Raw genomic sequence first — 57671 nt, forward strand, 5'->3', positions numbered from 1 at the left:
TTTAGGCATGTTACTACTTGGAGCAGCCTGTTTTATTTTGAGCGGCTGCGGGCTATTGATACAGAGTTTCCCATTGTGTTTGCGATGGGTATTCGCTTTAGTGCCCAAACGTGCCGTGCTCATGCGTTTAAGTGCTGCGCAGGCTGTTTTTTTATCGAAGAAAACAAAAATTGCGTGCTGCGCCTTTTTTATTGCCGCTACTAGTAATTTAGGCATGAATTTAATGGTCGACAGCTTTCGTTTAAGCACCGAAGGATGGCTATCTCAGCGTCTTGCCGCGCCCTTTTATTTATATTCAAACAACCCCGAACATAACCAAGCTCTACCGGCACTGGCAGATGCTAATAACATAAAGCTCGTTCCGCGCTATCAACAAGATGAGCGTTATAAGCAGCAAGCGCTGCAAATTGTCAGCTATCCACAGCAAGCAACTTTTAAAGAGGCGATGGTATTTGAATCAGCCCTAGACAATGCATGGGATATGTTTGAACAGGGCACTGGCGCATTTGTGAATCAGCAGTTTGCCATTCGACAGTCGCTTCAACTAAATAGCACCATAGCCCTAGCGTCAGGCCAGACATACACAATAGCCGGAATTATTTATGACTACGGCAATCCTAGCTCACAGCTTTTACTTAATTTAAACCAGTTTCCACAAGCTATAGCGCAATCGAATTTATTTGCTGTCTTTGGCGGGGCTGATGACATTGCAAGGTTTACAGAGCAATTAGGCAGTATCGGAATTATTCGCGATTCACAGTTTTACGCCAGCGAGGATATCTTGTCAGAATCTATGAAAGTGTTTGACCGCACTTTTTTAATTACCGATGGTTTAAACCTCGTCACATTATTGGTAGCCGCGCTTTCTTTAGCGAGCACAATTGTGATTTTACTTAGTCAAAGTCGAGCACAAATGATGCTGCTACGGGCGATGGGAATAAGCGCTTGGCAATGTCGCCGCATTTTATTGCAACAGTATTTACTCTTATGTTTTGTTGCGCTTTTAGCCGCAACGCCTTTTGGTATTGCCCTGAGTTACATTTTAATTGAGTTTATAAACTACCATGCGTTTAATTGGTCTTACCCTTTAGTGATTGATTGGCTGAGCATTGCATCACTCTATGTTCTGAGTCTCTTTATTGTGGCTCTAATTATTTTGCTTCCCATCATGTACCGTACTCAAAAAGGCTTGGCACAGGAGTTAGCATGTTTAGACTAAGCGCGTTGCTTGTTAGTTGTGCATTATTGTTGTGTGCATGCATTGATAAACACGAGATACAGGGGCAAAATCAAGCATCTACAGTAAACCCAAGTTTTCTTAGCGCAAAAGGAACAAAAGCAGATCCAGCTTATGTAATAGCGCTGCCTCAAGATCATCTTCCTCACCCTGACTTTGATATCGAATGGTGGTATTTAACCGCTAATTTAGAAGACGAACAGCAACAAGAATACGCGCTCCAGTGGACTTTATTTCGCTTTACTAACGCACAGCAACAAGATAGTTGGCATATTGGTCAGACCTTTATGGCGCATGCTTCTTTGCATACGCCAAACGCGCATTTTTTTGAAGAGAAGTTTGCGCCAGGAGGTTTAGGCAATGCGTTTGTTGCGCTGCACCAGCAAGCAGATGAAGCCTCAACAAAGCTCGCGGTAAATACCAATACTGAGCTCGGCGATTTCTTCACTATGCAAATTGATAACTGGCGCTGGCAGGGCGTCAACCCCGACGCCACGATGTTTCCTGCAAAGCTATCGGCAAGCATAAGGCCTAATCGTCAAGCTAACGCAGGGGCTGACGAATATTCTTCCATCAACTCAAGTGTTAATATCGAAATGCGCTTAACACCCGCCGGTCCTTTTATTATGCATGGCGAGAACGGATACAGCGTTAAGTCAAAGGAGGGCAAACATGCATCTCATTATTATTCGCTGCCCTTTATCGATATTGAGGGCAGTATAGAATTGCTAGATGCTACAGTGGAGACCGCACAAAAGCGTACAATAAAGGTAAAAGGCAAGGCATGGTACGATCATGAATGGACTTCGACCTTGCTAGATGCTAGCACCGAAGGCTGGGATTGGATGTCGCTACATCTACACAATGGCGATAAGCTCATGGCCTTTAGTATGCGCTTGAATGACGATGATAATTATCAGACCGGCACGTATATTCGTGCCAACGGTGAGAGTGTTACGCTGCTGCCAAGTGATATCAAATTAACCATAAAGGGCTATGAAGACACCTCTCATGGACGCTTTCCACTAAATTGGCAGGTTGAGGTACCTAGTCAGGGGCTGAGCCTTGAAGTAAACGCGGTGACTTTCAATGCTTACAACCAGGCAAGATTCCCTTATTATGAAGGGCCAGTAAACGTAAGCGGAAGCCACTCAGGGAGTGGCTTTCTAGAGCTTACCGGTTATTAACAAAGCTCAGCTCTGGATAGAGACTAAAGTTAACCGAAGCTTTTAGTCGTCTAGCTCAATGTCTAAACCGTCTTCAACGTCCATCATCGCATCTTCGTCACGGCTGTTCGAATCCGTTGTTTTGCGGGTGCCGTAGATACTGCCGGTTTTTGGCCGATTAATACGCTTTTGATATTTTAGCCATGCACGCTCAGCGGTAGACTGCGGCTCAACTTCGCCTAAGGCCGCCGCCAAAAATTGCCTGTCTTCTTCATCCGAAGGTGCAAATTGCCGGTCCACCAGCGCTGCAAAAAGGCAACCGTATTCGTTCAGGGCCTTGCTCTCGGCAATTGAGAAATCGCCAGAGCGAGAAAAGCCATAAGGATAATTTTTAGGATCACTAAATAGGCGCTTTAAGAGGGTTTCTTTAGTTAAACTAGACACGTCACATTGCTCCACACTTTAAAAAACAACATACATTTACAACAGGCCTTGCTCAAGTTGCCGTTGTACTCCCGAATATCGGTGCTGTCAATAAAATACTTATAGCAAAGACACAGTGGATGCAATTCTTCAAAAAAGTGTCATATTACGCTGCGCCAATTGAGTGACTTTCGTTATTTGTTGAATATCACTATTTGGTGAATCACCTTATTTGGTGACTCACGTTATTTGGTGATCCAAGCCCAATTCATTTCGCAAATAACGGGCTCGTTTCCAGTCTCATCAGTAACCTTTACAGCAACGAGTAAGTCCCCTTTTTCTTCATTTTGAATGCGCGTGATTTGTTCGTCGGTCAGATATGCTTCAGCGGTCAGTGCACCTTGCGCGCGCTTTACATACTTTAAGTTCATAGACTTGATCAGGGGTAACTTGTCACCCGGTAGGTTAACGCCTACCACAAAGCCTGTTGCGGATTCGGCCAGCAGGGCCATGGCCGCAGCGTGGACGCTGCCGATATGATTTTGCACTTTTTTTCGATTGCTTTGGTAAAACACTACACGCTTTAAGTCAGTGTCGAGTATTTTAAGCTTAGCAGTCCCAACAAGCTTAACTTTGTACCTGAACATAGTGGTAAGCAACCACATACCTAACCAATGAGGATAGGTTAAACATTTATCAGCAAAACCTCGCAATGGATTACGTTTGGACATATCACACCCTTACTTTAATTATGAAGCCGCAAGTCAGCGGCCAAGCTATTATGATTATTCGCGTATCAGGTCTTATTAACGTCAAGCAAGGCAAGCGCGCCTAAAAGGCCTGAATCTGTCGACAATCCTGGAGCGGTGATAATATCAGACAATGCGAGGTCTTGCGGAAAACAAATATAGTCGCCTAGGTTTTTTTCAGTTTGCTCAATGATTTTTGGCAGTAAAAAAGACTGCTGCATTACGCCGCCACCTAAAATAATTTTCTGCGCCGACAATGTCATGAGCAAATTATGACACACCTGACCTAATACGTTTGCTTCAGTTTCCCACGCAGGATGGTCTTGCGGCATATCTTGAGTGCTTTGATTCCAAATTTTCTGCATCGAGGTGCCTGATGCCAGCCCCTCTACGCAGTCGCCATGAAAGGGGCATTGGCCCTGCACGCCCTCGGGTACTTTAATTCGCATGTGGCCCATTTCTGGATGCACCAAGCCCTTCACAGTTCTGCCACCAACCACTAACCCACCGCCAAAACCGGTTCCCACAGTAATATACACCACAACATCAAAGCCCTGCCCTGCTCCCCATCGGTACTCGGCGAGTGCCGCAGCATTTACGTCGGTATCAATGCTAACTTTCACATCGAGCGTTTCGCTCAATCGGGAGCCTAGGGGAGCATCGGTCCAATACGGCTTAGGCGTTTTAGTCACATTGCCGAAGGTTGGTGAATTTGGGTTTAAATCGAGCGGCCCAAAACTGGCTAAACCGAGTTGGTCAAAATCATGACCTTGGCTTTTTAAATCTTGATAGAAGTCGATAACTTGCCCGATAGTTTCTTCAAACGTAGTTGTAGCAATGCGCGTTTTAGCGAGCACGTTTTTATTAGCATCAAACAGTGCACAAATAAACTTCGTGCCGCCTGCTTCAATAGCTGCATAGGATTTAGGCGCCATATTCTTCTTTCTCAATTTGAGCTAATCGTTTTTCGGTAGGGTTAGCGATGTAGTTATATAAAAGGCCAAAGAATAAAATCATGGTGAATACCGTTGCCACAATAAAGCCATACTTAGCGTCACCGCCATTCGCATCGCTCACTAATCCCATAATAAAAGGACCGGCTGCAGCACCCGCCGCAGTCCAAAAAAGGATTAAGCCCGCTACTGTGCCGTGCATTTTTCGTGGAAAACACGAGATCCCTTTAGAATTGAAGGTTGGATATATCACCGACATAAAGATACCGGTTAATGGGAATAAGAATACCGCCACCTGAGGACCCCCCCACAAACCGCCAATAAAGCACATCATAATGGCAAAGCTAAAGAGCATTAAAATCAAGGCCCAGTTAAAGCGTGCCATGACCCACATCCCAACAAAGCGACCAATTGCGCGCAGAATAAAAAAGGCCGACACTGCGTACATTGCCAAAAACTGCGTTGACTCATCTTGATAACATGCGAAGGCATCGCTAGCACTGGTTGCCCCGCACACTAGATAACTTGGCATCCATACGTAAATTGCACTTTCGGCCGCGACGTACAAAAAAGCACCTATCGAGAAACTCATCGCATAACCGTTTTTCATCAATTTTAGGCTGTCAATCATCGAGGCTTTTTCGGCGGGCTGCGTATTTGCCTGCTCTGATACTTGGCGATGATCTGGGTAATTAACCATGCTGGCCATAACAATCAACACCGTACACATTGCGCCGGCAACGACGTATAACCACTGCCAAGAAATGCCTTGATGGATAAGGTAAACAACAATCAAGGGGCCGATTATCGCCCCGACGCCAAAAAATGCCTCGGCTCCGTTCATCGCAGACGTGTGCTCTTTATTAGAGGTCGAAATATCGCCGATGAGCGCAAGTGCACCGGTTTTAAAGACGCCCACAGCGACGCCTGAAAGGGTCATTAAACTAACGATAAACCAGAAGGTCTTGCCCAGCATGAACATATAGCAAGCGAGTGCAAATAGCCCTAAACCTAAAATAATGGTGCGTTTACGTCCGAGTCGGTCTGCTAAAAAGCCTAAGAATAAACCTGATAAGGCTATTCCCAACATGGGCAGTGAGTGCATCAAACTGGCCTGAGCATTGGTCACGTCAAAGGCGATTTTCACTTCTTTAATGATTTCGCCCACTGAGTCTGACGTCATTGCGAACATCATAAACATCATGAAAGTGAGCCAGCGTACTAGCCGATTGTTTGCTTCTGATTGTGTTGCCATTTTTATTTGCTCGCTATAAATAATGTGTCGTGAACAGTTTTCTGACTCATCGGAGAAGGTCATCGCTCGCGCATCTTGTGCGAGCCTCGTTTTATTGGGGTATTCAATCTGCCATGTTTACTGCATGCGGTGCGGCATCGTCGCATCTGCGCTGTGCTTGTTGTTGCGACCTTCGTTGTGCCCATCGTTGTGCCAGCAGTCGATTGTAAGCGTTTATTCACGTTCGACTGTGGCGCTTCCATGGTGCTTTTATGGCACTTTCATGGTATTCCAAATTTCACACTCTCTTTACAGAGCTTATGTTTTATCATCAATTACGCTTATACACAAATCGCTAGAAGCCTTTGCTAAAGTCAACTTAATCGATTAAGATGCATCCTAACAAATGTTCCATTTGATGTAAATATCTTGTAACATCGCGTTGTCACTTCGTGTCGCAATGCACAAACATCAAATCTTTAAAAAGGTACTCACTGATGGATTTTGCTAAGCAAAGTAATCTCACTCTCTCACGCATACTTGCACAATTAGACATGAGCGACTTAAGCGCTGCCCAACAAAAGGTTTTTAAGCAGCGACTACAAAGCCACTTTCCGTCATTGTTTCAAAGCTATTATGAGGTTTACGGTTGGCAATATGATTTCTTCTTCCATTTGCAGCAGTTGGTCAACACACTCAAGACCGGTTTTGCCGAGCGGCCCAATACACTTAAAAATAAAGACAAGAAAAAACTAGCGCAAAGCGACTGGTATAAGCAAGAGAACATGCTGGGCATGGCATGCTATGTCGACTTATTTGGCGGTGATTTAAAAAAACTGCAGAAGCGCATTCCGTATTTTAAAAGTATGGGTATCAATTACGTCCATTTAATGCCGCTTTATAAATCGCCAGAGGGCGATAGCGATGGCGGCTATGCAGTATCTGATTACCGCACGGTTAATCCGGCCTTGGGCAGTATGGACGATTTAAAAGCATTGGCCAAAGCGTTCAACAGCGCAGGTATCAATATGGTACTCGACTTTGTATTTAATCATACCTCTGATGAGCATGAATGGGCTATGGCGGCAAAGGCTGGCAGCGAGCAGCATCAAGCTTATTATTATATGTTTGACGATAAGACCATTCCTAATCAGTACGAAGAAAATTTGCGAGAAATCTTTCCTCAGGTACGCCGCGGCAACTTTACCTATGAGCCGAAAACGAAAAAATGGGTGTGGACTACTTTCAATAGCTTTCAGTGGGATGTGAATTATTCAAACCCTGAGGTATTTAACGCAATCACCTCAGAAATGCTGTTTTTAGCGAATGTTGGCTGCGACGCCTTGCGCCTGGACGCACTGGCCTTTATTTGGAAAGAAATGGGCACCAATTGCGAAAACCAAGCGAAAGCGCACACGCTCATCCAAGCCTTTAATCGTTGCCTGCAAATTGTTGCGCCTGCTGTTGTGTTTAAGTCAGAGGCAATCGTGCATCCCGATGAAGTAGTGAAGTACATAGATAAAGACGAATGCCAATTGTCATACAACCCTCTGTTGATGGCGCTTATCTGGAATAGCTTAGCAACAAGAAAGACACGTTTACTTACCGCCTCAATGCAAAAAACTGGCGTGATTTCTGAGCATTGCAGTTGGGTAAACTACATACGGTGTCACGATGATATTGGCTGGACATTTGATGATCAGGTTGCCGCAGAGCTTGGTATCAACGGCGACGACCACCGTTACTTTTTAAATCAGTTTTATACAGGACGTTTTGCAGGCAGTTTCGCTAACGGCGTTGCCTTTGGCGAGAATCCAAGCACAGGGGATTGCCGAGTCTGCGGCTCACTAGCCTCACTATGTGGATTGGAGCGTGCCCAAGCTGAAAATGACGCCGCTGCTATTGAGCTCGCCATCAAGCGTATTTTGTTAGTCCATAGCATTATACTAAGTGTGGGCGGCGTACCCCTTTTGTATGCTGGCGACGATTTTGGCTTACTCAATGATTACAGTTATCAGAACGACCCCAGTAAGCAGCACGATGCTAGGTGGGTTAACCGTATCGCGGTTGACGACAAAACACTGGCCGCATCACCTAACCCAGACATTACCAATGCCTTAAAACAGCTCATTGAGATTCGCCAGAGTCAGGCAGTATTGGGCGCGGCGAGCACTGAGTTTTTACCCGCACCAAATGAGCACGCCTTCGCCTATCTGCGCGAAGACCAGAGTGAACGCTGTTTGTGTATCGCCAACTTTAGCGAGCATGAACTTACCATTCATCCTGAGTCGCTAGCGTGCTTACAGCAGTCTATCGCGACCGATTTATGCGCCTTAAATACTATTGATTGTCGACAACCATTGTATTTAGGCCCGTATCAGTTTGTATGGCTCAAGGTAAGTAAATAAGCTGGGGTCTGCAGATACTTGAGGGTGCACTGCTTATTGAAAGCCGATGGCAACGGCAGTGCACATTGCGGCAATGGCAGTGGCAAACAGCAGTAAAAAGAATCGCCAAATAAAGCGTAACCACTGACTCCAGTCTATGCGAGCAACGCCCAAGCAGCCAATCAAAGATGCTGAGGTTGGAATAATAATATTACTCAAACCATCGCCTAACTGAAAGGCCAAAACCGCAGTTTGGCGGCTGATCCCGACCAAATCAGACAGCGGCGCCATTAGCGGCATGGTAATAGCAGCTTGCCCCGAACCAGATGCAACAAAGAAATTAAATACTGACTGAAACCCAAGCATCGCGACCGCATTAACGTAGGTGCTTGTTTCACCAATCGCGCCGCTGGCGTAATATAATATGGAATTTAACACCGAAGGTTCGCTTACATTATCCCCGCCCAGCACCAACACTATGCCTTTTGCCATTCCCACAATGAGGGCTGCCGGCAGTAAATCTTTTGCACCTTGCTGAAAGGCTGCCGAGACTTGATTGGCGCTCATACGCTTACCGAAAAACGCAAGCACGCCTGCCGCTAAACCAATACAAAAAAACTGCGTTGCGATTTCAGGTATGTAATAAGCGTGCTGAGTCACGCCCCATATCACCCAAACAATGCCGCTGAAAAAAACCAGTAATATTGCGCTGTCTAGGTGCCCATAGCTACCCTGTACGGATAGTTGCTGCTGCTTAAAGTATTCGTTGCTGCTTGCGCACATTGACCGACTAGGCTGGCGCTTCACGCCCCTCGCATACCACATGGTAAAAGCTAGACCCATGCTGGTAAAAAGGCACCACATTGCTATTCTGAACCCCTGCCCAGAGAGTAAGGGAACATCGGCAATACCTTGGGCTATGGCGACGGAGAAGGGATTCATCCAACTCGTTGCGAATCCAATTTGCGTTGCTACATAAGTGATCATTACGCCTACGATGGCGTCGTACCCAAGGGCAACTACCAAGGGCACCAAAATAATACAAAATGCGATGGCCTCTTCTCCCATCCCAAAAATTGCACCACCAAGGGAAAACAGCACAAACATAAGCGGGAGCACCACCAAATCAGCGCCTTTTGTCTTTTCAATTAAGGCTAGAATGCCGTTATTTATCGCACCTGTTTGCATAACAATACCAAAAGCGCCGCCCACCACCAGAATAAAGGCAACCACGCCAATGGCGGAGCCGTATTTACTGCCAGAAACTAAGCCTTCAAACGCATAATTAAGCGCTCCCATACCTTCACCGCTTGCAAACACAGGCACGCCGTCTGGTTGAGCATCGTCTACAAACCTAAAGCTGCCTTGTTTTATGAGTGTGCGAGTGACTTGTTCGCCGTCAACGGTTTTAGTTACCTGGTGAGTCTCGAAGTGCCCTGCGGGCAGAAAATAGGTGAGTGCACTGGCCGCTATAATCACCAAAAACAAAATAACGAATGCATCAGGCATTTTACTGCTTAATGCGCTTTGCCCTGGCGAAGAGTCACTAGTATCTGAAGTCATGTTTACGTTTAAATCCTAGCGACGATGCGCATACTATTATGTTGATTTGGCCGATAGTAACCATTAGTGTAAATTAAAGTCAACGCAGACCCTATTTGCCCGCACTTACAATGAGCGCAATAGGATTGGTCTCCATTTTGGTCTATTGACCTTTGCTTTAGAGCGTATTTATGCCCCTTTTCTTTTTCATGCACACTGATTGGCCATGGCGTAGGGCCAGCAGCAATGTGCATTCTTTTCGCCGTTGTAGCTGCTTTTTGCTCATATTGCTAAGTGTGAACGTGTGGGCGGTTGCCCCTATAGATGAGGTACTGAATGAATCAGACACCCAGTTACACAGCAGAAGCCTTAATGACTCACCTGAAACAGCGCACAAGCATACCAATCAGGCGCTCGCTGACAAAAAGCCTAACTTGCCCTTTCAGTTACTCCTCGCAGGCGGCGCGCTAAGCACATGTTCGAGCTACTCAAAACATCATTGCCAAGACAATACAGCGTTTGTGAATGCCAAAACAGGTTTGCTGTATGAGTTGAGCCCAGCGGCCTTCTCTAGATTAGCTACTTTTATTCAAAGCGCACCCGATGGAAAATACTCTGCATTGAATAACATTATTGCCACTCTTTCTAAACAAGCGCAGAAAAGCCCCCTCTCACGTCGAGAACTGTTTGCAATATTCGACCAACTCGAACTTACCGATGCGGTCGATAACTTACATGACGGGGCATATTTTGCGCTGCTCGACCATCTTGAATATGCCCAGTTTGAACCTGAACCTGAACGAAAGCCTGAACCTAAACCTGAACAAAAAACCAATGCAAAAGAGCGATTAAAAGAGCAAGCGAATGTTAAAGCCACCAATAATTCGCATAGCCAAGCCATCTATCAACGCTTTGTTAAAGAAGTAAACACGATTGCAGCGGCCCGAGGGCAGCAGCCACAAATTCTTGTTGCAACGTCATCATCGAGAGACGCTTTTGAAGTCGTCGATTTTTATCGGTCAGTTTTTAACTCGCTCGGAGTAAAAACACTGTGGCTACCAATTGACGCCAGTTTAGCGTATGCGCTGTCGGCAAAAGCCTTCAATCACCTCTGGGCTGATGATATTTGCGAGCAACTCGATAGCATTAGACAAAAGCATCATGTTTTTGACCGCGAGCGTGTGTATCCTGATCTTGTTGCCCAACAAAAAACAATGTGTGAACAACCTGAATTACTCAAAGCCTTAATTGCCGGCAGTCAGGGCTTGTTTTTCAATGGCGGCGACCAAAGCAAAACACTTGCAAGTTTGCTTAACAGTGATCAGCAGGCTTTGCCATTTTGGCGCGAGGTAATCGAAAAAGTAGGTCGTTATGAGATGATTGTTGGTGGCACTAGCGCAGGAACAGCAGTGCATGCCGGAACATCGTTTAATGCAAAGACCCTTCCTATGATATCTAATGGCAGCAGCGAGAATGCGATAAAGCGCGGCGCCTTTGCACACTCATCGCCAAGCCAGCGCTGCAGCGTATCTCCCTGTGAGCAACAAAGCGCAATTAAACCTAATGACCTTACCTACATGCCGAGCGGCGGTTCAGGTTTATTCGGCGTAGGCACCTTAGACACTCATTTTTCAGAGCGTAATCGAGAAGGTCGGCTCGTCGCCCTAGTGGCAAAAACAGGAGCTCGTTTAGGTGTAGGCGTAGACGAAACCACTGCTCTGCTCTACCGTGTTCAAACAAAAAATGCACAAAGCAATGAGCCAAACACAATTGATTTGGAGGTAATTGGCAAACATGGCGTGTTTATTGTTGACGGGTTTGAGCAAAAACAAAGCATCTCTTACAACAAAGGACGCAGAAGTTCTCAATACACAGGAGTGAGCCACTACTTGTTTTCTGGGAATGCGCTTAGCGTAGATTTAAGTAGCACTCAGTGGCATATACCCGAAGGCGCATTGCAAGAGAGTTCAGCGCTGAACATCCCTAATCTTGAGCAAGGCGAGTGGCGAAACAAAACCCGGCGCGCGTGCGCAAATTCACTCAACACCTATTGGGTATTAGATGACGTTGAATATGCGCTGACAGCTGATAACAAAACGCAGTTTTTTACTGATGGGGAGTCGTCACAGTGTGGTTATATTTATTTGCCATATTCGGTGAGTTTTCAGCCGTGAACGCTTAGCTAAATACTTAAATACCTACATACTTAGGCCGACTCGCGCACAACCAGTTTTGCGTCCATCATGGTGCGTTCATTTGAGGCTTTAAGCAATAAATTAGCCGCCAGCTGGCCTTTTTCATAGCCCTGCTGGCTAATTGTGGTCAACGGTGGCTGATTTCGCGTCGCCTCGGCAATGTCATCAAATCCAGTGACCTTAACATCTTCAGGCACGCGTAAACCGAGCTCTCTAGCAACCTTGCAAACCGCGATAGCGATGATGTCACTCATGCATAATATGACGTTAGGCCGTTTTGGCTGGCTAAGCAGGTATCTTGCGCCCTCTTCTGCCTGAGACATAATATTGATTGGCAAATGCACTATATGCTCTGGCAAAATTTCAATTCCGCTTTGCTGCGCGCCTGCCAAATATCCAAAGAGTCGCTGCCATGAAATCTCTTGCTTGTCGTGGTCTAAATCCGTTGCACTCAAGGGGTGAACATGGTCATCGTTATGTTTTAAACGCATGCCAAGAATGGCGGGAATATCGCTAGCGTTCGTAATAGCGTGAGACGCCAACTGCTTGCATGCCTCATAGTTATCTATGTTTACAGAAGGCACCTCAGGATAATCAAAGTCAACTACAATGAGCGGTTTACCCGAACGGATAACCCGATTGAAGCTATCACCTTCTGGCGCTCCATAAAATATGAAACCATCAGGCAATGATTCAGCTCTTATTTGCGCGTCAGACTTAATCGTTGACGACAATAGCAACAGCTGTTTATGAGCCTTAGCTAAGACCTCAGTAATGCCCGCCATAAAATCAGTAGCCATAGGATCTGAAAAGCTATAGGTTAAAGAATCGGAAAGCATGACAGCAATCACATCCGACTGACCAGAACGTAATGACCTGGCAATCATACTAGGTCCGGCGTAACCAATACGCTCACATTCACTTAAAATTCGAGAGCGCAACGCTACCGAAAGTTGGTCAGGGCGATTAAACGCATTTGAAATGGTCGCGGTAGACACACCTAATAATTTTGAAACGTCTTTAAGTGACAAGTTTTTTTTCTTTTGAGTCACGCGGCATCACAGTCTGCAAGTTGAAAGTTGACTAGCAAGATTGCCACAAAAATAAATTTTTTACCACATAAACAAATATCTTAACCGCCTGCATCATGCATGGCGAGGGGTCGGTGACATCAGATGTTTATTTACTCACGACAGCCAAATATAATTGTTTAATACAAATATGGCTTTAAAAGAATGGAGCGGGAAACGAGATTCGAACTCGCGACCCCGACCTTGGCAAGGTCGTGCTCTACCAACTGAGCTATTCCCGCAAATTGGACGCGCATTATAAAAAAATCGCTGTAGGTTGCAAGCTTCTTTTGTACTTTTTTTTGGATTCTTAACAAAACTATTCGATTTATCACCAAATCGCTCAATTTTAAGCCCATTGAGCCGATAACAAGATGAGCGGTAGGTGTAAGCAGCATGTCATCGCAAGGGCGTGCTGAGGTTAATAGATAGATAAGGTATATGCACCGACTATATACCGCAGCAAAATGTAGTGAGACACATTTTATATTGTGAGTTTGAGGTCAGGAGAAGTAGTGAAATACAAAATTTTGCTTATTGAACACGACGGCTCTAGCCTTCGCGTTTTAAAGCGTGTGATTGGTAAAGCAAACCTTGATGTTGTGACTGCCACCAGTCTTACCGAAGCCAAGATTATATTTGAGCATTCAACCCCAGAATCGTTTTTGTGTGCGGTAGTAGACTATCAGCTACCCGATGCAAAACATGGGGAAGCCATAGACTTTGCCATAGCTTCTTTTGTCCCGGTTATTGTTATTACAAGCCAAACAGAGACTGATGTGCGCGACCGCATATTAAGTAAAGCCGTGGTCGACTATATTCCCAAAAGCAACGCGCAGATTTACGAATACTTATCGCGTTTGCTCACTCGCCTAGAAAAAAACAAGCGCGTTGGTGTACTCACCGTCGGTGGCAACAACAAAAGCCGCAGTGCAATTTATTCCTTACTGACCAGGCACAACTTTATCACTTATCAAGCCGCCAATGCAGCTTCGGCGCAAAAGCTTTTGCAGGCTCATCCACATATCAAGCTAATGATTACCGACCAAGCACTGCCTGATAGTACAGGTGTCGATTTCGTTGCTAATGTAAGAAAACAATACAATAAAGAGCAACTGAGCATCATTGGCACCAGCGACAAAGCAGACCCTGCGCTTTTAGCCAACTTTATTAAAAGCGGCGCCAACGACTATTTGAGAAAGCCATACTGCCATGAGGAGTTTTTCTGCCGAGTGCTGCAAAACGTCGAATACGTAGAGCAAATCGAGGTAATTAAGCGAACTGCGAATACCGATTACCTCACCGGCTTACCTAATCGAAGGCACTTTTTCAGTCAGGTGAGCGATATAATACAGCGTAAACCAGAACAAAGGTCGCTGGCTCTGCTCGACTTAGATCATTTTAAGAATATCAACGACACCTACGGGCATGACTACGGAGATATTGTATTAAAAGAAACTGCCAAAATGATGAAAAAGCACTTTTCACAAGACTGCGTTTCACGCTTTGGCGGTGAAGAATTTTGTGTGTTTATGCATGACTTAACACCTGAGCAAGCGTTTGAGAAGGTAGAGCATTTCAGGCAGGCTGTGAGCGAACGAGTCTTTAAGCGGCGAACAAAGCGCATTCAATGCTCAATCAGCATTGGACTGACACATTTAGAGGCGCACACAATAGAAGATTTGCTCTGCGTAGCAGACGAACATTTATACAAGGCCAAAGCCAAAGGCCGCAATTGCGTTATTCAAGATACGCCACATAAATTGCCGAAGGCCGTTGGTGAATAGTCCAAAGGCTTTGTTTACTAGATTTTAAACACGTGCTGACGATAGTACTGCAACTCTTCAATCGATTCTATTATGTCGTCGAGTGCAAGGTGCACGCCTTTTTTCTTAAAGCCTTTTGCTATATCTGGCCGCCACCGTGCGCACAACTCTTTAACCGTGCTGACATCGATGTTTCGATAATGAAAATAATCATCTAACTCAGGCATATATTTGACTAAAAACCGGCGGTCTTGGCTAATGGAATTACCGCATAGAGGCGATTTCCCTTTGGGCACCCATTGCTCCAAAAAACGCAGGGTTTCGTCAGCCGCCATTTTTACCGAGTAATGGCTATCTTGGCAGCGCTTGGTCAAGCCTGACTCCCCATGGGTGCGCGTACACCACTCATCCATCGCATTAAGCACCTCATCGCTTTGATGAACGGCAATTACCGGCCCTTGAGCGAGTACATTAAGCTCTTTGTCGGTCACTATGCTAGCAATCTCAAGCACTACGCAGGTCTCTGGGTCTAAGCCCGTCATTTCCATATCAATCCAAACCAGATTTTGGTCATCTAATGCCATAAGTGCTCCTTTAGTGGATGAGAAAGCTGTTTTAATAAAGTGTCGTGGTATTGTCATTACTACCGCATCAACGTTTTACCGAAAGCTTGCATCATCGCTGCTTTATCCAACATGATGCCTTAGCATGCTGACAAAATTAAAACATCATGCAAGGTACTATGCAAAAGGGTATCATGCGAAAAGGTATCACGATGCATCAATCGTGTTAATGAAAAACGCGCATGTAAGCGAAATTTTCTACTATTTCGTTTGTTATCAATTTACAAATAGGCAGCGTACTGAATAAGTGGCTAAAAAACCTAAACTATCAAAAAACCAAAAGCGCCAAGTAATGCGCAATCGCGACAAGCGCATTGACAGCGACTCATCAAGCTCATCTGAACATTTGGGGGAGCAAATTTCTGGTCGCGTGATTTCGCGCTTCGGAAAGCACGCCATTGTTGAAGACGATGCGCATACTAATCACAAATGCCATATACGCCGCACGGTAGAGTCTGTCGTTTGCGGCGATCATGTTCTATTTAGACCAAGTGAAAGCCAAGACGCCCGAGACAGGGGCATTATTGAAGTTGTGCTTGATAGGCGCTCCACTCTCACGCGCCCCGACTTTTATGACGGCGTAAAACCGATTGCTGCCAATATCGATCAAATCATCGTAGTTAGCGCCATTACTCCTGCATTGTCAGCTCATATAATCGACCGCTACCTAGTTGCCTGTGAGCACGCGCAAATTACTCCGGTAGTAGTGGTCAATAAAGTGGAGCTTTTAAGCAAAGAAGCACTTGCCGACGTAAACGCAGTATTGGCGACTTACCAAGAGATTGGCTATGAGGTTATTTTAGTAAGTTGTGAGACCGAACAAGGCCTTGAAAACCTAAGCCACTATCTACTCGATAAAGTCAGCGTGTTTGTGGGTCAAAGCGGCGTCGGAAAATCGAGCATTATTAATCGTTTACTGCCAGATGCAGCCGAGCCTGTGGGCGAAATCTCCGACAACTCTGGACTCGGTAAGCACACTACTACAGCATCTAAACTCCTGCATTTTGCACAGGGTGGTGAGCTTATTGACTCACCCGGCGTGCGCGAGTTTGGGTTGTGGCACTTAGACGCCGACTCTGTGACTAACGGCTTTGTTGAATTTAGGCGCTACCTTGGCGGATGTAAGTTCTCTGACTGCAAGCATCGAAGTGACCCCGGTTGCCTTATCACACAGGCGGTTGAGGCAGGCGATATCAGTTTGAGTCGCTATCAAAGCTACCTAAAAATTATTGATACTCTGGCACAACAAAGACCTGCTTATGCAAAAGGATAATGGCTCATAAGCGTTTAGTGCGTTCTTATTTGCGCCTCGTATTGTACAATACGGGCGTTGAACAGTTTGGAGCTCACTCGTGCTTGATTGGATTAAAGTTAAAACCCAGTATATTTTACCAAAACATCTTATCTCTCGTTTTTTAGGTGCAGTTGCATCGCGCGATTTAGGCGCTTTTACGCAGTTTTTGATAAAGACGTTTATTAAATCCTTCGGCATTGATATGAGCGAAGCACTTTACGAAAAGCCCAGCGCATATAAAACGTTTAACGAGTTTTTCACGCGCCCGTTAAAAGATGGAATTCGCCCTATCGAAGCTGGCGAGGATCAGCTTTGTCATCCGGTAGATGGCGCTATTTCTCAATTTGGCGACATTCAAGCCGACCGCATCTTTCAAGCCAAAGGACACGATTTTAGCCTAACTACTCTTTTAGGTGGAAAGCCCGAGCTGGCCAGCGTGTTTAAGGGCGGTAAATTTGCTACGATTTATCTTGCCCCTAAAGACTACCATCGCATTCATATGCCGGTAGAAGGCACGCTCACCGACACCCTCCACGTTCCCGGTGAACTCTTTTCAGTGAATCCGCTGACTGCGCAAAACGTGCCGGGCTTGTTTGCCCGCAACGAACGTGTTGTAACGCTGTTTGATACGCCCTATGGCAAAATGGCAATGGTATTGGTTGGCGCTACGGTAGTGGCCAGTATAGAGACAGTATGGGCAGGCACGATTACACCGCCTGCTGGCAAATACGTACAGCATTGGCAGCACGAGTCAGACGATATACGTTTAGAAAAAGGGGCCGAAATGGGCCGCTTTAAACTAGGCTCCACCGTAGTGCTATGTTTTGAGCCTAATCAAATTGAATTTGAAGACATGTATGCCGGCATGACCACCCGCTTGGGCAAATTGATGGCTAGTAAAGCCGAATAATGCTGATTAAAAACATTTCTTTTCTGCAAAATCTCACTAACCTAACAACGGTTACAAGCTAATATGGACGCGGTCCAAAAAAGTCTGATTAACCTACATTTAACGGTGATGTTGCTTGGCGGTACGGCTTTGTTCTCAAAGTTAATACCCTTATCTGCGCTGGATATTACTTTTGGGCGCTCGCTGCCAGCGTGTTTGTTTTTGTTCGCGTACGTTAAACTGAGCGGTGAGTCACTTAAATTAAATAACAACAAAGACTATTTTATTGCGACCGGCTTGGGCTTAATTATGGCCGTGCACTGGGTAACCTACTTCGCTGCAATGCAATACTCTTCGGTATCTGTAGGCATTATTGCCTTATTTACCTTTCCGGTTGTTACCGTTTTATTAGAGCCATTTTTTGAGAAAATCCGCCTTGTTTGGCAAGATATTGTTAGCGCGTTAGTGGTGTTAGTCGGTATTTTCATGATTGTGCCTGATGTGTCTATTGAAAACGATATAACCTTGGGCGTAATCATTGGTGTATTTTCTGCATTTTTATACGCTATTCGCAACCTTTTGCACCGTCAGTACTTTTGCCACTACAGCGGTTCAAAAGCTATGGCCTATCAAATCGCCGTTATCTGCCCGTGCCTAATTTTATTTGTTTCAGACGATTTCTTTAGCGTCGACCAAGCTTTTAATATGCATACTGCATTGCTCCTATTATTGCTAGGAACCGTGTTTACGGCGTTACCACATGCGTTAGTGGCAACCTCATTAAAGCATCTCCGCGCAAAAACCTTTTCTTTAGTGGCTTGCATGCAACCCTTTTATGGCGTGGTGTTCGCAATTTTTATGCTAAATGAATCTCCCACGTGGCAAACCCTCGTTGGCGGTGTTTTAGTGATTTCGGCAGCAGTTTACGAGACCATTAATACCCATCGACAGCATCGAAAAGATAAACAATGCTCGTCTTAGCGCATCGTGGGTTGAGCGCTCATTACCCAGAAAACACGCTTCTCGCATTTGAAAAAGCCATTGAATTAGGCGCTAAAGCAATCGAATGCGATGTGCACCAAGTTGGCGATGAGTTTGTTGTATTTCACGATTATTCGCTGTGGCGACTGTGTAATACCCAAGGCATGTTGTTAGAGCAAAATATACATAGCCTAAAAGCGCTTAAAATAGCAGGTGAGCACCCTGTACCAAGCCTTGAGCAGGTTGTTGAGCTATGTGCACACAAAGTGCTGCTAAACCTTGAGCTAAAATCGATTCAAGACCCGTCTGCATTTGCCAACGCCTTATGCCAATATTTGCAAAGCTTTGACGAGGCTGATGTAAATATCACTTTATCGTCGTTTAACCATCCACTGCTTACTGAGCTTAAGGCGCAGTTTCGGGACACTCGTTTAGCCACGCGTATTCGGTATGGCGCGTTAATTGCGCATTTACCTAATGATTTAGCGCAATATGCACTAATGATGGACGCGGATATTGCTGCCATAGACGCCCATTTAGTTAACGAGGCTTTTGTGCAAGATGCACATAAATATAATATTAAGGTGTGGTGCTACACGGTAAATGACACAGCGCTTTTACAACGTTTGTTTGCATACGGGGTAGACGGCATATTTAGCGACGACGCACCATGGGCGATATCACAAATTAACAAGCTCTGATCAAGGGGTCAGGTTCCTTGAAACCGACCTGTCTGCTGTATGGAAGAAAGGCGTGTCTCGATTATTTCCATGTTAAGCAACTTGGATAGATTGGACCCCTAGATTGGTATCATGAAATAAGAGACATGTACTTTCGCTGTAATGTAGCTTGACACATCTTTACTAATTGACTATCAGTAAAGATATGTTAGTCTTTACTTCTACCTAATAAGTAAAGAGATGATCATGGCAAAAGTAAGCTCTAAAAGACAGATTACATTACCGATTGAGCAGTGCGTAATAGCGCACATTAACGTTGGTGACGATGTTGAAAGTTTTGTGGATAGACAGGGGGTTATTTCGATTGTGAAAAAGCAGTCTGGTTCAGCGAAAGGCCTATTAAAAGATATTGCTATCGATACGCTCATTAGTGAGCAGGAATCGTTAGAGAGCGCTCTGAATAAATGATTGCGATTGATACCAATGTATTGCTTCGCTGCTTGTTGCAAGACGATGAAAAGCAATCTGATAAAGCTTCAAAGTTGATTTTAGGCAATCAAACTGCCCTGGTAACTGACATAGTGCTAACCGAAACAATCTGGACACTTAAAGGCAAGCGCTACAAGCTAAAAAAAGAGCAAATTATTGATGTGGTTCATGCATTATTTGCAGAGCCTAATGTGATTTTTGAAGACGGGCAAGCTGTGTGGGGGGCTTTAAAAGACTACACTAACTCCAAGCCTATAAGGTCAGGTGGCAAAATTAAACAAGCTGACTTTGCTGATGCGCTAATTGTAAATAAAGCCAAGCGTTATGGTCAGTTAAACAGAAGGGAAGTATCAGCAATTTATACCTTCGATAAAGCAGCGTTAGAAATAGACGGTACTGAACAACCTTGATAAGTGGAATAACTAAAAAATTCTGTACGTCTTATTTTGGCATTTGTCGCCATCATAGAGGCCACCTGCGAAGCCAAAGGGTTAAAAGCGCTAAATCCGCTCAAGGGGTCAGGTTCCTTGAAACCGACCTTTCTGTGGTATGGAAGAAAGGCGTGTCTCGATTATTTCCATGTTAAGCAACTTGGATAGATATATTGGGAACATTAATTCTAAAGCGGCGATAAAATTGATTCTCTACTTAAAAACAAACTTTTAAACATTTTATCTTAAATCGCTTCGATTTTTACACTAATAGCCAAGTCATATTTTCTATTGAGCAGAAAATCAGCGGGAGCTAAACATCAAAATAGCTTTTCAAGGAACAACCTGCCCCCTAGATTGAAGAACGAGCTTTTTCTATTGCAAGGCGGCTAAAACCTGTTTGGCGCGAGCAGCCCAAGCTTTATTATTTCCTAAAACCAAACCATTCAAAATATCTAATGAGGCTCCCTGATCACCTAGCGATTTTTTTAACAGTGCAAAATAGATCTGCATTAAGGGATATTGCTGCTGCCATCCTCCCATGCTATCGACAAATTCATAAAGGCTTTTAAAGTAAGTCATTGAATCCATAAAGGGCAATACTTTACTCTCGATAGCTGATTTCAGCTCAGACCCAACTTTATCGATATCTTCATCGGTCTCTAAATTCCACCAAGTATCAAGCGCTTGTCCCGAAAAGTTTTCTTGTAACAAAGCCCCTAAACGAAATCGAACGACACAATCTGCTTCCTGAGCAAATCCCTTACATGGCTCATTCCAAACAGTCTCATAAAAGCTTGGAACAAAAACACCTATGTTCAGAGTGAAACGCTCACTACCAGTTGTACTGCCTTTCGACTCTTGTACATCAATAACATCGATGAACGAAGCTCTACTTCGATTCCAAGAAAGCTTTTTCTTCTTAAAACTATTTTGTTTCAGTACTGGGGCAATATAGCCCTTCACTAAATTATCTATTCTGCTCATAATTTTTTAGCATCGTAATAAATGACTCTGCCTTTCATGCCAAGTTGCTCACGATATCGTTCTGCTTGGCGTGCTCCTGTCCTTCGACCAGATGGCGTATTAGGTTTCAACTCCATAAATCGACCACTTGGAGTAACAACGTCAGGCTTATGAATTTTACCGTCTGCACCTCTCAACGAAGGATTTGCTTGCCAACCTGGTTTTAAGTCAACTTTCTGATCAAGTTCTTTATGGGCTTGCTTACCTCTCTCAATCGCAGCTCTAACTTTTGGATTGGCCGCCCCTTTGAGAGTTTTTCCTGCACTGTTTGTAACAAGCTTCTTCCCCCCAGCTTTAGCAATACCGCCAAGCCCACTTGCCAAAATGCCCGTATACTCTCCAGCGGTATAAGCCCCTGAGCATTTGTCTACTTGGTGGGCATTGCCAAGTGCTTCGTTCACTTTATCGGTTAAACCAAACGATAAGGCACTGCCTAAACCGGCTGCAAAGTTGACTAAGCCTCGTGGTAAGCGCGGCAACAATCCATCGGGGTCAATCAGATTTACCGGGTCACCATAGGCATATGCATACAGGTTACTGTCCCCACCTGCAAAACCTAATGGCTCCTTGGCCGTCCATCTGCCTGTATATGCATCATAATCCCTTGCACCGAATCTGACTAGTCCTGTGTCACTATCATAAATCCCACCTGCAAAACCAAAAGGCTGAAAGCCGGGGTTGGTGTCTTGCGTGACTCTTCCAAATTCATCATAGCTTAACTGTTGGGCAATTTCGCCTGTTCGTGAGTTAATTAGCGCAATCGGCGAGCCTCTGTAATCAACAATGTAACGATAGCGGTTACCGTCTTTTATCATGTAATCGGGCACGTTGCTGCGACTAGCATATATAAAGCGGCTGATAACTTCGTCATTTGCATTTAGCTCAGCAATGGGTGAGAGCTGGTCTAGGTATAAATAACCGGCGGTTTTAACGCCGTCTTTAAAGCGGGCTATGCGCCTATCAAACGCATCGGTATCGTAGCTGATGGTGCTGGTAATGCCGGTGTCTGTGTTAGTTTTATTTACCTCTAGCAAGTTGCCCATAACATCGTAGGTGTATTGGCTTTGCTCATTGGCGCAGGTGGCGCTTGTGCGCACGCCTTCTATATCATGGGTATATACACAATTACCGTAGGTGAGCACACGGTCTTGGGCATCATAAGTACCGGTTTCTATTTCGCCATTGGCTTCGCGGCTTAATCGGTTGCCGTTGGCATCAAAGGTGTAGTTGACGGTGTTTGTGCCTGCTTCGTCACTCACGCTGCTTAAGCGACCCACCTCATCGTAGCCATAAAGCTGGGTTTTACTCTCGCCTAATAAGCTTGAGTCAACGCGGCTCAATCGCCCTAGCAGGTCGTAGGTGTAATCCACATCGTAGATATCGTTTTGTTGGTAGTTGACGTCACGCGAAGCCACATCACCATAATCATTTAAGCTTATATATTCGCGCACACGCTCAAGTCGAATCGCTTCTAAACGTCCGTCAACACCACTTTGATCAAGGGGTCAGGTTCCTTGAAACCGACCTGTCTGCTGTATGGAACAAAGGCGTGCCTCGATTATTTCCATGTTAAGCAACTTGGATAGATATTTTGGGAACATTAATTCTAAAGCGGCGATAAAATTGATTCCCAACTCAAAAACAAACTTTTAAACATCTTATCTTAAATCGCTTCTATTTTTACACTAATAGCAAAGTCATCTTTTCTATTGAGCAGAAAATCAGCTGGAGCTAAACATCAAAATAGGTTTTCAAGGAACCTGACCCCTAGATACAAGGAACCTGACCCCTAGATACAAGGAACCTGACCCCTAGATTAAGGAACCTGACCCCTAGATTAAAGCCAAGCGTTACGGTCAGTTAAACAGAAGGGAAGTATCAGCTATTTATACATTCGATAAAGCGGCGTTAGAAATAGACGGTACTGAACAACCTTAATAAGTGGAATAACTAAAAAATTCTGTACGTCTTATTTTGGCCTTTGTCGCCATATCATATAGGCCAACTGCGAAGCCAAAGGGTTAAAAGGCTAAATCGCTAGGGCGAATTAATTAGCAGGACTTGCACTGTCGGCATAGTTTTAAATTAACGAGGTGTGCGGCGATAATAAAACCTGCGCCCACAGCGATAGTGAAGGGCTCGTAAGCCTCGCCAAAAATATCTTTATTCCAATAGATTAACCCGCCAAGACTCAATGAATATAGGGGGTAGAGCTGACGATGATATTGCTTAAATCCAATAAACAGTGCCGCAAAGCCCACCACAATAGAAATTGTTAGTATGCCACGCTCAAACCAGTCTTGTGCCACGAATGACGAGGCGAGCAAGGGTAAAACTGGCAAAAGCAAAGGTAATAATAAGCAGTGCACTGCGCACATTGCAGATACCCATACGCCAAGCTTGTCGAGCACTCGATTGTTAAGCGGAACCCTTTTTAGAGACACATCATCGCCCTCTACTTCGTTCGCGTGAGCAACTATGTTCGAACTTTTTATTTGCACAGACGTTTACCTGCCTTGAATGATTACTTTGTTTAGCGGATGAGCTGCCAGCAAAATATCATCTTGATGAATCAATTCGCATGCGTGATGTAATACTATAACATTAAACGCTGCACGAATGAAATACTATTACATCTAAATCTCATTTTTGTGCAAAGCTAAGATATAAATTTATTTTGGCGCGGAAGACTGAGGCTCAGCATTGCTAATCGCAAGCGCTGTAGAGACGGTTGTTTGATTAGGCTTATCGTTATCTATGGCGTGATTAGACTGAACTAACATGGGGTTAATTCTGAATTTATCGGTTTCCCTCAGGTATTCACTTATTGTCACCACTTCAATATCGTCGGGCAGTTTAGCTAAGGCTTCTTTTAGGTAAGTCACGCTCACTTTATGTGGATGCGCAATCCCAATTGCTTTTCCGTTTCGTCTTGCTCGTTTAATAAGTTTTTCAAACTGCTTGTCGATAAAAGCGGTGTTTCTTTCGTGATCCAGAAAAACATGGCGTGTGGCTGAGCTTAAACCGAATTCTTTGGCAATGCTCCCTGCTTTGGTGAACTTGGTAGTGCGACTGTCAATAAAAAACATGTTGCTTTGCGTAAGCGAGCGCATCACAGTCTGCATAGGGAGTGTCATTTGGGTAAGCTTGCTGCCCATGTGATTATTCACGCCCACCGCATGGGGTACCGTGCTTAGCGCAGCATGCAGTGCGTTCTCTAGCTCCTGCGGATACATACTTGAAAGCAAAGGGCCCTCGCCTAGCGCTTCACCATTCAGTGATTCCATAGGCATGTGAAGCATAACCTCACGATTTTGCTGTGCAGCGGTAAATGAAAACGGGGTAGAGTAACGGGTGTGAGGTAAGATTGAGAATGTCACGCTTCTAGGTAGCTCAAAGGCATATTTATCTGCCGCCTTAGCTCCGATATCGTCTATTATTATAGCGATTTTCGACGTCGACCTTTCGCTTGCGTTAGCACACGCAAAAACAGTCAACATAGCCATTAGGGTCAATATTTGCTTTAACACAGCGTTAGTATTCAGTCATTTATTGTTAGGTTATCAATGTATTGCAAGAACTGCACCCACTTTCATCACACGGCCTCTCCAGAAAGTCTTGCGACAATCTCTTCTAGGTAAGAACGCGCACATCCAAAGTTGATGCGAAAGCAATGCGCCTGCCCAAAATCAGCGCCGGGTGAGGGGCCTACTCCGCGCGCCTCGCACCATTTCTGGGTATTCTCAATACCTAGTCCGCTTGCATCTACCCAGAGTAAAAAGGTAGCTTCAGGCGCAGTGCACGACAAACCGGGAATTTGATTAATAGCCTTAACCAAGTAATCGCGATTAGCTCGTAGGTAGGCAAGCTGAGCATCGTACCATTTATCGCATTGCGTAAATGCAGCTTCAGTTGCCTCTAAACCCATCACGTTTACCCAAGGAACAATGCCCGCGCCAGCGTTAACAAAAGCACTTCGCAACTTAGGATTTGGAATGATCGCAAACGAAGTGCCCAAACCTGCTACATTAAATGTTTTACTCGCAGCCATTAGCGTAACAGAATGCTGTTCCAATGCAGGATGCTTAGACGCAGGAACGTGTTCAAGTTCATCTAATATCAAATCACAGTGTATTTCATCGCTGCATATTGATATATCATGGCGATTGCAAATGTCGGCAACTCTATCAAGCTCTGCTCTAGTCATAACACTGCCGGCAGGGTTCATTGGATTACACATAATGAACAGGTGGGTAGTCGGTTTTGAGGCATGTTGCTCTAGGGCATCAAAATCTAGCGTCCAGCGACCGTTTTCTAGCACAGTAGGCACGCATAGTTGCTCACGCTCGTTAATTCGCGGAGCTGCAAGTAAAGGTGGGTAGTTAGGCGTTTGTACAATAATCCCTTCATTTTGCTTCGAAAATGCCTTGCTCGCCATATTAAAAGCTGGCACAACACCTGGCGTCCACACAATCCAGTTTGTTTCTATCTCCCAATCGTAACGCTTTTTACACCAGTGCTTAATAGCCTGCAGTGCACCGCGGTGGTGCTTAGGTAAAGTGTAGCCAAGCAAGCCATGCTCGGTTCGCTTTAATAAAGCATCTAAAATGGGCTGGGCACATCTAAATTCTGTGTCGGCTATCCAGCAAGGCAAAATATTTGTGTCTTTGTACTTTTCCCATTTGTAGGCATAGGAGCTGGCACGATCGGGTTTTTGGTCGAAATTCATAGGGCCTTATGCTTCTTTATTGTTATTTTTTGTCGCTGTATTTCCTTGATATGTTGCATCAATACCAAGTAAAGATGAGTGCGAGACTATCAAGTTCCGCTTAACAACTACTCTTAGCGATTCTGTATGAATGCCGTAAGACTAACATGGAATTTTTTCTCATCAAATATTGCTTATGTTATGGCATATAACCAAGCTTGCGGTGTTGCATATGCTAGGGCCTTGTTTATCTCCAGCATCTTGGTAAAAGCAATAATATGCGAGCTAAAACAATCTACACACGCTTAGATATCGGTTACCATATGGTCGGTTTTGCTACATTTAAGGTGTTTCATTATTTCTTCAATTTTAATCACAGGTTACGCCAGCGGTCTTGGCCGCGAGCTCGCCGAACAATATCTTACAAAAGGCTATAGCTTACTGTTGGTAGATAAGCAGGCAAACCCAGAGTTGCAAGAAAGCCTGCAGGCCGGTGCAAGCATGCAGCAAAAAGTCCATTTTTTGCATGTCGACATAACCGAACCGGCTACTCTCAAGCAGCAACTCGACTACGCAGTGCGCAAATTTGGTCAAATTGATATCTGTATTCACTGTGCCGGTATATTAATTTCTAAACCCTTTTTGCACACCAGCCATGACGAGTTCCAAACCATTATGGATATTAATGTTATTGGCACAAGAAACGTGGTCGCCTCTGTCATTCCTCATCTCGATAACGGCGCGCAATTGGCACTGGTAGCGTCTATGGCAGGCATAAGCGGTGTATATGGGTATTCGTCTTATGGGGCCACAAAATTTGCCGTTGTAGGGATGGCGCGGGCGCTGCAGTTAGAACTTGCTGCGCTAGGCATTGATGTAAGCATTATTTGTCCGCCCTCCATCGACACTCCCATGGTACAGGCAGAGTCACGCTCTATTCACCCAGCAACAAAAGCAATCAAAGATATGGCTGGCACCTTAACTGTGCCTGAGGCCGCAGCATATATCATCAAAGGTTTGCTAAAGCGTAAGCCGTTGATTATTCCGGGTAAGCGCGCTAAGTCTATTTATTATGCTGAGCGCTTTCTTCCCAGCCTTATGCTACGCAAGTTTACGCAATGGTTAATCAGTCGCCACACGCATAAATAGGCGTGTGCGTATAGTAAGTTTATAGTAGCAAGAGCCACTGTAAAAATGCCCATAAAAAAACGCTCAATGTTGCCATTGAGCGTTTTTTGTATTCTTAAGCGGAAACTTAGCCTTCTTTTGACTTAGTTCGCGAATCTCGCTTACGCTCGTTTTCAGTGAGCAATTTCTTACGTAAGCGGATGCTTACTGGCGTTACTTCAACTAATTCATCGTCATCAATAAACTCAAGCGCTTGCTCCAACGACATTTTCACTGGCGGCACGAGTGTTTGAGCCTCATCGGTACCCGATGCACGAACGTTAGTAAGCTGCTTACCTTTAAGCGCATTTACTGTCAGGTCGTTTTCACGGCTGTGAATACCGATAATCATCCCTTCGTAAACCTCAACTCCATGCCCAATGAACAAACGACCGCGCTCTTGCAAGTTAAACAAGGCATTAGTTAGTGCCTTGCCCGCAGCATTGGCAATCAAAACACCGTTTTTACGCTGACCAATTGTGCCGCCTTTGTGCGGGCCATAATGATCAAATGAATGGTAAAGCAAACCAGAGCCAGACGTTAAAGTCATAAACTCTGTTTGAAATCCGATAAGACCACGGCTTGGAATAATGAAGTCCATTCGAATGCGGCCACGACCATCTGGCGACATGTTAGTGAGCTCGGCTTTACGCAAACCTAATTGCTCCATGAGCGACCCTTGATGCTGCTCTTCACAGTCAATGGTAAGCGTCTCAAACGGTTCCATTAGTTTACCGTCTTCTTCTTTTAAAATTACCTCAGGGCGCGAAACCGCAAGTTCGTAACCCTCTCGGCGCATGTTTTCAATTAAAATACCTAGGTGAAGCTCACCACGTCCAGATACTCTAAACTTGTCTGGGTTATCTGTTTCTTCTACGCGCAAGGCTACGTTGTGCACTAGCTCGTTTTGCAGTCTTTCAAGAATGTTACGAGAGGTAACAAACTTACCCTCTTTACCCGAAAATGGAGACGTATTTACTTGGAAAGTCATCGTTACCGTAGGCTCATCTACAGAAAGCAAAGGTAGTGCTTCTACTTTCGAAGGATCGCACACGGTGTCTGAAATTTTTAGCTCACCCAATCCAGTAATTGCAACAATGTCACCCGCCGAACCTTCGTCTACATCGTGTCGGTCGAGCCCTAAGTAACCTAATACTTTACTGACTTTTCCGTTACGTGTGCCGCCTGCTGCCATAGCAACAGTGACTTGTTGATTAACTCTAACCTTACCACGTTTAATACGGCCTACACCGATAACGCCAACGTAGCTGTTGTAATCAAGCTGTGAAATTTGCATTTGGAAACCACCCTCTGAATCTGCATCAGGTGGAGCGACTTGCTTAACGATTGTTTCAAACAATGGCGTCATATCATCGCTAGGCACATCGGCATCTAACGACGCCCAGCCGTTTAGCGCTGACGCGTAGACAACTTGAAAATCTAGCTGGTCATCGGTTGCACCAAGGTTGTCAAAAAGGTCAAAAACTTGATCCATTACCCAATCTGGACGAGCGCCTGGCTTGTCAATCTTGTTGATAACAACAATCGGCTTGAGGCCTTGGGCGAAGGCTTTTTGGGTTACAAAGCGCGTTTGCGGCATCGGACCTTCTTGCGCATCAACCAACAACAATACAGAGTCTGCCATTGACATAACACGCTCTACTTCACCGCCAAAGTCGGCGTGTCCTGGGGTGTCAACAATGTTAATACGGTAGTCGTTCCAGTTAATGGCTGTGTTTTTCGCCAAAATAGTAATACCGCGCTCTTTTTCAATATCGTTAGAGTCCATTACGCGCTCTTCAGCGTCGCCGCGGTTGGTAAGGGTACCAGACTGCTGAAGCAGCTTGTCAACCAGCGTTGTTTTTCCGTGGTCAACGTGGGCAATGATGGCGATATTTCTTAATTGTGCGATAGGGGCAGACATGAATTTACTCTCAAAACAAAAAACGCATCCTACAGCCAGCTGACATTTAGCAAGCATAGATGCGAAACAATTGGCGGCGGATTGTACAGCTTTAACAGCCATAGCGCTAATAAATTTAGACGCAAATCGGTTTTTTCAGAAAAAACACATGAAATCAGACATGCGGTTTACATCACAGTAACCTTATCCTCTATTGTTTGTAAAATAATGCTTGATAACAAACGGGGTAACGATCAGTAGACAAAAAAACAAGCGCCTTACTTAAATTGCCCAGCGGCTTGTTAATTTCTTCGCCTGACGGCGCGACAGGACAAAGCGACAGAACTCTTTGCACTAAAATGATCACCAGACCCAGGTAAATCGCACTATTACAGTGCAATAACGGCAATTTTCATGAACGCTTTTCTAGTTAACCTTAATATAATCAGCCACTTAAAACTGATTTACTTATGGCATGAATATCGCTACTTTGCGGGCAAGGTGCGCCTGTAGATTCAACGGCCGCAACGTGCTATTAATAATGTAGCGCTGCCGTTAGGATACGCGTAAAACCCACATGGAACACCTGAGCTCACGTGATCCGCACAACATATTTTTTGGAGGACAACTATGTCAATTGAGTCGGCATTAGAACTGATTAAAGAAAGTGAAGCGAAATTCATCGATTTGCGCTTTACAGATACAAAGGGTAAAGAACAACACGTTTCAATCCCTGCACACCAAGTAACCGATGACTTCTTTGAAGAAGGTAAAATGTTTGACGGTTCATCTATTGCTGGCTGGAAAGGCATCAATGAGTCAGACATGGTGCTCATGCCTGACCCATCTACCGCGGTACTCGACCCGTTTGCCGAAGAGACTCAAATTAATATTCGTTGTGATATTTTAGAGCCGTCTACTATGCAAGGTTACTCAAGAGACCCTCGCTCAGTTGCCGCACGTGCTGAAGAATACCTTAAGTCTACTGGCATTGGAGACACTGTATTGTTTGGTCCAGAGCCAGAATTCTTCTTGTTCGACGACGTAAAATTCCATACCGATATGGCAGGTTCTTTTTATTCTATCGATGCTGAAGAAGCAAAATGGAATTCAGGCGCAGACTATGAAGGTGGCAACATGGGCCACCGCCCAGGCGTTAAAGGCGGTTATTTCCCTGTTCCTCCGGTCGACTCAGCTCACGATATTCGTGCTGCCATGTGTATGGTTATGGAAGAAATGGGCCTCACAGTTGAAGCGCATCACCATGAAGTTGCTACCGCAGGTCAAAACGAGATTGCTTGTTTGTTTAATTCGATGGTGAAAAAAGCCGACGAAATTCAAATCTATAAGTATGTAATACATAATGTTGCGCACGCTTATGGCAAAACCGCGACATTTATGCCAAAACCACTTGTTGGCGATAACGGTTCAGGTATGCACTGCCACCAATCAATTAGTAAAGATGGCAAAAACATCTTTGCTGGCGACAAGTATGCTGGTCTGTCTGAAGATGCTTTGTTCTACATTGGTGGTATTATCAAACATGCTAAGGCAATTAATGCCTTTGCTAACGCGTCTACCAACAGCTACAAGCGCTTAGTACCAGGGTTTGAAGCACCTGTTATGTTGGCATATTCTGCACGTAACCGTAGTGCGTCTATCCGTATCCCGTACGTGACCAGCGACAGAGCACGTCGAATTGAAGTTCGCTTCCCTGACCCAACTGCCAACCCTTACTTGGCGTTTACTGCTATGTTAATGGCCGGTATTGACGGTATTAAAAACAAACTTCATCCTGGCGACTCTATGGATAAAGATTTGTATGACTTACCTGCAGAAGAAGCAGCAAGTATCCCTCAGGTGGCAAGCTCACTAGAAGAAGCACTTGCAGCACTTGATGCTGACCGCGATTTCTTAACAGCCGGTGGTGTAATGAGTGACGAAATGATTGACGCGTACATTGCCCTTAAGAGCGAAGAAGTTGAGCGACTTAACATGACAACTCATCCTGTTGAGTTTGATATGTATTACAGTTGCTAAGGCATCATTGGCGCGAGCGACATGCTTGAGCCGATAATCTCAAGCCGCAAAGCCTGCATTGATGCAGGCTTTTTTTTTAAGACAAATACAGTACACTTACGTAAAGATAAGGTGGATGGGAAGTGCCTTTGCGTTTATCGATGCTTCTGCAACAAACATTGAGCATTTTGTTGCATCGAAGGGCTTGTTATCCCACAACACATATATGGAGATAGACGAATGCGCATAACTATTTTGTTGGCACTGGTTTTTGTCATGGGTGTGGCCACCGCACAAACCACAATTTATAAGACTGTTAACGAAGACGGTACAGTAACCTTTAGTGATTCACCCTCGCCGGGTGCTGAAAAGCTTGAGTTTTCGAGCCCCAGTACAACAATAGAATCTGCACCGGTTAGCCCTGTAAACACGGCAGCTCAAACGCAACAGCAAGCTCAACAACAAACAAACTATCGCTTATCTATATTGAGCCCATCACCTGGCGCAACAGTACGCAATAACAGTGGTGATATTCGTATCGCGAGCCGCATACAGCCTGACACTGCTGGCACTTACCTATTAGATTTTAATGGTCAACAATATTCCTCTCAATCAGGGGTGTTTAATCTTGAAAACATCGATCGCGGGGAACATGCTTACAAGGTCTTATTTACTGACGGTACGGGCAAGGTAATTGCATCATCTGAGCAACAAACCCTGTATTTGCATCAGGCGTCGATATTGATTCGTAATTCAAACAACTAAATACCATTAAAAACAATCGGTTATTAGTTGTTCTAAGGTAAATTGCTTTCATTTACCAATTAGGTCACAATGCGACAAAATGATGCCCTGCACCATTCAGGTGCAATAGGCTAGGAAATGTCGTCGAAAGAAATAAGCTTTAATTTACCCGCTCTACTGCATACCCTGAAAACCGCGGTCTTAGTCGTAGACGCTGACTTGAACGTTTGTTACGTGAACGACGCTGGGCTGAACCTGCTAGAAACCGGTTTTAGCCAAATGAAGGAGCGCCCACTAAACGACTTCTTCATATCCGACAGTTTTAATCGCCAGCGTTTTGTTGATGCGCTTCACTCGGGCGAAGAATTCAGCATTTCAGAACTCCAGCTTTGTTTTAAAGACGGCCGCGCAGTAATGGTCGACTTACAAGCCACGCAGCTTGAACAAGATACGACAGAACATCTGCTCATAGAGATTCTGCCCATCGACAAGCAACGAAAAATTTCACAAGAAACTCAGCAATACGCACAGCAAATGGCCGCAAGAGAACTCATACGCGGATTAGCACACGAAATTAAAAATCCACTTGGCGGTATTCGTGGTGCAGCACAGCTTTTAGGCAAAGAGTTAAGCGACCCCGCGCACCACGAGTTTACCCAAATGATTATTGATCAGGCTGATCGCCTACGGGCATTAGTTGACCGTTTACTTGGACCCAACTCTCTTCCGCAAAAACGTATGTGCAATCTACATGAGATAATTGAAAAAGTACGCTCCGTTATTGCAGCCGATGCTTCTTACCACATTCATATTGAGCGTGACTACGACCCTTCCATTCCCGATATTTACGCCGACCCAGATATGCTGCAGCAGGCATTGCTAAACATTGCTCGTAATGCAAGCCAGGCTCTAAAAAGTGCAAAAGTTGAAAACCCAGTGATTGGTTTTCGCACCCGTATAGAACGCCAGTGTGTAATCAAGGGAAAACGCCATACGCTATGTGCATTGATTAGCATTATTGATAACGGCCCTGGTGTCCCTAAGGAACTGAAAGATACTTTGTTCTACCCCATGGTTACGAGCAAACGAAAAGGCTCTGGACTGGGTTTGTCAATTGCACAAACCTTGGCTGACCATCATAAAGGCAAAATTGATGTGGAAAGCTTTCCTGGCTACACCGAATTTACCTTCCATATTCCGCTGTCTACAAAGGATGAAAACACATGATTGAACCTGTTTGGATTGTCGATGACGATAGCTCGATAAGATGGGTATTAGAAAAAGCGCTTAAAGCTGCGCAAATAGGCTGCATGAGTTTTGATAATCCAGAAGACTTGCTGTTGCAAATAGAATCTGGGCGCTCGCCACAGGTTATTATTTCCGACGTAAGAATGCCGCAAATGGACGGCATGACCTTGCTTGAAGAGGTGCATCAACACTTTCCTGAGCTCCCTGTCATTATCATGACCGCTCACTCCGATTTAGATAGCGCGGTAAATGCTTATCAGGGAGGGGCTTTTGAATATCTACCAAAACCCTTTGATATGGATGATGCAATAGAGCTCATTAAGCGGGCTCTAGAACATGCCGGTGAAACTAGCTCTAAAAAATCTGCTGCGGTTGAAAACCCCAGTAAAGAAATCATCGGAGAAGCACCTGCAATGCAGGAGGTGTTTCGAGCCGTCGGACGGTTATCGCGCTCCTCTATAAGTGTTTTAATCAATGGTCAATCGGGTACGGGCAAAGAGCTCGTAGCCCAAGCACTACACAAACACAGCCCGCGAGCCAAACAAACCTTCGTTGCTCTCAACATGGCAGCCATACCGGCTGACTTAGTAGAGTCTGAGCTCTTTGGGCATGAAAAAGGCGCGTTTACAGGTGCGCAAAATGCCCGGACAGGACGTTTTGAACAAGCCGATGGTGGCACCTTGTTTTTAGATGAAATTGGCGACATGCCTATAGATGTGCAAACTCGCTTGCTTCGGGTGTTGGCAGATGGTCAGTTTTATCGGGTTGGCGGCCATCAACCGGTGTCTGTAGATGTGCGTATCATTGCCGCAACGCATCAAAATTTAGAAAAACGAGTGGCTGAGGGCAAATTTCGAGAAGATTTATATCATCGATTGAACGTTATTCGCATCCACATCCCATCACTCAATGAACGCAGAGAAGATATTCCTATTTTAGCTAAGCATTTTCTCTCAAAAGCGGCAAAAGAGCTTGGGGTTGAGATGAAAAGCCTATCGAAAAGTGCTTCTCAGAGGCTCAGCGAGTTAGCTTGGCCGGGCAACGTCCGCCAGTTAGAAAATACCTGCCGATGGCTCACTGTAATGGCAAGCGGACAGGAGATTTTGCCTAACGACCTACCGCCAGAGCTAACAACAACGGTAGAGGACGTTGAGCAAGCTAATCAGGTTGATGACTGGACGGTGTTATTGTCAAACTGGGCAAACAAGCAACTGATTGCCGGCAGAAACGATATTTTAGATACCGCTCAAGTTGATTTTGAGCGCATATTGTTAAACTGCGCGCTCAAACATACTCATGGCCATAAGCAGGAGGCTGCAAAACGTTTAGGCTGGGGCAGGAACACTCTGACTCGAAAGCTCAAAGAGCTAGGTATGGGCGATTAATCGTATTGAGAAAAATCGCCCTGCTGCATGTGTCTAAGCACTATTCGCTTTTGCTAGGCTAAACTGAAATGTAGTGCCACAGCCTAGCTCACTGCTCACGCTTAATGTAGAGTCAAACAATGCAATGAGCTTTTGACTAATGGCCAAACCTAATCCAACATGAGTATTGGCGTCGCGCTCGGTATTACTCGCCTGATAGCGAGCATCAAAAATATGTGGAAGCTCATCTTTAGCAATACCAATACCGCTGTCAATTACGCTCACACCAATGCGCTCATCTTCATGCGAAATTTTAAGTTCAATCGTTCCATTTTCTGGTGTATGCCTAATTGCATTACCTATAAGGTTAGTAAGCACCCGCTCCAGCTTTTCAATGTCGGCGCTCACGTAGGCCTGGGCTGCTTCTACATTTACCTTAAGCGTTATGTTTTTCTCTTGTGCTTTTATAGCAAATTTAGCGGCGATATCATGCAGCAGCTCGGTGAGTAAAAAAGCCTCCAGTTTAATTTTCACGTGCCCACTTTCTAAATATGCCAACTCAAAAATTTGGTCTATTAGCCGCTTAAGATTGAGAAGGTTTTTAAGTGAAATATCAACAAACTGCTTTTGTTCAACCGGCGTTAATGATTCCCCTCTGATAGAAAGAGTTTCAATATATCCCTGCAAATTTGCGAGTGGGGTGCGTAAGTCGTGACTCAAGTCGGTGAGTAAAGACTTGCGCTGTTGGTCGGTTTGACGGATTTGCTGCCATTGTTTGTTAATATGCTTGAGCATTTCGTTGAAAGAAAACCCCAAGCGCTGAACCTCATTGCGTGAATCATCCCGCCAATTTTGCAAGGTAACCCCTGAAGCTGCTAAATCAAACCCGCTCGACCTAAACACATCCATATCATCAGATAAACGTTTTAGAGGTGCGGTAAGCAGTCTAAATAACAGTAAAAGTGCGAATAATAAAAATACCAAGCCTGCTGCTATGATCATGGCAAACTGCTGTGCACCTTTACTTTTTTGGATGCTGTCGATAATTGAATCGTATTGAGAGCCACCAATAATCACATATAAATAACCTTGCAGCTGCTCACCGTTGTAAACAGGTGACGCTGAAAATATCTTGCTGTTGTCTAGGGATTTAGGGTCATCACCGTAAAGTGGAAGGCTGTCGGAGTTGTCTATCAACTGCAAAATAGGTTGTAAATCAATTTTATCTCTGAGCACCTCACCGGGCTTAGCTGAGTAAGTTAACACGTCGCCCTGCGGACCTAAAAAATAGAATTCAAAACTAGGGCCTAACAGCATTAAAGTATGAAACAGGTTCTTTAGCGCATCATAGTCGTACACGCCGGTTTGCAGCAGCGGATTATCGTGAACAAGATGCCCTGCCAATTCTAAATGCAGGCGCTGCTCGCCCTCGCGCTGAATAGAGGTTTGTAAGTGACTGGAGGCAAGCGCAAGCAGAGCAATGACCAAAAAAAAGCCGGCAACCAGTGACACCGCCAAGCGTTGATAGAAACAAAGAGTAGGCAGGCGCATTTTTTATCCTTGCTGCTTGTTAAACTTATACCCCACTCCCCATACCGTTTGCACATAATCGGGTTGGGTAGCATCGTTTTCAATTTTTGAGCGTAAACGGTTAATATGAGAGTTTACTGTGTGCTCATAACCGCAGTGCTGATATCCCCAAACAGACTCAAGCAATTGCGCACGAGAAAACACCTGATTAGGGTGCTGCATCAAATGGAAGAGTAAATCAAACTCAGTGGCGGTGAGCTCAACAGGCTTGCCTTGTTGAAAAACTTCTCGGGTGTCTTTGATAATTTTTATACTGCCAGACTCAATAATGCCTGAAGGCTCAAGCTGATGTTGATGAGCATTTTTGAGTACGTTCACCTTGCGAATTTGCGCTCGCACCCTTGCCTGAAGCTCACGAATACTGAATGGCTTAGTCATATAATCATCAGCACCCAACTCCAAGCCCAACACTCGATCTGTTTCGGAGTCTTTTGCCGTCAACATCAAAATCGCTTGCTCAGGTTTTCGCTCGCGCAGCTTACGGCATATGTCTAGTCCGCCAAGTGTAGGTAACATTACGTCGAGCAATACCAACGAAAACGATTGATTTAGGGCGGCGTTTAGGCCGGTTTGCCCATCGGCATGATGCTCGAGTGATAAACCCAGCTCCGCTAGATTTACTTGGATAAGGGTAGCAATATCCATATCATCTTCTACTACCAATACTGAGTCCATCGTGTTTTTTCCTTTTTCAGTCGCTGATAATTGTAGCATTACATGCCTCATGAAATAGACCGGCAATCACCGGGTTTTAATTCATACACAAGCATATAATGCGATGCATTTATCGCAAAAGTATCACGTAAAGAGGTTTTTTTGAGGGTAAAAAGACTAGGCGATTTTAGCGCGCGGGTGCTTGCTCAAGCCTTGCCAAATTGCATGCCCTTCGGCTAGTGCAACTTGCTCTGCCAAAATGGCTTTTAAATCATCATTGGTGGTAAGTGGATTGGCCAATACGACTCGAAATACCGTTATGGCCTGATTATTATATTTTTCAATTTCTATTCGCGTGCGCGATACAAATGATTTGCCAGCCTCTCGCTGCTGTTTTTGTATCGAAACGGTCAACTCATCAAGTTGCTCATTAAGCATTCGCTGCTGCTGGCTAGATTCGTTTTCAAGACCTTTCAGCTCTATCGGACGCAGTCGGTAAGTTAACAACGAAAGCACCGGTGCCGTCATTAGCTCAAAACACTCATGCGCGTTAATCATATCTGCGAACGCGTGCGCTTGGTCAATGGCACGGTCAATCAACAACTCATACCCCCTGCGACCAAAAATATGGAATGACGAATACACCATCATTGCCATACCGTTTCGCGAGCCCTCAAGGGTGGTTGCGCCGAGGTCTTTTGAGCCCTGACGTAAAATATATTGGGCGTGATGTCGCACCGCGTTACTGGCTTTCGGGTCTTTAAATATGGCCATCCCTGCCCCCATGGGCACATACATTTGCTTATGCGCATCAATGGTTACCGAGTCGGCCTTTTCGATGCCGGCAAGCTTGCTACGATTGCGTTCTGAAAAAAGCGTAGCACCGCCCCAAGCGGCATCAACATGGAAGTGACATCCTAGTTCTTTGGCAACATCAGCTAGCTCATCAAGTGGGTCAATATGACCCGTCTCAGTGGTTCCTGCAATGCCAATAATGGCCAATAAGCTGTTACCCTTTTCTTGATATGCCTTGCCAAAAGCCAACGCCTTTTCAGGCTCCAATATCTGTCTGGGGCTATCGATACTGAGTAAGTTATCTCTACCTATGCCTAACACATCTACCGCCTTGCCTAGCGAGTAGTGCCCACGCCGTGAGGTCATAAGCCCTAAATTGTGAATATTGTAATGACGGTAGGCGCTGGCCAATCCCGCTTTATTAACGCCTGAAAATCCAGGTTGCGGGCCGAGTTTCAAATTTCTTGCAACCCACAGTGCTGTGATATTGGCAATGGTGCCGCCGGAACAAAACGCGCCCAAAGAATGCTCTGCACTGTGAAGGTACTGGCTGTAAAAATCCTCGTCTTGCGCATAAATAAGGTTATGCATCATGCCAAGTGTTTGCCGCTCAAGTGGGGTAAAAGCTTTAGACGTTTCTATTTTTACGAGATTTTGATTTAAACCCACCATCAGCTTAGACAGGGGCAAATGGAAATAAGGTAAAGCCGATGTCATATGGCCAATGAAGGTTGGCGCGTAGGTATTAACGGAGTGTGCAACGAGCTTGTCTAATAAGGCCTCGGCGTGGCTTGAGACAAACTCGGGAGAATCGGGTACATGAGCGCTCGAGAAGTCTTGCTCAATTTCTTCAAGTGAGGTCTTTTTGGTTACCACATGTTGAGACAAAAAATCAGAGACGTTATCTGAAAGATGACGTTCTATTTTTGCGAGCGTTGAGTCATTATGCTCAGGCTTAGTAAAGACTCTGAATAGATGCTCTAAACTGACTTCTGCTTTTGCCAATGGAATTTCCGCCTAATGCCGAGTCGGGCACTTTACCCTAGTTTTAAGCACTTTGCCAAATGCCCTTACGCTTTTTTATTGCTAAAAGTGACAGTTTTATTAAAGGCTTTGAGATTTTGACTGATAACCTAATATAGACCAAATTTTCATCAGGATTAGTTTTGCAAGCCTTAGTAGCACCACCTAATGTCACCCTAGAGCAAATTGTGCCGTTTTATCAGCCTATTTTTACACTTGCTGATCATCGGGTTTATCGCTATGAATGCTTAGCTAGGCTACTAGACACAAAACAACAGGTCATTTTGCCCAACGAATTTCTTTACATTGTAGAAAGTAATCACGAAGCGGCAGACATGACCGGTCGAATCTTGGAGCTCTCTCGCGCTTATTGTAAACCCAGACAAATGAGTTGGTCGATTAACTTATTTGCCTCAGATTTAGACGACCTTTCACTGCTTCAATCTATACGAGAGATGTGCAGCGATAGCTCTAAAGGACTATGCGGCATTGAAATCAACTTTGCATGCATTAAAGACAAACTTGTGCAATTGCGCAGCTTGCTTAAAAGCATCCCCAATCTGCATATCACGATAGACGAAGTAGACCAGTGCTGCGATAGTTTATACGCACTTGTGGCGAGCGGGATTGACGCCATAAAAATAAAAGCCGAATTTATAAAAGAGTATGCAAAAACTGAAGCGGGTAAGAGCGCAATTGATGAGCTCAAAGATTTGTGCGAGCAACAAAACTGTAAATTGATTGCCGAGCATATTGAAGACGAACAAAGCCTAAAGGCAGTAACTGAAATGAATATACTATATGGTCAAGGGTTTTACTTGTCTCATCCATCACCAAGGGTATATCCAATCCACAGTGCCTGACCTGCGCTTGCGTATTTTCGCTCAAAAGGCGTTATTGCGTTTTTAACGTCGTTTAGTTTAAGCTCCGCCACCTGCATTACCGCATCATACTGCGCCGCTGCTAGCTGAAACTCATCTACATAAACCTTCCAATTCGAGCGCACCTCTATGTTGCTAGATACGCGCATAACATCTTTAAAAACGGCGCTTGCGTGCCAGCGTTTGCCGACTTGCGTCTTTTTTGGGTAAGGGTTGGGATACAGGATGTATTGCTTGGCGACATACCATTTTCGCATGCTGCCTTGTTGTGCGTTGCTCGATGATTTAAGCGCATGTTCTTCAGTAAAGTCTGCCAGCAAACGCCAAAAGTCATTTAAGTCAGCCTGAAGAACAAGGTAATTGTTGAGCTCTCGCGATAATTGTTCTTTTGAATGTACAGACGACTTTTGTTTTACGTCGCCAGTAATTTCGCTCACGTAATGTTGATGTTTGTTGAGGCGCGCTTCAGACTTGTCGATTCCAATGACTCTGGCATTCGGATACCGCTTTGCCAGATGCAAGGTACTCTCCCCTACGCCGCAGCAAGCATCAATAATCACCGCACGATCCCAGTCGCTTAGCCATTTTAAGGCGTAGTCAAATGCACGCTGGGTATGCTCAGCGATAGGCCTTTGTGAATGATGATGTTGATGCCGCTTTACCAAAGCAAGCAAGTCATCGTGCACAGTAGTTTGCGCACTGACGACCGGTTTTGGCGCTTGAAACACTTAGCTTCGAATCCCTATACCCTTCTTCAATAGGCGGTAGGCAACAGCGAACAACACAACATTAAAGCCAATCAATAAAGCCAAAGATATTAGGTAATTGACGTCTGACACACCTAAAAACCCATAGCGGAAGCCGTTAACCATATACACAATAGGATTGGCTTGGGAAACAATCTGCCAGAAGTCAGGTAATAAAGTAAGCGAATAAAACACACCGCCTAGATATGTTAATGGCGTCAACACAAACGTAGGAATAACGCTAATATCATCGAACGACTTAGCATATATGCCATTGATCAAACCTGCTGTAGCAAAGAGAGTAGAGGTCAGAATTAAGGTAATGACGATCACGAGAAAATTATGAATTTGCACGTCAACAAAAAACATAGACACAACGGTTACAATCACGCCGATTATCATTGCTCTGGCAACACCGCCCCCAACAAAACCCATAATCACCACCCAAGTGGGCACCGGTGCAACGAGCAACTCTTCAACATTACGCTGGAACTTAGCGCTAAAAAATGACGACGACACATTAGAGTAGGAGTTGGTAATAATCGACATCATAATGAGCCCGGGCACAATAAATTCCATGTAGGAGAATCCACCCATATCGCCAATACGCTTACCAATTAAGTTACCGAAAATAACAAAATACAAAGACATTGTGATAGCCGGCGGCACAAGCGTTTGCACCCAAATGCGCAAAAAGCGCGTGCACTCTTTAATCCAAATCGTTTTTAAGGCTATAAAATTACGCGAACTCATGCTTTAGCCTCCGCTATTTTTGCTTTTCCTGACTCCATTAAACGCACAAATAACTCTTCCAGACGATTCGCTTTGTTGCGCATGCTCATTACCTTAACGTCGTGCTTGGAGAAATGCTCAAAGAGTGGATTCAGGCCAGTTTCTTTGGGCACGTCCACCTCTAAGGTTTGTTCGTCTATCGCGCGAGTTTCAAATTCTGGCACCTTTATCTGGCTGGCCCCATCGGCTAAATCAAATACAAAGGTCTCAACATTTAAGGTTGCCAAAAGCGCCTTCATACTCGTGTTTTCTACGATAATACCTTTGTCGATAATGGCAATATTCCGACAAAGCATTTCAGCCTCTTCCAAATAATGCGTCGTTAAGATTATCGTAATACCTTGCTGATTGATTTCTTTTAAAAATGCCCACATAGAGCGGCGAACTTCAATATCAACACCCGCGGTGGGCTCGTCCAAAATTAGCATTTTGGGTTCGTGCATCAACGCGCGCGCAATCATCAATCTGCGTTTCATACCGCCCGAAAGCTCGCGTGCACTAGCGTTGCGCTTATCCCAAAGTTCGAGCTGTTTTAAGTATTTTTCAGCGCGCGTTTTCGCAACATCTCGTGGTACGCCATAATAACCAGCTTGATTAACCACAATCTGCATAAGTGTTTCGAATTGATTAAAATTAAACTCTTGAGGCACCAAGCCGATGCATGATTTTGCCTCAACCTCATCTTTTACAGAGTCAAAACCAAAGACCTTAACACTGCCTACAGATTTATTGACCAGCGAACAGATGATGCCAATGGTTGTAGACTTGCCCGCACCATTTGGCCCAAGCAAAGCAAAAAAGTCGCCTTGATCAACTGTTAAGTCAATGCCTTTTAGCGCGGTAACGCCGCCGGCATACGTTTTTTCAAGCCCTTTAATGTCGAGTGCTTTCATGCGTATCTCTTTTTAGATAAATCTTAGATGGAAAATATGGAGGTTCAGTGCAATGTGTAAACTGAAGTGCGAAGTATACCATTTACCTCAAATAGCGCATATAACTATTGGCTATGTAGCATGCGCTCTTGCGTGCGCAAAAAAGTCTGCTGAATAATATATGCGTCGGCACTGGCACGATGTCGTGCTAAGCCACAATCTTGGGCGACAGCGCGTTTTTCGTCGTCCCATATCGCCATTTGAGGCTCGCTTAGCACCATTTCTAGGGATGAAATACTAAATAGCATCGGTACAGCAGCTTGTGCAAACAGTTTTACAAGCCATGGATGGTCAACCACCCAGCCATCAGAATAAAGGGTTAGTCCTTGAACTAACTCGTTCAATTCAAGGCACACGGCAACTGGCTCCTCTCCATAATCAATCAAACTTTGATATGAAATACCATGGATTTGCTCGGCCTTCGCATCCCAAAACTGCCAATGAGCAAAAGGCTTAATAAGCTTACAAAAACGCGTGCCATCAGCTAACACTACACCCACCTCAATGGGGTAGCTATGCGCGCCAAAACCGCTGGCCTCAACGTCAATAATAGCGGGAGTTGCTTTACTAGTAATAATTTAATGTGCTTTATTTTGTGACAATGTTTACAGTGTAGCGAGCTTTAGATAAGTTACCAGCAAAACCGTTAACGACGACCGATTTGAAGGTTAGCGAGAACTTTAAAAACTAGCTCAAACACAGTAGCAGCAACGTGCAATTAAATTTACCATCTGTCATAGCGCAATTGCCTGTTGCTGATGCCACACACGCGTAATCTTGATATATTAATCAGGAATTTTAACTGCACTTGCAATAGAGTGACTATCCATGTCAGACGATAAATTTGTGGATCCGCGCCTACAAGCGCGTGAGGCACTGTTCCAACAGCTTCATCTCAGCACGTTTGAAACGATGGGCTACGCCCGTGCAATTCAGCAGCAGGTAGAGCAAAACGGTTTTGACATCGAGAGCGATAACGCTGATTTTTTGCAATTGTTGCGCGACTACGAAGTGACCAAAAACTTATCAAAGTTGAGCGAATCGCATTTAGAGTCTCTTTGTGAACAAACTAATGCAATTATAAAGTCGAAGCGTTGTGCGAACGCAAATATCGCGCAGTTGTGTGCGGCAGCCACTAGTGCGCTTAATCATTGGCGTATCCTGTCGGAAATTCCTCTGGACTTACGCGATAAAGAGGAAGTTACAAAGGCGCTTAAGGACAAATTTCAACAAAACATGAACACGTGGGAATATATTTTAGCTGACCTTGTTTAAGCGGCCTGCCTAGTCAGTCTTCTTTAGCTGACCTTGTTTAGCTGAGCTTGTGTAGATGACCTTGTTTAGCTGAGCTTGTGTAGATGACCTTGTTTAGCTGAGCTTGTGTAGATGACCTTGTTTAGCTGAGCTTCTGTAGAAGACTTAGTTGAAATGTCATTTCTTAGCCAGTACATCTTAACCTTTGACATTGCATTTGCTCTGAGGATTTGTACACATCTCTTTTATAATTGTGCGTACTCGCAGTGCTCCCCTTGCCCGCGCCCATAGCACATGCTACGTAAGCATTGTTAGCAAGTAATTAATCAAAAGAAAGCCCTGCTCGGTGCAGGGCTTTTTCGTGTAAGGGTAGTTGACTTATAACTAACTAGCTAACTTGCGTTAGCACTTAAGCTAAGGCAGTCTGTTCAGGTGTGTTAACCCGCTTCGTATTAGCGATGGCGTTATCAAGTGAAAAGCGTCCGGCGCCCGACACGGCCAGCGAAGCTGAAATTGCCATTAAACTTAAGGCAAACGCATACCCATTATTAGCCATAAACAAACCGTTTGGTAAGTGCACCGTCACAATAGCTACCAGCATAGTAAGAGCCAAGGCGATAGCAGTAGGGCGTGTTAACAGGCCAGCAATTAACAGCAAGCCACCAAAGAACTCAGCGCTACCGGCAAGCAAAGCCATTAAATATCCTGGCTCTAAGCCCAACGATGCCATGAACTGACCGGTGCCCTCTAGGCCATAACCACCAAACCAACCAAACAGCTTTTGTGCACCGTAGGCGGCAAATGTGATGCCTGCAGAAATACGCAGCGCCAATGGTGCAAGAGATGTGTTTTGTACGAATACCTGTGAAAGTAATTTATTCATGTTTATTTCCTCAATGTCTAATGTTGATGTTAAATGTTCAGTGCTTATTGCTAAGCGATGCAAACAATATACACCTACAAATTGAAATAAAAATGGCAATAAATTCAGGATATCTTTCTATTTTTTAGAATAATAAAGCTGCAGAGGCTACTTTAAACTGCTTTGGGCCTGTATTGTCTCTTTTAGTCGCTTTTGCTCTTTTGCGACATGAGGCGCTTTTCTCGGCGCTTCCACATAACTTTTGCGAGTTTTTTCATACTTACCGTGGTGTCGTGCTCATCAACAATTTCAACGCCAAGTAAGCTTTCTAATAAGTCTTCTAGCGTCAATATTCCTTCTAAGCCGCCGTACTCATCTACCACCAATAGCATGTGCACGCGCGAATTTAAAAAATGATCAAACGTTGCGGCCAGCGGCATATCGCCCAACAGTGTCACCATAGAGCTAACAAAGTCAGCAAGCTTTGCGTCGAGATTTCCGTTCGCCGCTGCGATCAGAATATCGGTGCGCAGCACATAACCACTTATATGCTCGCTTTCTGAATTTTCATAAATCGGGATACGAGAAAACGGGTTATTTTGATGATGCTCAACAAATTCTGCCACCGTTACCTGATCTGATAGCGAAAACACAACAGTGCGGTGCGTCATTGCATCTTTTATTCTCAGCTCATGCAGACTTAACAGGTTTTGTAAGAAATTTGATTCTTGCTGAGCAAGTTGCCCTTCTTTACCCGATAGCTCAGCCATGGCTAATAATTCGCTTCTGCTTAAGCCTTTAAGAGGGCTTTCTTCGGTAAAACCGCTGGTGAGTTTTTGCGACATTTTTACAAACGGATAGAGCGCTAGTATCAGATATTTTAAAAAGTAGGCCGTTGCAGGAGCGAGGTGACGCCAAAATGTTGCGCCCAAGGTTTTCGGAATAATTTCTGAAAACACTAAAATCAACAGCGTCAAAACAGCAGAAATAATGCCTAAATAAGCATCGCCAAACACCTTTGCAGCTTGTGCGCCTGCGCCTGCGGCACCCATGGTATGCGCGATGGTATTGAGGGTTAAGATTGCTGATAAAGGCTTGTTGATATCAGCGGTTAAGCTTGCCAATAGCTTCCCGGAGGCTTTGCCGTCTTTTTCAAGTAGAGAAATATAGGCTTGAGACACACTGAGAATTACAGCCTCAGCAATCGAACACAAAAATGAAAAACCAAGCGCTATAAAAACGTAAATGAACAGCAAAACCATGCGCTGCAAAAACCTTTAGTTGTCAGTAGTCCTTAAGTGTAGCACAGCACTAGCCTAGCGAAAGACTCGCTTTTGTTAGATTTTGGGCTTTCTAAGGTATAGATAGACAAATAAGCTAGCAAGCAGAGTCATGATGACCACCTCAGGACTCACATTGAGGTCGAGCTTTATATAAGATAAATCAATAAATTCAAACATTACCAAGCCGTATGTAACTGCTAGAGCAATAAAGAACACTCGAAACAAAAGACGAGAAAATTGCACACTACTACCTTTATTATTACGCTAAGCTGACGCGACTTACCTGCTATTCTTGTGCGAGATTTATTGCGTCATTTTTTTGACGGGTAAAGTCTGCGATAAGTTCATAAAAATTTCAAGAAATATTCATAGTCCTTGTGAAAACATTTGCTAAGCAAAAACGCTCTTGTCGATTCATCTAGCTTAGGTGCCTCTGAGCTGGTCTTAGATGAATATTTGCTAGTCTTTTAAACAATTTTATAATTTGCATAATTCTGCTGCGATGTTATTTTTTTGTAAACATAATAAATGTATGGATACCTATGAGTACTTTCGCGCGATTAATAACCCTTTTGATAGCCATTTCCTTTTTGAATGCTTGTTCAGATAAAGCAAGTACTAACCCAAGCACTGACACTCAAGAGCTGCCCAAAATTGGCTTAGTGATGAAATCTTTGGCCAACGAATTTTTTGTAAATATGGCTACGCAAGCCAAGAAACATCAACAAGAGAATGCGTCGCGCTATTCGCTTTTAGTTAACGGTACCAAGAACGAGAGCGACTTGGCGCAGCAAGTCGCCTTAATTGACCAAATGATTGCGTCTGGCATGCAGGCTATCGTACTTGCGCCAGCAGACTCTAAAGCGGTGGTACCCGCCGTAGTGCGAGCGGTAAAGGCTGGTTTAATCGTTATTAATATCGACAATCGATTAGACCAAGCGACCCTTAGCGAATACGGCGTAAGCGTTCCATTTGTTGGGCCAGATAATATGCAAGGCGCTTTTTTAGCCGCTGAATACGCAGCGCAAAAGCTCTCGGCAAACGACCAAGTAGTTGTGCTAGAGGGTATTCCCTCGGCAATTAACTCACAGCAACGCCGCGACGGATTTGTTAAGGCCATCGAACAATATGGACTTAACATGGTGGCCCTGCAAAGCGCCGACTGGGAGCAAACCAAAGCCGCTCAAGTCGCATCGTCACTGCTTATTCAATACCCTGAGGTAAAGGCAATATTTGCTGCCAATGACAATATGGCTTTAGGCGCTCTGGCGGCGGTCAATCGGGCAAACCTCACTAGTGCGCCAATTATTGTTGGCTTTGACAATATCCAAGCCCTTACTCCTCACATAGAAAGCGGCGATATTCTTGCGACAGTAGACCAATTCGGCGGCAAATTAGCCGTATTTGGTATCGAAAAGGCCCTTAGTGCCCTTAACGGCGATGCACTCGATGATGTAACGCAAACACCCTTATCACTGATCACAAAAGAAACAATAGATACAAAAGACACGATGGAATAATCCTATTTTGACTAAGTCCACGCCGCGCCTACAGATATCAAACTTGCACAAGTCGTATAATGTTCCGGTGCTTAAAGGGATTGCGTTTGATGTAAAACCCGGTGAGATTTTCGGCATTGTGGGTGAAAACGGTGCAGGTAAGTCGACTCTCATTAATATATTATGCGGTTTGGTAAACAAAAATAAAGGTAAGCTGTTTATAGACGCCCAACCCTACTCACCTGCGTCGGTGAGCGATGCGATGACTCGTGGCGTTTCAGTTGCCCTACAAGAGCTCAGCCTGATTGACGATTTGAATATTGCCGAAAATATTTCGCTTCGTCGGCTTCCCCATAAAGCGTCGCTCATCAAAAAAGATGAACTTAACAGGCGTGCTCATGCATTACTTGAAAGCTTTGGTTTAAGTGAGCTTAATCTTACACAAAAAGTGGCGGACCTTTCATTGGCGCAAAAGCAGTTGGTTGAAATTTGCAAAGCGCTAAGCGAGCCAACCAAACTGCTTATTCTCGATGAACCCACAGCTGCTCTGAGCTTGCAACAAAGTGATTTATTGCACGCCCACATGCACTCCCTTGCTAGCGCGGGGATGAGTATTATTTACGTTAGCCATCGGCTGTCAGATGTTCTCACTCATTGTACTCGTGTATCGGTATTACGAGACGGACAACTGGTGAACACCTGCCGCACTGAAGAAACCAGCACCGACCAGCTAATAGAGTGGATGTCGAAAGGTGCACTGCATTTTGCAAAATCACTCAACCCGACCCAATCACTAAGTTCTGCACATCAGCGTAATGAGAGCGTGCTTATTGCTAAAAACCTTACAAGCCATGCACTGCCAGTGCCCATTAACCTTAGCCTTTTAAAAGGCGAGACACTAGGCATAGCAGGCCTCGCTGGCGCGGGACGCACGGAGTTACTTGAGGCCCTTTACGGACTCACGCCTTTGGCAAGTGGTCAGGTAATACGCCTGCACAATCAGCATGAGCAGACTATTGCGTCGAGCACGCGGGCGGTAGATTCAGGTATGGGCATGTTGTCAGAAGATAGAAAGCAGCAGGGTATTTTTGCCCAGCAGCCTCTACATTTTAATTGCGCGATTAGCGCTCTAGAGCGTGTGGCAAAACGAACATTTATTCAGCAAAAAACACTTAAGCAGATATGCGATAGTCTGTTTAATCGCTTGGCAATAAAGCATGATTCTCAAAATCAAGATATTGAAAGCTTGAGCGGCGGCAATCAACAAAAGGTGTTGTTAGCACGTTGGCTTTTTGCAAAAACAGAAGTTTTTTTGTTAGACGAGCCAACACGTGGCGTAGATGTGGCAACCAAAGCATTAATTTATGAAGAACTAAAAACGCTCACGCAAAACGGCGCCAGCTGCATAGTTGCCTCAAGCGAAATAGAAGAACTTTTTACGCTTTGCGACCGCATTATTGTGATGAGTAACAAACAAATAGTCGGCCAGCTTACGCGCGACGAATTTGATATGGACAAAGTCCTGCAAATGGCATTTTCGAAAGTGGCTGATAGCTTCTCTTCAGCAGTAACCCCAAATATTTCAAATCAAGTGGAGTAAAACGTGCAGTTTTTAAAATCTTACTTTTTGCTCATTGTGCTGCTTGCGCTCATTGGTTTTTTTGCGCTTCAAACCGATAATTTCTTTTCGTTTATTACTTTATCAACAATTTTGAGCCAGTTGCCTGCACTTACGTTTGTTGCGGTTGGTATGACCTTGGTGTTGATTGTGGGTGGAATCGACCTGTCGGTTGGCGCACTCATGGCACTCAGCAGCGCAATAATTGGCATATTAATGGTGCAGTTTAATATGCCCTTCGCGCTGGCCACTGCCTGTGCGCTGTTGTGTGTTGCCGTCGTTGGTGCCAGCAGTGGCTATTTATCGTCATGGATGAGACTGCCCTCATTTATTGTCACTCTTGGCGTATTAGAGGCGGCTCGCGGTCTGTCTTATGTTATCTCAAATTCGCAAACCATGTATGTGGGTCCAAAAGTACAAGGTTTGACCGACCCTATAGCAGGGTTGGGCATCTCGAGCATGATGTTGCTTGCCTTTTTAGTGGTCATTGTGAGTCATATTGTTCTCAATCATACCGTGTTTGGGCGCCAGTTAATTGCCATCGGCTCTAACAGAAAGGCAGCGCTCATGTCGGGCATTAAGGCCGACCCTAAAGTGTTGATGGTATTTGTTATTTCCGCCCTACTCGCAGGCTTGGCAGGTTTAGCCAACCTAAGTTACTTAGGCTCTAGCGATCCTAACGCGGGGATTGGATTAGAGCTATCTGCCATTGCTGCTGCGGTGATTGGCGGTACCAGCCTCATGGGCGGCAGAGGCACTATTATTGGTACATTTTTGGGTGTACTTATCATTGCAGTGCTCGACAGTGGTTTGGCGCAAATGGGCATGTCGGAGCCGGCAAAACGCATGATCACCGGGGCTGTTATTATCCTTGCAGTATTGTTAGATAAATGGCGAGTGAAACAGTAAATCTCATTATTGCGCTAGGGTGTTAGTGCTGTCTATTGTGTTGAAACGATTCTACACGGCGCGTTTTGTATTTTAATACAATAAAAACGCCGCCTAGTACACACACCGATGCAATGACCAAACGCAAGCTTATGCCTTCATTCACAACGATTAATCCGCCTAGAGCAGCAATGATGGGCACTGTAAGTTGCGACACCGCCGCGCTCATAGCGCTTAATGTTGGTAAAACCGAATACCAAATAGCGTAGCCTATGCCAGATGCAAGTGCGCCTGAGGCGATAGCTAATATTAAGCCATATTCATTGAAATTGGCTTGTGAAAATGCAGCTATTGCTAATATGGCTACGAGTAAGGTGCTACGGGCAAAATTAAAGGCTGTGTCGCTAAGCGCATCTTGGCTTTGCTTGCCTAAAATAGAATAAATCCCCCACGCTAAGCCTGCGCATAACATTAACAGGGCTCCGGTGAGCGTTGGCGTTGAGATAGTTGGGTACAGTAAAAACAACAATCCGGCAAATGCTGCGGCAAGGCCACACCACTGCACAAGGTTTAAGCGCTCACCTTTAAACAAACCATAAGCAATCATCGAGAATTGTACGCTGGCGAATAATATCAAGGCGCCCGTGCCTGTATCTAACTCAATATAGGCATAAGAAAAGCCCACTGCATATACAAACAGAGACAAAGCGCCTGCCCAAGAGCCTCGGTTTTTTGACTGCTCCGAAATAGTTACTAATGGCGGTTTACTTGAGCGCCATTGACGAAAAAGTAATATAACCACAAGCGTGACTGCCCCAGACAATAGGCGAATCGCCGTAAAGCTGGCGGGGTCTATGTTGGCCGACGATAAAGCCAAACGACAGAGTACCGAATTAGCGGCAAAAGCAAGCAATGCCAATATCCAGTATGCAAGCATGTGAGGTGCTAAAAGTGACATATAGACGCGCTTACTTTCGAATGCCTAGTCTTTAGAATTGTCGTTTCCGTGTTTTTTCATAAACAGAATGCCGCCAATAAAAAGCACCAAGATAATAAGCCCAGCCATAATGAGCATGCTAAACAAGGTATCCATAATATTCCTATTGAAGTTAAGGCTTTGAAATACACTGTAGCATGGAGTTGTGGTTACATGCCTATTTTTAGTCGCTGTTAGCCTCTAATTGCTGAACTTCTGGCAACTCACGAAGACTCACCGTGCAATGATTACAGGTAACTTCCCAGTCTGGCTTTGCTGAGGCTAAGAAACAACGCTTAACAGAAAAAAACGGGTTTTGGCAGCCAGGGCAGCGTATAGATTTTTGTTTATAAAACATATAAAACGCTAAAAACGCGATAAACAGTAAACTAGAAGATAACAATATTTTAATGGCTGTGTTATCACTATCTAACACAGCCATTAAACCAAATGTGTTAACGGGTAACAGGCTTAGCGCAAGCATAACAGACATGCAATTGGCTTTATATTGGCGAATAAGTTTAAGTCGTGTTTGTCGTTCATCCATTGTTTATCTCGTCTCTAACATATTTGCGTTTGCAAAGATTTACACGGGTTGTTGGCTCAGATGTTTGCTGATTACGCGTTTTAGCTGCATTGTAATATCAACCAAGGCTTGGAGAAATCACAATTGTTCGCATCGCTTTCTCTCACCCAAAAATACAACATTCCCATATCACCCCACATTGCTTCTATTTCATCATCGGAGTCAAATTGTAAAAGCAACTTCCAATCGAGTAATTCACCTAGTAGATTTTTAGCTTGCTTGGAGTTGTAGCCCTCAGAGTCGCCACAATAAATGCCTCCGCTAGCGAGCTGACATTCCTCTTCCATTGAGTCTTCTTGCACGGGACTTGGAAAGCCACCGATTTGGTGGCGAGGTTCATCACCAAAATTCTCATCGATGAAGTTGTAATATGCCTCGCCATCATCGCCAGTCATTCCAAGCGATTCAAAGTCCAAACTTTGGCCGTCAGGGTAGCTAACAAAGCTTTCGGATTTAAGGTATTTGATTGACGGTAACAAGTGTTCAATAGCCAAATCTAATGGCAACTCAGGTGAGAATAAATCAGAATCACCATTTTCGTATACAGTTGCCCAACCACCAATGTCTTTAGGATCAAAACCCCACGGCCATTGTTCAAAATCGTAGAAAAACAATAGTCTACCGTTAGACGGCAGCCAATCTATCTCTTTGCATGGATTGATTTCTTTTAAATCCAGTTGTCCGATGAAGCCTAACGCTTTGTCATTTTTTCGTGGCCAGTCAAACGGGCCTCCAACCATTGGCTTTGCGCCCAAGAAACTCGATGTACGTTTATCAGACTTAACTAAACGCAAACATTTTTGGCCTAAGGCTAGAATTTTTTCATTCATTCTCAACAACTCGATTGTTTGGTAAACGCGAGCAAAGCGGCATGAGACTCTTTTTAGCTGCCATTACTTATAATTACCGGGGGTTTTTGATTATCCACAAATTCGTAGCTGAAAGCCGATATTATCAATATCAAACTTACCACGTTTAAGCACACAGAAATTTTTCGATACTCGCTCTCATTATTTCGACGATCATAATGATCAATCACTGTTATCAATGCATTCAACGCAGCACTGCCCAATGATGCTGAAAACAGCAATAAGCCAATTCCTTCAAATTCTGTTGGCCCAGAACCTCGCCTACCCGGAAGTGAAAAAGAACCCTCAAAATAAACGTAGAGGCCAAAACCTATAAGAAGTATTGCCCACAGAATGTTGAATATTCTTACGCTTAAGGGAATATGATTCGCAGTGTGTGTTTTCATTATTTAGCGATATTATTAGCAATTAATGTGTAACGCTAGGCTGCTGGGCTCTAATGCAGCGATATAATGGCGATGCGTTACTGTGTGAGCTTGCTGGGCAATGGCACAGGTGTTGAATGCCTTGTTATGAGCCGAATTCAACCCTTAATCCTTTTGTTGCAAGTATTTTGCTTGCTCTTGACTACTTAAAAACCCTTCATTAACCCCCGTTAATAACGGCTCCGCGGCGGTTGCAACAATCAAACAAATAGCCCCTGCAAGCATAATGTTTCGCTTGTTTTTTACATAACCATAAGCGGTAAAGAAAATGAACAATACTGAAAATAGTAGTTGAAGATAAAACATTCTAAGTTCCTTTTATTTATTGATTAGCCGCTTGAATAAGGCATATCTTTACCATCGTCCTAAAACAGCATTTGGAGAGATTATCTTCTGCATATTCTTTATTCAAATGTATATACCACAATTCTACAATATTGATTTTAGTGAGGCCCTACCATGACGCATTGGGGCGTCCCTATGCTGGGCTTTTATTTTGAATAAATACTTGAAAGTTGTTTGTTTCCACTACCACTAAGTCAGAAGTCTTTTCACAGTACCTAACGTATGCATATGCGCTGAACACAGTGAATCCCTCAAGCTCTGGTTATGAACAGGAATGACGTGTTAACTGTTGAATCCAAAACAACCGCCATAATTTTTTGCTAAATAACCAAGTGCAAGGCCAAATACTATGATTGATAAGAAGGAAAATACTGATACTCTTCGCCAAAGCTTGCCGTGTTTACTAAGCATGTCGTTTGGCAAAAAAACATCGCCAAAAAATACTTTCCATATTGGCCCTGTATAGTTCTGTTCAACGAGATTTTGCTGCATTTTGAACGAAGCAAAATTTGCTAGCAATATTGATACGCCAAAGCCTATCAGAGTGAAAATTTCAACTGAGCTACAATTCATTTAGTACGGTTAACACCTTATATACACAGCAGTGGCCGCTCTAGCCAACTTCCAATTTATGCATGGAATAACGCTTACATTAAGCAGTTTGACGGCGCTTTTCCGTCAAATCCAACTTAGTTGTTTTGTTTACTTTCCTTCTCATCATGTCAATAGTGATAACGACAAGAAATTATTACTATGGCGTCACTCTCAACCGCATAAACTAATCGATTTGTATCGTCGATTCTGCGAGACCAAAAACCACTCAAATTCTCCTTTAAAGGCTCTGGTTTGCCAAGTCCATCAAAAGGTGATCGTTTAATATCAATTACCAGTTTATTTATACGTTTAAGAATTTTTTTGTCCTGTGTTTGCCAGTATACGTAGTCCTTCCAAGATTCATCTGTCCATGACAGTAACCTTTTACTCATCCATCAATTTCCTTTGATTATGCTCAGCGTTTTTATATTGGGAAATAGACTTCGCCAAATGAGCAGCATTCGCAGGTGATTTCAGTAAATAAACAGTTTCCATCAAACTATTGTAATAGTCGAGAGACATGACAACTGCGTCTTCAGCGTCTCTTCGAGTAATTACCGTGGTATCCGCGTCGTTGACAACATTATCTAAGACCGTCTTTAGGCCATTTCGCGCTTCAGTAAAGGATACAACTCTCATAACACTTCCTCATGTACAGTTTATAAGACAAGTCTAGCTGATAAGTTGATAGTTGTACAGTTAAGAAGACAACTGTTCTTTGTCAGGAAATTTACACTAAGCTAACAGACAACAACACTGCGGTATAGTGCTCAGCACCGCAGTATTATTGCCCCGTTAAGCGCGTTGTTATATCGCATCCTCACCAATGTTTTTTCGTATCGATGTAATGCTTCATGTTAGAAAAAATGTATGCCAAAAGAAAGAAAGCTGACGTTGCAAATATATCTGGTTTGATAATCCACGTAGCTAAGCCAAGTAGAACCGTCGTAATTTCTAGCATGACAATTTGTTTTCTTGCTTTTAGTCCCCAAAAGGCAAACCTAACCAATAAGGGCTCTTTGTTCCATTCTGCAGATGTTTTGTCTATCACAATAATTTCCTCTTGTAGTTTAGAAATATCAATTTCAAACACAGAGGCAAGCGCTTTGAGTGATTCAAGACTGGCTTTATTACCACTTTCGATTCGTTGAATGGTCCGAGTACTTAATCCGCTCATGATAGCGAGTTGTTCCTGAGACCAATTTCGCTTTTCTCGTAGCCGCCTAACAATCATTTAATTCTCCTTGCCTAAGTGCAACCACACTGTTCCATTTTTTCTTCATTGTCGGTTACGAAATATACCCGACAGCAGCACGACAGACGATGTTTATTGCGATTGGTGTTACCCACTAAAAGTGGCCATCCTCGTTAAGCGCAATGTAACTACCCCTCTTGATGCGTTTGTTATGCACGTTTTAAAACAAGCTCGAATAGCCAGAGCAGAAAATACGTAACGATGCACGCGACTAGTGAGTATGCCGCTGCTGCAATTGGCGCCCAAATGTAGCCTATTGCAGATGTAGATGATGCATGGGCATCTGTGTACAAAGCCTCTGTAACACCCCAATACCCTATGAAGATAATTGCAATAGTTGCAGTAAAGCCCACCCATAATGTCACTTTGCCTGTTAGATGCGTCAACAAGTTTGTGCAGAGAGCGCACAAAACTAAGGGAATAAAAGGAATTAGCCTAAAACCACCACTAAACAACATGGATTCTATACTGGTGTTGCCAAATGCTCTCTGCCAAGCACGACCCACTTCGAAGTCGCCAAGCACAAGCATGACAATGAAGTGATTTAAGTCTTCATTCAGAAGTATAAAAGCTGCGATACATGCTAAAACAAATCCCTTTTTCATGGTTCTCCTCTAAAGTGCATAACGCATTTCTCTGCGGTTGCTTTTAGTTGGCGACTTTGACGCCGCGAGGCGATCCGGAAAAGGTGCCTTCTAAAAGCAATCCGTAGCAGCAACTTGGTATGTGATTACTTGTTGAATGCACTATTTCTTAGCATTTTTAATGCTATCAAATAACGGATTAGGTTTATTTGACGCTTTTATTTCTGCCATTCCTATACTTTTTCCTTTTGGCATTATTATTTTCATCAACACAACAGGCATATTGCTTAGTTTTTGAGCTAGTTTCATAAATTGTTGAGAATCAGACTGTGATTCAAAATTATAAGAGATTGAGACATCACCGTCTTCTTTAACAATTTCTTTTATTTTAATTGAACCTGATTTCTTTAATTTGAGTTCACTTACCCAATCTGTTTTTGGGTTTCAATCACTTCTTGCGCTACTTCTTTCGGGCAAGGAGAATCTGAGAAAGATACGCTTCCATTCTTACCTTCGCACTTATATATTTCAGAGTAAGCATTAACCGAAACTAGACCTAAAATTAAAAATATATACTTCATTTGATTCTCATATTTACATAGCACCGCAAGAAGCGATAAAAATCGCTCGTTATTTTTATCCGCTTAAATGCTTAGTTATGTTCAGCCTCTAATGATGTAGCTGTAAACATTTCCAGATAACCTCTTGTATTCAGGGTCTGCACCAACATTTGAATAATCTACGGAACGATCCACAGGAATGAAAAGACCGCTTTCATTTACGAATGAACTATTTAGTTTGATGTAAAGTCCGTTTGCTTGAACTAGTACCGATTCTGGCTCAAGTTCACTAATTGAATCTGGCAATTTTGCTAAATTGATACTGGACGTTTCAAGTAGCAATATCGCATCTTTTTCAATCAAACCGATATCAATTTTTTCAGCATCAATGTGCTCAACAACACAACCTGCAATACTGATGGAAAAAAGAACGATTAGTAAGATTTTCATTTTACCTTTCAGTGAACATAGCTTTCCAATAACGGGCGCAGACATGTGGGACATAATAGCGAAACAGCCCCGCGTTACTGTCCCTGTGACCGAAGGGAACGAGTTTAGCGCTTTGTTGTGTTTAACCATATGATACAGAAACTACCTTCTCTTCGGGGTTGAATTCAATGTTGCAACTGACTAGGTGAAAATTGAGTTTACTACTATGTGTAATCCGTTTCCCCTGCTCCGTGCTCTCCACTTTGTACTCTGATAAGTCGACTGTGTTTAACTGGCTAATGACAAATTCTAAAGAGTCACCGGTAACATAATTGCCACACAGAAAATAGACTTCTTTGCGTGCCTCATTTGAAAAGAAGCCTAAAATAACTAACCCCAATACAGATACAACAATCGTAAGATATTTAGAATTAAGGAAAGTTTTGCTGTTCATATTTCGGTGTGTCCAAAGAGCATAACACTAAGCTAAGGGGCGAAAATTGCTCTTTATTTTTGTCCGCTTGAATGGTTTGTTATGTACCGCCCTCAAAATAACAACCCAACAAAAGTGCCAATATTGGCGATAAACAATCCGGCAATTAGTCCATAGCCAAAAGCTCTATATACACGGTCATTGGCTTTTTGCCCTTCGATTTCCGCCACCATTTTATCAACGGAACCTAGTGTTTCAGTAAATTGACTGAGTTTATACTTAGTTTCTCCGTTTAATGGGACGCAGTACTGTTTGTGGTTTTTAAAGAACCTTCGCAGGTCTGATTGACTGTAACCTGTTTCTAAGGCAAGCGTAATCACGCCTATACCTTCTTTACCGGAAGATTCCAACGCTTCAAAAACTGTTCGTGCATCAATGCTCATTTAAACTTCCTGTGTTTAACTTTTCTTGAGGTATATAACACTCGTTTAAGCGGCTTAGCGTTTTGGGGTTAATCTGCGATAATTTTGCGAAGCAAAACGCAGATTTACCCCAATGCGCTGAGTCCGAATGAGCAACAGCGAATGGCTTGAAACACTTGTTATATCTCTTATTCATTGTTCAAAACTTTCGACACTGCGTACTCGGCATCAATGATAGCTTTATGCGCTTTTAAGCCCTGTTTTGTTGAATAAAAGTCTGCCGCATTTCTTAATTCATATGGAGCCAAACGAGAAAGTATCGCTTGCTTAAATGCCTCTTTCGCAATCGCACGTTGAGTTGGTGTTGTATTTATTTCTGCACCTTCTGAGGAGATCATAACTACATTCTCTGCGTCCATATATGTGACGCCCAAGCCAAATAGACTGTCAATTGTGTCTTCAATCTCTAGTACGGCATAGAGTCGTTCAAATTCTGCGTCTACGTCTATTTTGTCAGATTGGCTAGTCGAAGCGCATGAAGTAATAAATACGAATGCAATTAACAAAATTCCTTTTCTCATAATTTCCTCAGAAGTTGAAAAAGATATAACACTCGCCTATGCGGTTTTGTGGCGCTCTTCCACAAAATCCGTCTTCATGCTTGTTACATGCGCTCACTACAAACAACCTCATTTTCATTAATAGTTATCGATACACGTTTATTGATTTCATTATTTGTCAAATATCCACACTTCCCATCGAGCACGGAATCATCAGACAAAATAAACTCATATTGATACTCTCCATCAACTTGATTCAATGAATAAAATAGTGTGTTGGAATACCCAGATTCGACCGAACCAAAATCTAGCTGTGATTTAGACAGTCTGACTTTACTTGTTTCGATCGTCACACCTGAGTTGTTGACAAGAGTGATACTAGGCATAACGTAAAAGCTTCCGTAATAAGCAACAACCGCAATGGCAATAACTAAGACAGCAGAAAAAAGAACCTTCATTTAAAACCACATAGCATATAACGCTCGCCTATGCGGCGCACGGTTTGTTGGGTAATTTGCCATAATGTAG

The 57671-nt window shown here is 44.1% G+C and carries 60 protein-coding genes and 1 tRNA gene (1 of these 61 cut by a window edge); 21 read left to right on the top strand and 40 right to left on the bottom strand.

Annotation, left to right across the window (positions count from 1 at the left end; all coding sequences use genetic code 11):
- On the top strand, nt 1–1219 hold the 3' end of the coding sequence (locus ACFO4O_RS10355; RefSeq protein WP_382408068.1) for an FtsX-like permease family protein. 1442 nt of this gene lie to the left of the window's left edge; 1219 of the gene's 2661 nt are visible here — the last part of the coding sequence; its start codon lies beyond the left edge, outside the window; its stop codon occupies nt 1217–1219.
- Nucleotides 1207–2424, top strand: a complete 1218-nt coding sequence (locus tag ACFO4O_RS10360; protein ID WP_382408070.1) for a lipocalin-like domain-containing protein — start codon at nt 1207–1209, stop codon at nt 2422–2424. Before ACFO4O_RS10355 ends, ACFO4O_RS10360 begins: the two co-directional genes overlap by 13 nt.
- A 42-nt stretch (nt 2425–2466) precedes the next feature.
- On the opposite strand, the gene ACFO4O_RS10365 is transcribed toward ACFO4O_RS10360, so the two are convergent.
- The 4 genes from ACFO4O_RS10365 to ACFO4O_RS10380 form a co-directional block, all read right to left on the bottom strand.
- Nucleotides 2467–2847: a MaoP family protein gene (locus tag ACFO4O_RS10365; RefSeq protein ID WP_382408072.1), complete on the bottom strand. Its 381-nt coding sequence runs from the start codon at nt 2845–2847 to the stop codon at nt 2467–2469.
- Nucleotides 2848–3071: 224 nt separating this feature from the next.
- Nucleotides 3072–3557, bottom strand: coding sequence for a DUF4442 domain-containing protein (locus tag ACFO4O_RS10370; protein WP_382408074.1), 486 nt, complete (start codon nt 3555–3557; stop codon nt 3072–3074).
- Between the two features lie 65 nt (nt 3558–3622).
- Nucleotides 3623–4510, bottom strand: a complete 888-nt coding sequence (locus ACFO4O_RS10375; RefSeq protein ID WP_382408076.1) for an ROK family protein — start codon at nt 4508–4510, stop codon at nt 3623–3625.
- Nucleotides 4500–5729 (bottom strand): MFS transporter, encoded by a 1230-nt coding sequence (locus ACFO4O_RS10380; RefSeq protein WP_382408323.1) that lies wholly within the window; start codon nt 5727–5729, stop codon nt 4500–4502. Before ACFO4O_RS10380 ends, ACFO4O_RS10375 begins: the two co-directional genes overlap by 11 nt.
- 530 nt (nt 5730–6259) lie before the next feature.
- Between ACFO4O_RS10380 and ACFO4O_RS10385 the strand changes: the two genes are divergently transcribed.
- The gene (locus ACFO4O_RS10385; RefSeq protein ID WP_382408078.1) at nt 6260–8170 is read left to right on the top strand and encodes an alpha-amylase family glycosyl hydrolase; all 1911 of its coding nucleotides are present in this window, start codon (nt 6260–6262) and stop codon (nt 8168–8170) included.
- A gap of 33 nt (nt 8171–8203) precedes the next feature.
- On the opposite strand, the gene yfcC is transcribed toward ACFO4O_RS10385, so the two are convergent.
- Nucleotides 8204–9712 (bottom strand): putative basic amino acid antiporter YfcC, encoded by a 1509-nt coding sequence (yfcC, locus tag ACFO4O_RS10390; RefSeq protein WP_382408079.1) that lies wholly within the window; start codon nt 9710–9712, stop codon nt 8204–8206.
- A 275-nt stretch (nt 9713–9987) separates the two neighbouring features.
- Between yfcC and ACFO4O_RS10395 the strand changes: the two genes are divergently transcribed.
- The gene (locus ACFO4O_RS10395) at nt 9988–11865 is read left to right on the top strand and encodes a cyanophycinase (RefSeq protein WP_382408081.1); all 1878 of its coding nucleotides are present in this window, start codon (nt 9988–9990) and stop codon (nt 11863–11865) included.
- Nucleotides 11866–11897: 32 nt separating this feature from the next.
- On the opposite strand, the gene ACFO4O_RS10400 is transcribed toward ACFO4O_RS10395, so the two are convergent.
- Both ACFO4O_RS10400 and ACFO4O_RS10405 read right to left on the bottom strand, forming a co-directional pair.
- Nucleotides 11898–12917, bottom strand: a complete 1020-nt coding sequence (locus ACFO4O_RS10400; RefSeq protein ID WP_382408083.1) for a LacI family DNA-binding transcriptional regulator — start codon at nt 12915–12917, stop codon at nt 11898–11900.
- Between the two features lie 205 nt (nt 12918–13122).
- Nucleotides 13123–13198, bottom strand: a tRNA-Gly gene (locus tag ACFO4O_RS10405).
- 273 nt (nt 13199–13471) lie between these two features.
- Here ACFO4O_RS10405 and ACFO4O_RS10410 point away from each other — a divergent pair.
- On the top strand, nt 13472–14743 hold the full coding sequence (locus ACFO4O_RS10410; RefSeq protein ID WP_382408085.1) for a diguanylate cyclase: 1272 nt from the start codon (nt 13472–13474) through the stop codon (nt 14741–14743).
- Between the two features lie 17 nt (nt 14744–14760).
- On the opposite strand, the gene orn is transcribed toward ACFO4O_RS10410, so the two are convergent.
- The gene (gene orn, locus ACFO4O_RS10415) at nt 14761–15306 is read right to left on the bottom strand and encodes an oligoribonuclease (protein WP_382408087.1); all 546 of its coding nucleotides are present in this window, start codon (nt 15304–15306) and stop codon (nt 14761–14763) included.
- Between the two features lie 286 nt (nt 15307–15592).
- Between orn and rsgA the strand changes: the two genes are divergently transcribed.
- From rsgA to ACFO4O_RS10445, 6 genes are all read left to right on the top strand, one after another.
- Entirely contained in the window at nt 15593–16618 is a 1026-nt protein-coding gene (gene rsgA, locus ACFO4O_RS10420; RefSeq protein ID WP_382408089.1) for a small ribosomal subunit biogenesis GTPase RsgA, read from the top strand.
- A 79-nt stretch (nt 16619–16697) separates the two neighbouring features.
- Nucleotides 16698–17549: an archaetidylserine decarboxylase gene (gene asd, locus ACFO4O_RS10425; protein WP_382408091.1), complete on the top strand. Its 852-nt coding sequence runs from the start codon at nt 16698–16700 to the stop codon at nt 17547–17549.
- Nucleotides 17550–17612: 63 nt separating this feature from the next.
- Nucleotides 17613–18509 (top strand): DMT family transporter, encoded by an 897-nt coding sequence (locus ACFO4O_RS10430; protein ID WP_382408093.1) that lies wholly within the window; start codon nt 17613–17615, stop codon nt 18507–18509.
- The gene (locus ACFO4O_RS10435) at nt 18497–19210 is read left to right on the top strand and encodes a glycerophosphodiester phosphodiesterase (RefSeq protein WP_382408095.1); all 714 of its coding nucleotides are present in this window, start codon (nt 18497–18499) and stop codon (nt 19208–19210) included. Before ACFO4O_RS10430 ends, ACFO4O_RS10435 begins: the two co-directional genes overlap by 13 nt.
- Before the next feature lie 225 nt (nt 19211–19435).
- Entirely contained in the window at nt 19436–19657 is a 222-nt protein-coding gene (locus ACFO4O_RS10440; RefSeq protein WP_382408097.1) for an AbrB family transcriptional regulator, read from the top strand.
- Nucleotides 19654–20088 carry a PIN domain-containing protein gene (locus tag ACFO4O_RS10445; protein ID WP_382408099.1) on the top strand — a complete coding sequence of 145 codons (435 nt, stop codon included), beginning with the start codon at nt 19654–19656 and terminating at the stop codon, nt 20086–20088. The genes ACFO4O_RS10440 and ACFO4O_RS10445 overlap by 4 nt, the downstream gene beginning before the upstream one ends.
- A 396-nt stretch (nt 20089–20484) precedes the next feature.
- On the opposite strand, the gene ACFO4O_RS10450 is transcribed toward ACFO4O_RS10445, so the two are convergent.
- From ACFO4O_RS10450 to ACFO4O_RS10470, 5 genes are all read right to left on the bottom strand, one after another.
- Nucleotides 20485–21096, bottom strand: coding sequence for a DUF4304 domain-containing protein (locus tag ACFO4O_RS10450; protein ID WP_382408101.1), 612 nt, complete (start codon nt 21094–21096; stop codon nt 20485–20487).
- Nucleotides 21093–22586, bottom strand: coding sequence for an RHS repeat domain-containing protein (locus tag ACFO4O_RS10455; RefSeq protein ID WP_465253833.1), 1494 nt, complete (start codon nt 22584–22586; stop codon nt 21093–21095). The genes ACFO4O_RS10450 and ACFO4O_RS10455 overlap by 4 nt, the downstream gene beginning before the upstream one ends.
- Nucleotides 22587–23186: 600 nt before the next feature.
- Nucleotides 23187–23579: a MerC domain-containing protein gene (locus ACFO4O_RS10460; RefSeq protein WP_382408325.1), complete on the bottom strand. Its 393-nt coding sequence runs from the start codon at nt 23577–23579 to the stop codon at nt 23187–23189.
- A gap of 228 nt (nt 23580–23807) precedes the next feature.
- The gene (locus ACFO4O_RS10465; protein WP_382408105.1) at nt 23808–24641 is read right to left on the bottom strand and encodes a divergent polysaccharide deacetylase family protein; all 834 of its coding nucleotides are present in this window, start codon (nt 24639–24641) and stop codon (nt 23808–23810) included.
- 89 nt (nt 24642–24730) lie between these two features.
- The gene (locus ACFO4O_RS10470; protein ID WP_382408107.1) at nt 24731–25864 is read right to left on the bottom strand and encodes a MalY/PatB family protein; all 1134 of its coding nucleotides are present in this window, start codon (nt 25862–25864) and stop codon (nt 24731–24733) included.
- 312 nt (nt 25865–26176) lie between these two features.
- Between ACFO4O_RS10470 and ACFO4O_RS10475 the strand changes: the two genes are divergently transcribed.
- Nucleotides 26177–26992, top strand: a complete 816-nt coding sequence (locus tag ACFO4O_RS10475; RefSeq protein WP_382408109.1) for an SDR family NAD(P)-dependent oxidoreductase — start codon at nt 26177–26179, stop codon at nt 26990–26992.
- Nucleotides 26993–27098: 106 nt separating this feature from the next.
- Here the strand turns inward: ACFO4O_RS10475 and typA are convergent, their stop codons facing one another.
- Nucleotides 27099–28934 (bottom strand): translational GTPase TypA, encoded by a 1836-nt coding sequence (gene typA / locus ACFO4O_RS10480; RefSeq protein WP_382408111.1) that lies wholly within the window; start codon nt 28932–28934, stop codon nt 27099–27101.
- 609 nt (nt 28935–29543) lie between these two features.
- Between typA and glnA the strand changes: the two genes are divergently transcribed.
- The 4 genes from glnA to glnG all read left to right on the top strand — a co-directional run bounded on the left by glnA (nt 29544) and on the right by glnG (nt 34309).
- Nucleotides 29544–30953: a glutamate--ammonia ligase gene (gene glnA / locus ACFO4O_RS10485; protein ID WP_382408113.1), complete on the top strand. Its 1410-nt coding sequence runs from the start codon at nt 29544–29546 to the stop codon at nt 30951–30953.
- A gap of 219 nt (nt 30954–31172) precedes the next feature.
- Nucleotides 31173–31697 (top strand): DUF4124 domain-containing protein, encoded by a 525-nt coding sequence (locus ACFO4O_RS10490; RefSeq protein WP_382408115.1) that lies wholly within the window; start codon nt 31173–31175, stop codon nt 31695–31697.
- 117 nt (nt 31698–31814) lie between these two features.
- Entirely contained in the window at nt 31815–32903 is a 1089-nt protein-coding gene (gene glnL / locus ACFO4O_RS10495) for a nitrogen regulation protein NR(II) (protein ID WP_382408117.1), read from the top strand.
- Nucleotides 32900–34309, top strand: a complete 1410-nt coding sequence (gene glnG / locus ACFO4O_RS10500) for a nitrogen regulation protein NR(I) (RefSeq protein ID WP_382408119.1) — start codon at nt 32900–32902, stop codon at nt 34307–34309. Before glnL ends, glnG begins: the two co-directional genes overlap by 4 nt.
- A 33-nt stretch (nt 34310–34342) precedes the next feature.
- Here the strand turns inward: glnG and ACFO4O_RS10505 are convergent, their stop codons facing one another.
- From ACFO4O_RS10505 to panP, 3 genes are all read right to left on the bottom strand, one after another.
- Nucleotides 34343–35839: a sensor histidine kinase gene (locus ACFO4O_RS10505; RefSeq protein ID WP_382408121.1), complete on the bottom strand. Its 1497-nt coding sequence runs from the start codon at nt 35837–35839 to the stop codon at nt 34343–34345.
- 3 nt (nt 35840–35842) lie between these two features.
- The gene (locus ACFO4O_RS10510; RefSeq protein ID WP_382408123.1) at nt 35843–36592 is read right to left on the bottom strand and encodes a response regulator transcription factor; all 750 of its coding nucleotides are present in this window, start codon (nt 36590–36592) and stop codon (nt 35843–35845) included.
- Between the two features lie 117 nt (nt 36593–36709).
- Entirely contained in the window at nt 36710–38332 is a 1623-nt protein-coding gene (gene panP / locus ACFO4O_RS10515) for a pyridoxal-dependent aspartate 1-decarboxylase PanP (protein WP_382408125.1), read from the bottom strand.
- A 161-nt stretch (nt 38333–38493) separates the two neighbouring features.
- Between panP and ACFO4O_RS10520 the strand changes: the two genes are divergently transcribed.
- Nucleotides 38494–39213 carry an EAL domain-containing protein gene (locus ACFO4O_RS10520; RefSeq protein WP_382408127.1) on the top strand — a complete coding sequence of 240 codons (720 nt, stop codon included), beginning with the start codon at nt 38494–38496 and terminating at the stop codon, nt 39211–39213.
- Here the strand turns inward: ACFO4O_RS10520 and trmB are convergent.
- The 4 genes from trmB to ACFO4O_RS10540 form a co-directional block, all read right to left on the bottom strand.
- Nucleotides 39174–39959: a tRNA (guanine(46)-N(7))-methyltransferase TrmB gene (trmB, locus tag ACFO4O_RS10525; protein WP_382408129.1), complete on the bottom strand. Its 786-nt coding sequence runs from the start codon at nt 39957–39959 to the stop codon at nt 39174–39176. The genes ACFO4O_RS10520 and trmB overlap by 40 nt on opposite strands.
- Nucleotides 39960–40730, bottom strand: a complete 771-nt coding sequence (locus ACFO4O_RS10530; protein ID WP_382408131.1) for an ABC transporter permease — start codon at nt 40728–40730, stop codon at nt 39960–39962.
- Nucleotides 40727–41662 (bottom strand): ABC transporter ATP-binding protein, encoded by a 936-nt coding sequence (locus ACFO4O_RS10535; protein WP_382408133.1) that lies wholly within the window; start codon nt 41660–41662, stop codon nt 40727–40729. Before ACFO4O_RS10535 ends, ACFO4O_RS10530 begins: the two co-directional genes overlap by 4 nt.
- 104 nt (nt 41663–41766) lie before the next feature.
- On the bottom strand, nt 41767–42192 hold the full coding sequence (locus tag ACFO4O_RS10540) for a hypothetical protein (protein ID WP_382408135.1): 426 nt from the start codon (nt 42190–42192) through the stop codon (nt 41767–41769).
- 337 nt (nt 42193–42529) lie between these two features.
- Here ACFO4O_RS10540 and ACFO4O_RS10545 point away from each other — a divergent pair, with 337 nt between their 5' ends.
- Nucleotides 42530–42976, top strand: a complete 447-nt coding sequence (locus ACFO4O_RS10545; protein ID WP_382408137.1) for a hypothetical protein — start codon at nt 42530–42532, stop codon at nt 42974–42976.
- A gap of 388 nt (nt 42977–43364) precedes the next feature.
- Here ACFO4O_RS10545 and ACFO4O_RS10550 read toward each other — a convergent pair whose 3' ends face one another.
- From ACFO4O_RS10550 to ACFO4O_RS10560, 3 genes are all read right to left on the bottom strand, one after another.
- The gene (locus ACFO4O_RS10550; protein WP_382408139.1) at nt 43365–43838 is read right to left on the bottom strand and encodes a DoxX family protein; all 474 of its coding nucleotides are present in this window, start codon (nt 43836–43838) and stop codon (nt 43365–43367) included.
- Nucleotides 43839–44020: 182 nt separating this feature from the next.
- Nucleotides 44021–45079, bottom strand: coding sequence for a CNNM domain-containing protein (locus ACFO4O_RS10555; RefSeq protein WP_382408141.1), 1059 nt, complete (start codon nt 45077–45079; stop codon nt 44021–44023).
- Between the two features lie 75 nt (nt 45080–45154).
- On the bottom strand, nt 45155–45343 hold the full coding sequence (locus tag ACFO4O_RS10560) for a hypothetical protein (protein WP_382408143.1): 189 nt from the start codon (nt 45341–45343) through the stop codon (nt 45155–45157).
- A 299-nt stretch (nt 45344–45642) separates the two neighbouring features.
- On the opposite strand from ACFO4O_RS10560, the gene ACFO4O_RS10565 reads away from it, so the two are divergent.
- From ACFO4O_RS10565 to ACFO4O_RS10575, 3 genes are read left to right on the top strand one after another with little or no spacing between them, the layout of a single operon-like run.
- A complete protein-coding gene (locus tag ACFO4O_RS10565; RefSeq protein ID WP_382408145.1) occupies nt 45643–46620 on the top strand; it encodes a substrate-binding domain-containing protein in 978 nt (325 codons plus the stop codon).
- Between the two features lie 7 nt (nt 46621–46627).
- Complete coding sequence (locus ACFO4O_RS10570) at nt 46628–48199, top strand: sugar ABC transporter ATP-binding protein (RefSeq protein WP_382408147.1); 1572 nt, start codon at nt 46628–46630, stop codon at nt 48197–48199.
- A 3-nt stretch (nt 48200–48202) separates the two neighbouring features.
- Nucleotides 48203–49126, top strand: coding sequence for an ABC transporter permease (locus ACFO4O_RS10575; RefSeq protein ID WP_382408149.1), 924 nt, complete (start codon nt 48203–48205; stop codon nt 49124–49126).
- A gap of 22 nt (nt 49127–49148) precedes the next feature.
- On the opposite strand, the gene ACFO4O_RS10580 is transcribed toward ACFO4O_RS10575, so the two are convergent.
- From ACFO4O_RS10580 to ACFO4O_RS10655, 16 genes are all read right to left on the bottom strand, one after another.
- Nucleotides 49149–50063, bottom strand: coding sequence for a DMT family transporter (locus ACFO4O_RS10580; RefSeq protein WP_382408151.1), 915 nt, complete (start codon nt 50061–50063; stop codon nt 49149–49151).
- A 202-nt stretch (nt 50064–50265) separates the two neighbouring features.
- Nucleotides 50266–50628, bottom strand: coding sequence for a hypothetical protein (locus ACFO4O_RS10585; protein WP_382408153.1), 363 nt, complete (start codon nt 50626–50628; stop codon nt 50266–50268).
- Nucleotides 50629–50708: 80 nt separating this feature from the next.
- Nucleotides 50709–51497: a YwqG family protein gene (locus ACFO4O_RS10590; RefSeq protein WP_382408155.1), complete on the bottom strand. Its 789-nt coding sequence runs from the start codon at nt 51495–51497 to the stop codon at nt 50709–50711.
- Nucleotides 51498–51550: 53 nt separating this feature from the next.
- Nucleotides 51551–51922 carry a hypothetical protein gene (locus tag ACFO4O_RS10595; protein ID WP_382408157.1) on the bottom strand — a complete coding sequence of 124 codons (372 nt, stop codon included), beginning with the start codon at nt 51920–51922 and terminating at the stop codon, nt 51551–51553.
- 144 nt (nt 51923–52066) lie between these two features.
- A complete protein-coding gene (locus ACFO4O_RS10600) occupies nt 52067–52267 on the bottom strand; it encodes a hypothetical protein (protein ID WP_382408159.1) in 201 nt (66 codons plus the stop codon).
- A gap of 321 nt (nt 52268–52588) precedes the next feature.
- Nucleotides 52589–52879 carry a hypothetical protein gene (locus tag ACFO4O_RS10605; RefSeq protein ID WP_382408161.1) on the bottom strand — a complete coding sequence of 97 codons (291 nt, stop codon included), beginning with the start codon at nt 52877–52879 and terminating at the stop codon, nt 52589–52591.
- A 149-nt stretch (nt 52880–53028) separates the two neighbouring features.
- Complete coding sequence (locus ACFO4O_RS10610; protein WP_382408163.1) at nt 53029–53292, bottom strand: Txe/YoeB family addiction module toxin; 264 nt, start codon at nt 53290–53292, stop codon at nt 53029–53031.
- Nucleotides 53285–53539: a type II toxin-antitoxin system Phd/YefM family antitoxin gene (locus ACFO4O_RS10615; RefSeq protein WP_382408165.1), complete on the bottom strand. Its 255-nt coding sequence runs from the start codon at nt 53537–53539 to the stop codon at nt 53285–53287. Before ACFO4O_RS10615 ends, ACFO4O_RS10610 begins: the two co-directional genes overlap by 8 nt.
- 181 nt (nt 53540–53720) lie before the next feature.
- On the bottom strand, nt 53721–54134 hold the full coding sequence (locus ACFO4O_RS10620; RefSeq protein WP_382408166.1) for a helix-turn-helix domain-containing protein: 414 nt from the start codon (nt 54132–54134) through the stop codon (nt 53721–53723).
- A gap of 170 nt (nt 54135–54304) precedes the next feature.
- Entirely contained in the window at nt 54305–54760 is a 456-nt protein-coding gene (locus ACFO4O_RS10625) for a hypothetical protein (RefSeq protein WP_382408167.1), read from the bottom strand.
- A 141-nt stretch (nt 54761–54901) separates the two neighbouring features.
- Complete coding sequence (locus ACFO4O_RS10630; protein ID WP_382408168.1) at nt 54902–55048, bottom strand: hypothetical protein; 147 nt, start codon at nt 55046–55048, stop codon at nt 54902–54904.
- A 113-nt stretch (nt 55049–55161) separates the two neighbouring features.
- Nucleotides 55162–55320 (bottom strand): DUF4124 domain-containing protein, encoded by a 159-nt coding sequence (locus ACFO4O_RS10635; RefSeq protein WP_382408169.1) that lies wholly within the window; start codon nt 55318–55320, stop codon nt 55162–55164.
- 81 nt (nt 55321–55401) lie between these two features.
- On the bottom strand, nt 55402–55878 hold the full coding sequence (locus ACFO4O_RS10640) for a hypothetical protein (RefSeq protein WP_382408170.1): 477 nt from the start codon (nt 55876–55878) through the stop codon (nt 55402–55404).
- Between the two features lie 396 nt (nt 55879–56274).
- Nucleotides 56275–56604, bottom strand: a complete 330-nt coding sequence (locus ACFO4O_RS10645; protein ID WP_382408171.1) for a hypothetical protein — start codon at nt 56602–56604, stop codon at nt 56275–56277.
- A gap of 167 nt (nt 56605–56771) precedes the next feature.
- On the bottom strand, nt 56772–57164 hold the full coding sequence (locus ACFO4O_RS10650) for a hypothetical protein (protein ID WP_382408172.1): 393 nt from the start codon (nt 57162–57164) through the stop codon (nt 56772–56774).
- A gap of 83 nt (nt 57165–57247) precedes the next feature.
- Complete coding sequence (locus tag ACFO4O_RS10655) at nt 57248–57601, bottom strand: hypothetical protein (protein WP_382408173.1); 354 nt, start codon at nt 57599–57601, stop codon at nt 57248–57250.
- Between the last annotated feature and the right edge of the window lie 70 nt (nt 57602–57671).

Source organism: Glaciecola siphonariae, assembly GCF_042652645.1.
GTDB lineage: Bacteria > Pseudomonadota > Gammaproteobacteria > Enterobacterales > Alteromonadaceae > Glaciecola > Glaciecola siphonariae.

Coding starts and splice junctions, on each gene's coding strand:
- ACFO4O_RS10605 (WP_382408161.1), bottom strand. CDS start 52,879: ATGAATTGTAGCTCAGTTGAAATTTTCACTCTGATAGGCTTTGGCGTA.
- ACFO4O_RS10530 (WP_382408131.1), bottom strand. CDS start 40,730: ATGAGTTCGCGTAATTTTATAGCCTTAAAAACGATTTGGATTAAAGAG.
- ACFO4O_RS10435 (WP_382408095.1), top strand. CDS start 18,497: ATGCTCGTCTTAGCGCATCGTGGGTTGAGCGCTCATTACCCAGAAAAC.
- ACFO4O_RS10465 (WP_382408105.1), bottom strand. CDS start 24,641: ATGGCTATGTTGACTGTTTTTGCGTGTGCTAACGCAAGCGAAAGGTCG.
- ACFO4O_RS10430 (WP_382408093.1), top strand. CDS start 17,613: ATGGACGCGGTCCAAAAAAGTCTGATTAACCTACATTTAACGGTGATG.
- typA (WP_382408111.1), bottom strand. CDS start 28,934: ATGTCTGCCCCTATCGCACAATTAAGAAATATCGCCATCATTGCCCAC.
- ACFO4O_RS10615 (WP_382408165.1), bottom strand. CDS start 53,539: ATGAGAGTTGTATCCTTTACTGAAGCGCGAAATGGCCTAAAGACGGTC.
- ACFO4O_RS10380 (WP_382408323.1), bottom strand. CDS start 5,729: ATGTTTATGATGTTCGCAATGACGTCAGACTCAGTGGGCGAAATCATT.
- ACFO4O_RS10595 (WP_382408157.1), bottom strand. CDS start 51,922: ATGAAAACACACACTGCGAATCATATTCCCTTAAGCGTAAGAATATTC.
- ACFO4O_RS10545 (WP_382408137.1), top strand. CDS start 42,530: ATGTCAGACGATAAATTTGTGGATCCGCGCCTACAAGCGCGTGAGGCA.
- ACFO4O_RS10370 (WP_382408074.1), bottom strand. CDS start 3,557: ATGTCCAAACGTAATCCATTGCGAGGTTTTGCTGATAAATGTTTAACC.
- glnG (WP_382408119.1), top strand. CDS start 32,900: ATGATTGAACCTGTTTGGATTGTCGATGACGATAGCTCGATAAGATGG.
- ACFO4O_RS10550 (WP_382408139.1), bottom strand. CDS start 43,838: ATGAATAAATTACTTTCACAGGTATTCGTACAAAACACATCTCTTGCA.
- orn (WP_382408087.1), bottom strand. CDS start 15,306: ATGGCATTAGATGACCAAAATCTGGTTTGGATTGATATGGAAATGACG.
- ACFO4O_RS10555 (WP_382408141.1), bottom strand. CDS start 45,079: ATGGTTTTGCTGTTCATTTACGTTTTTATAGCGCTTGGTTTTTCATTT.
- glnA (WP_382408113.1), top strand. CDS start 29,544: ATGTCAATTGAGTCGGCATTAGAACTGATTAAAGAAAGTGAAGCGAAA.
- ACFO4O_RS10635 (WP_382408169.1), bottom strand. CDS start 55,320: ATGAAGTATATATTTTTAATTTTAGGTCTAGTTTCGGTTAATGCTTAC.
- ACFO4O_RS10630 (WP_382408168.1), bottom strand. CDS start 55,048: ATGAAACTAGCTCAAAAACTAAGCAATATGCCTGTTGTGTTGATGAAA.
- ACFO4O_RS10590 (WP_382408155.1), bottom strand. CDS start 51,497: ATGAATGAAAAAATTCTAGCCTTAGGCCAAAAATGTTTGCGTTTAGTT.
- ACFO4O_RS10580 (WP_382408151.1), bottom strand. CDS start 50,063: ATGTCACTTTTAGCACCTCACATGCTTGCATACTGGATATTGGCATTG.
- ACFO4O_RS10610 (WP_382408163.1), bottom strand. CDS start 53,292: ATGAGTAAAAGGTTACTGTCATGGACAGATGAATCTTGGAAGGACTAC.
- ACFO4O_RS10360 (WP_382408070.1), top strand. CDS start 1,207: ATGTTTAGACTAAGCGCGTTGCTTGTTAGTTGTGCATTATTGTTGTGT.
- yfcC (WP_382408079.1), bottom strand. CDS start 9,712: ATGACTTCAGATACTAGTGACTCTTCGCCAGGGCAAAGCGCATTAAGC.
- ACFO4O_RS10625 (WP_382408167.1), bottom strand. CDS start 54,760: ATGAAAAAGGGATTTGTTTTAGCATGTATCGCAGCTTTTATACTTCTG.
- ACFO4O_RS10490 (WP_382408115.1), top strand. CDS start 31,173: ATGCGCATAACTATTTTGTTGGCACTGGTTTTTGTCATGGGTGTGGCC.
- ACFO4O_RS10640 (WP_382408170.1), bottom strand. CDS start 55,878: ATGGTTAAACACAACAAAGCGCTAAACTCGTTCCCTTCGGTCACAGGG.
- ACFO4O_RS10445 (WP_382408099.1), top strand. CDS start 19,654: ATGATTGCGATTGATACCAATGTATTGCTTCGCTGCTTGTTGCAAGAC.
- ACFO4O_RS10585 (WP_382408153.1), bottom strand. CDS start 50,628: ATGGATGAACGACAAACACGACTTAAACTTATTCGCCAATATAAAGCC.
- ACFO4O_RS10620 (WP_382408166.1), bottom strand. CDS start 54,134: ATGATTGTTAGGCGGCTACGAGAAAAGCGAAATTGGTCTCAGGAACAA.
- ACFO4O_RS10655 (WP_382408173.1), bottom strand. CDS start 57,601: ATGAAGGTTCTTTTTTCTGCTGTCTTAGTTATTGCCATTGCGGTTGTT.
- ACFO4O_RS10470 (WP_382408107.1), bottom strand. CDS start 25,864: ATGAATTTCGACCAAAAACCCGATCGTGCCAGCTCCTATGCCTACAAA.
- ACFO4O_RS10535 (WP_382408133.1), bottom strand. CDS start 41,662: ATGAAAGCACTCGACATTAAAGGGCTTGAAAAAACGTATGCCGGCGGC.
- ACFO4O_RS10450 (WP_382408101.1), bottom strand. CDS start 21,096: ATGAGCAGAATAGATAATTTAGTGAAGGGCTATATTGCCCCAGTACTG.
- ACFO4O_RS10440 (WP_382408097.1), top strand. CDS start 19,436: ATGGCAAAAGTAAGCTCTAAAAGACAGATTACATTACCGATTGAGCAG.
- ACFO4O_RS10650 (WP_382408172.1), bottom strand. CDS start 57,164: ATGAGAAAAGGAATTTTGTTAATTGCATTCGTATTTATTACTTCATGC.
- ACFO4O_RS10645 (WP_382408171.1), bottom strand. CDS start 56,604: ATGAGCATTGATGCACGAACAGTTTTTGAAGCGTTGGAATCTTCCGGT.
- ACFO4O_RS10385 (WP_382408078.1), top strand. CDS start 6,260: ATGGATTTTGCTAAGCAAAGTAATCTCACTCTCTCACGCATACTTGCA.
- glnL (WP_382408117.1), top strand. CDS start 31,815: ATGTCGTCGAAAGAAATAAGCTTTAATTTACCCGCTCTACTGCATACC.
- ACFO4O_RS10505 (WP_382408121.1), bottom strand. CDS start 35,839: ATGCGCCTGCCTACTCTTTGTTTCTATCAACGCTTGGCGGTGTCACTG.
- ACFO4O_RS10565 (WP_382408145.1), top strand. CDS start 45,643: ATGAGTACTTTCGCGCGATTAATAACCCTTTTGATAGCCATTTCCTTT.
- ACFO4O_RS10375 (WP_382408076.1), bottom strand. CDS start 4,510: ATGGCGCCTAAATCCTATGCAGCTATTGAAGCAGGCGGCACGAAGTTT.
- ACFO4O_RS10510 (WP_382408123.1), bottom strand. CDS start 36,592: ATGCTACAATTATCAGCGACTGAAAAAGGAAAAAACACGATGGACTCA.
- ACFO4O_RS10600 (WP_382408159.1), bottom strand. CDS start 52,267: ATGTTTTATCTTCAACTACTATTTTCAGTATTGTTCATTTTCTTTACC.